The sequence below is a fragment of the Candidatus Delongbacteria bacterium genome (assembly GCA_041675285.1).
Lineage (GTDB): Bacteria > CAIWAD01 > CAIWAD01 > CAIWAD01 > CAIWAD01 > CAIWAD01.
On record JBAYTZ010000004.1, the window covers coordinates 1 to 57,671 of the forward strand.

Annotated in this window: 36 protein-coding genes (1 of these 36 running past the window's edge); 15 read left to right on the forward strand and 21 right to left on the reverse strand. The window is 66.5% G+C overall.

Features of this window, described 5'->3' with window-relative positions; all coding sequences use genetic code 11:
• Positions 1-461: 461 nt before the first annotated feature.
• Positions 462-1,952, forward strand: a complete 1,491-nt coding sequence (locus WC326_05070; protein ID MFA7330429.1) for a T9SS type A sorting domain-containing protein — start codon at positions 462-464, stop codon at positions 1,950-1,952.
• Between the two features lie 41 nt (positions 1,953-1,993).
• Here WC326_05070 and WC326_05075 read toward each other — a convergent pair whose 3' ends face one another.
• The 5 genes from WC326_05075 to WC326_05095 form a co-directional block, all read right to left on the reverse strand.
• Positions 1,994-2,587 (reverse strand): glutathione peroxidase, encoded by a 594-nt coding sequence (locus WC326_05075; protein MFA7330430.1) that lies wholly within the window; start codon positions 2,585-2,587, stop codon positions 1,994-1,996.
• A gap of 43 nt (positions 2,588-2,630) precedes the next feature.
• The gene (locus WC326_05080; GenBank protein ID MFA7330431.1) at positions 2,631-3,044 is read right to left on the reverse strand and encodes a transcriptional repressor; all 414 of its coding nucleotides are present in this window, start codon (positions 3,042-3,044) and stop codon (positions 2,631-2,633) included.
• A gap of 246 nt (positions 3,045-3,290) precedes the next feature.
• On the reverse strand, positions 3,291-5,633 hold the full coding sequence (locus WC326_05085; GenBank protein ID MFA7330432.1) for a M1 family aminopeptidase: 2,343 nt from the start codon (positions 5,631-5,633) through the stop codon (positions 3,291-3,293).
• An 8-nt stretch (positions 5,634-5,641) separates the two neighbouring features.
• Positions 5,642-6,268, reverse strand: coding sequence for a hypothetical protein (locus WC326_05090; GenBank protein ID MFA7330433.1), 627 nt, complete (start codon positions 6,266-6,268; stop codon positions 5,642-5,644).
• Between the two features lie 32 nt (positions 6,269-6,300).
• Positions 6,301-7,608: a hypothetical protein gene (locus WC326_05095; GenBank protein MFA7330434.1), complete on the reverse strand. Its 1,308-nt coding sequence runs from the start codon at positions 7,606-7,608 to the stop codon at positions 6,301-6,303.
• A gap of 322 nt (positions 7,609-7,930) precedes the next feature.
• On the opposite strand from WC326_05095, the gene WC326_05100 reads away from it, so the two are divergent.
• Together WC326_05100 and WC326_05105 are read left to right on the forward strand one after the other, a co-directional pair.
• Positions 7,931-12,601, forward strand: coding sequence for a S8 family serine peptidase (locus tag WC326_05100; protein ID MFA7330435.1), 4,671 nt, complete (start codon positions 7,931-7,933; stop codon positions 12,599-12,601).
• A 264-nt stretch (positions 12,602-12,865) separates the two neighbouring features.
• Entirely contained in the window at positions 12,866-15,403 is a 2,538-nt protein-coding gene (locus tag WC326_05105; protein MFA7330436.1) for a S8 family serine peptidase, read from the forward strand.
• 132 nt (positions 15,404-15,535) lie between these two features.
• On the opposite strand, the gene WC326_05110 is transcribed toward WC326_05105, so the two are convergent.
• Both WC326_05110 and WC326_05115 read right to left on the reverse strand, forming a co-directional pair.
• Positions 15,536-16,081 carry a spore maturation protein gene (locus tag WC326_05110; GenBank protein MFA7330437.1) on the reverse strand — a complete coding sequence of 182 codons (546 nt, stop codon included), beginning with the start codon at positions 16,079-16,081 and terminating at the stop codon, positions 15,536-15,538.
• Complete coding sequence (locus tag WC326_05115) at positions 16,074-16,682, reverse strand: nucleoside recognition domain-containing protein (protein MFA7330438.1); 609 nt, start codon at positions 16,680-16,682, stop codon at positions 16,074-16,076. The genes WC326_05110 and WC326_05115 overlap by 8 nt, the downstream gene beginning before the upstream one ends.
• Positions 16,683-17,170: 488 nt before the next feature.
• Here WC326_05115 and pepN point away from each other — a divergent pair, with 488 nt between their 5' ends.
• The 3 genes from pepN to WC326_05130 are packed head-to-tail and all read left to right on the forward strand — an operon-like array spanning position 17,171 to position 20,968.
• Positions 17,171-19,819, forward strand: coding sequence for an aminopeptidase N (pepN, locus tag WC326_05120; protein ID MFA7330439.1), 2,649 nt, complete (start codon positions 17,171-17,173; stop codon positions 19,817-19,819).
• Between the two features lie 2 nt (positions 19,820-19,821).
• The gene (locus WC326_05125; GenBank protein ID MFA7330440.1) at positions 19,822-20,295 is read left to right on the forward strand and encodes a cytidine/deoxycytidylate deaminase family protein; all 474 of its coding nucleotides are present in this window, start codon (positions 19,822-19,824) and stop codon (positions 20,293-20,295) included.
• A gap of 49 nt (positions 20,296-20,344) precedes the next feature.
• Positions 20,345-20,968: a tRNA-uridine aminocarboxypropyltransferase gene (locus WC326_05130; GenBank protein MFA7330441.1), complete on the forward strand. Its 624-nt coding sequence runs from the start codon at positions 20,345-20,347 to the stop codon at positions 20,966-20,968.
• A gap of 186 nt (positions 20,969-21,154) precedes the next feature.
• Here WC326_05130 and WC326_05135 read toward each other — a convergent pair whose 3' ends face one another.
• From WC326_05135 to recG, 4 genes are all read right to left on the reverse strand, one after another.
• A complete protein-coding gene (locus tag WC326_05135) occupies positions 21,155-22,192 on the reverse strand; it encodes a T9SS type A sorting domain-containing protein (GenBank protein ID MFA7330442.1) in 1,038 nt (345 codons plus the stop codon).
• Between the two features lie 418 nt (positions 22,193-22,610).
• Positions 22,611-23,594 carry a hypothetical protein gene (locus WC326_05140; GenBank protein MFA7330443.1) on the reverse strand — a complete coding sequence of 328 codons (984 nt, stop codon included), beginning with the start codon at positions 23,592-23,594 and terminating at the stop codon, positions 22,611-22,613.
• Positions 23,591-26,095, reverse strand: coding sequence for a primosomal protein N' (gene priA, locus WC326_05145; GenBank protein ID MFA7330444.1), 2,505 nt, complete (start codon positions 26,093-26,095; stop codon positions 23,591-23,593). Before priA ends, WC326_05140 begins: the two co-directional genes overlap by 4 nt.
• A complete protein-coding gene (gene recG / locus WC326_05150) occupies positions 26,095-28,296 on the reverse strand; it encodes an ATP-dependent DNA helicase RecG (GenBank protein ID MFA7330445.1) in 2,202 nt (733 codons plus the stop codon). The genes priA and recG overlap by 1 nt, the downstream gene beginning before the upstream one ends.
• 237 nt (positions 28,297-28,533) lie before the next feature.
• On the opposite strand from recG, the gene WC326_05155 reads away from it, so the two are divergent.
• Positions 28,534-28,692, forward strand: a complete 159-nt coding sequence (locus WC326_05155) for a hypothetical protein (GenBank protein MFA7330446.1) — start codon at positions 28,534-28,536, stop codon at positions 28,690-28,692.
• Positions 28,693-28,796: 104 nt separating this feature from the next.
• On the opposite strand, the gene WC326_05160 is transcribed toward WC326_05155, so the two are convergent.
• The 5 genes from WC326_05160 to WC326_05180 form a co-directional block, all read right to left on the reverse strand.
• Positions 28,797-30,131: a DUF4139 domain-containing protein gene (locus tag WC326_05160; protein MFA7330447.1), complete on the reverse strand. Its 1,335-nt coding sequence runs from the start codon at positions 30,129-30,131 to the stop codon at positions 28,797-28,799.
• 35 nt (positions 30,132-30,166) lie between these two features.
• Complete coding sequence (gene msrB / locus WC326_05165; GenBank protein MFA7330448.1) at positions 30,167-30,553, reverse strand: peptide-methionine (R)-S-oxide reductase MsrB; 387 nt, start codon at positions 30,551-30,553, stop codon at positions 30,167-30,169.
• A gap of 208 nt (positions 30,554-30,761) precedes the next feature.
• A complete protein-coding gene (locus WC326_05170) occupies positions 30,762-32,285 on the reverse strand; it encodes a DUF2235 domain-containing protein (protein MFA7330449.1) in 1,524 nt (507 codons plus the stop codon).
• A gap of 99 nt (positions 32,286-32,384) precedes the next feature.
• Positions 32,385-33,623 carry an MFS transporter gene (locus tag WC326_05175; GenBank protein MFA7330450.1) on the reverse strand — a complete coding sequence of 413 codons (1,239 nt, stop codon included), beginning with the start codon at positions 33,621-33,623 and terminating at the stop codon, positions 32,385-32,387.
• Positions 33,620-35,644, reverse strand: coding sequence for a cytochrome c3 family protein (locus WC326_05180; protein ID MFA7330451.1), 2,025 nt, complete (start codon positions 35,642-35,644; stop codon positions 33,620-33,622). Before WC326_05180 ends, WC326_05175 begins: the two co-directional genes overlap by 4 nt.
• Positions 35,645-35,821: 177 nt before the next feature.
• Here WC326_05180 and WC326_05185 point away from each other — a divergent pair, with 177 nt between their 5' ends.
• A complete protein-coding gene (locus tag WC326_05185) occupies positions 35,822-36,499 on the forward strand; it encodes a hypothetical protein (protein MFA7330452.1) in 678 nt (225 codons plus the stop codon).
• A gap of 45 nt (positions 36,500-36,544) precedes the next feature.
• A complete protein-coding gene (locus tag WC326_05190) occupies positions 36,545-38,131 on the forward strand; it encodes a NapC/NirT family cytochrome c (GenBank protein ID MFA7330453.1) in 1,587 nt (528 codons plus the stop codon).
• Positions 38,132-38,198: 67 nt separating this feature from the next.
• Here the strand turns inward: WC326_05190 and WC326_05195 are convergent, their stop codons facing one another.
• Both WC326_05195 and WC326_05200 read right to left on the reverse strand, forming a co-directional pair.
• Entirely contained in the window at positions 38,199-40,889 is a 2,691-nt protein-coding gene (locus WC326_05195; GenBank protein ID MFA7330454.1) for a valine--tRNA ligase, read from the reverse strand.
• A gap of 408 nt (positions 40,890-41,297) precedes the next feature.
• Positions 41,298-43,082 (reverse strand): HAMP domain-containing sensor histidine kinase, encoded by a 1,785-nt coding sequence (locus tag WC326_05200; GenBank protein MFA7330455.1) that lies wholly within the window; start codon positions 43,080-43,082, stop codon positions 41,298-41,300.
• A 162-nt stretch (positions 43,083-43,244) separates the two neighbouring features.
• Here WC326_05200 and WC326_05205 point away from each other — a divergent pair, with 162 nt between their 5' ends.
• Together WC326_05205 and WC326_05210 are read left to right on the forward strand one after the other, a co-directional pair.
• Complete coding sequence (locus WC326_05205; GenBank protein ID MFA7330456.1) at positions 43,245-43,913, forward strand: PDZ domain-containing protein; 669 nt, start codon at positions 43,245-43,247, stop codon at positions 43,911-43,913.
• A gap of 208 nt (positions 43,914-44,121) precedes the next feature.
• A complete protein-coding gene (locus WC326_05210) occupies positions 44,122-44,817 on the forward strand; it encodes a TetR/AcrR family transcriptional regulator (GenBank protein MFA7330457.1) in 696 nt (231 codons plus the stop codon).
• Here WC326_05210 and WC326_05215 read toward each other — a convergent pair.
• Entirely contained in the window at positions 44,801-46,246 is a 1,446-nt protein-coding gene (locus tag WC326_05215) for a hypothetical protein (GenBank protein MFA7330458.1), read from the reverse strand. The genes WC326_05210 and WC326_05215 overlap by 17 nt on opposite strands.
• 74 nt (positions 46,247-46,320) lie before the next feature.
• Positions 46,321-47,835, reverse strand: coding sequence for a hypothetical protein (locus WC326_05220; protein MFA7330459.1), 1,515 nt, complete (start codon positions 47,833-47,835; stop codon positions 46,321-46,323).
• A gap of 228 nt (positions 47,836-48,063) precedes the next feature.
• Between WC326_05220 and WC326_05225 the strand changes: the two genes are divergently transcribed.
• From WC326_05225 to WC326_05240, 4 genes are all read left to right on the forward strand, one after another.
• A complete protein-coding gene (locus WC326_05225; GenBank protein ID MFA7330460.1) occupies positions 48,064-48,966 on the forward strand; it encodes a T9SS type A sorting domain-containing protein in 903 nt (300 codons plus the stop codon).
• Between the two features lie 293 nt (positions 48,967-49,259).
• Positions 49,260-52,544, forward strand: coding sequence for a M14 family zinc carboxypeptidase (locus tag WC326_05230; GenBank protein MFA7330461.1), 3,285 nt, complete (start codon positions 49,260-49,262; stop codon positions 52,542-52,544).
• Between the two features lie 81 nt (positions 52,545-52,625).
• Entirely contained in the window at positions 52,626-56,981 is a 4,356-nt protein-coding gene (locus WC326_05235; protein MFA7330462.1) for a C25 family cysteine peptidase, read from the forward strand.
• 158 nt (positions 56,982-57,139) lie between these two features.
• Positions 57,140-57,634, forward strand: coding sequence for a hypothetical protein (locus tag WC326_05240; GenBank protein ID MFA7330463.1), 495 nt, complete (start codon positions 57,140-57,142; stop codon positions 57,632-57,634).
• Positions 57,635-57,640: 6 nt separating this feature from the next.
• Here the strand turns inward: WC326_05240 and WC326_05245 are convergent, their stop codons facing one another.
• Positions 57,641-57,671: the 3' end of a tetratricopeptide repeat protein gene (locus WC326_05245; GenBank protein MFA7330464.1), read on the reverse strand. 1,229 nt of this gene lie beyond the right edge of the window; 31 of the gene's 1,260 nt are visible here — the last part of the coding sequence; the start codon falls outside the window, past its right edge; the stop codon is at positions 57,641-57,643.

Here is a 57,671-nt window from a genome sequence, read left to right on the forward strand (position 1 = left end):
GTCCATCTCTGTCTTCGAGAAAACCCAGCTACGAAGCGCCTTGAGAGCCGAAGGTTCCCAAATCGAGCAAGCATCAGATGGTAACCAATTGTTTTTGTTCGACTTCTAACCGGACACTAGTGACGTTAATGTCAGAAAAGGACACGCTGGAGATTTCAAACATTTTCGTTTTTAATAGCGGTACATTAAGCAGTTTTCTTAATAGTACTAGGAGGGCTAATGGCTTATCGTATCGAAATTTCAGATTTATTAACAACCCGCAGACGATTGGAGGAGCATTACAAATTCAATGTTCAGAATCATATAACGGAACATCCTGGGCTAGAATAACGAATCTGGAAGTCGGTGGGGTAACGGCGACAACTACGCCAGCTTTATATCTGAATTGCGAAACGCCAATTCTAGAGATAGATAGTCTTCATGTTCATGATAATCGATCTTTGGTTGGCACATACGATACCTTGATCAAATTCGGAACCGTCGACAATCGAGCCACCATCCGTCACTTGGACATGCATGACAACGTCTCCGGCGACAGCACCAGCCATGTGGGCACGGGCTTGCTGTACACTCGACGGACCAGCCTGCTGGATTCCCGCATCTATAACAACAGCGTGATACTGCCGCCCCACCCGGATGCATCGGGAACGGGCGGCAATTACGTGCTGGGTGCGATGGTGAAAAACGGGTTGGGAGACGACGTCCATTTCGAGAACCTGGTCTTCGAGAACAACCGCGTGGAAGATCTGGACGACTATTCCACTCTCCCTGCATTCGGATACACGGGCAACTATGGTCGTGAATTGTGGGCCAACGGTAACAATGTCACCGTAGATAACGTGTTGGTCCGCAACAGCCAACAACCAAACAGCATCCCCGAGACCCTGGCGGGAGATGGCATCTCGTACTCCGGCATGAGCTATACCCTGGCTTTTGGAGGAGGCAAGGTGAGTGTGAGGAATGTGTTGTTGGAAGACTGTGACGACGGCGGCATCGACTTGGGCGGTGACTCACTACTTTTGGACAATGTCATTCTGCGGAATGTGGGGCGGGCGGCGTTCTACATCGGGGACAATTTCAGTCCCCAGGCCCCACCCTACTATCGATTCCGCAACGTGCTCATCGAGAATGTCGACGTTGCGCTGAATCACCTCTCGCCGTCCTATCAACGCAACAGCCAGCAGGCGGTGCTGCAAGTCGCCGTGGCGAACGACTACCAAGGCATCGTTCCGCGCGCTGACTTTGAGAACGTGACCGTGACAGGGTGTGACGGCATGCGGCACCTGTTCAATTTCTACCAACCGATAGACCTCCACGTGCGCAATTGCCTGTTTTACGACAATAGCTATCAGCAGTTGGTCGAATGGAATCTGCCCATTACACAGGACTGGCAATACAACTTGGCCGAGGAGGCCGTGCCTGGTGAGGGCAATCTGGTAGGCCTTGATCCGTTGTTCGATCTGGAGCGTGGCGTGCCCTACCTGTCGCCGGATTCGCCCTGCGTGGATGCCGGAGCCCCAGACTTCGCCTTCAACGATGTCGAGGATCTGACCAACCCAGGCATTCCGCTCTGGCCCAGTCTGGGCGGCCTGCGCTGTGACATCGGCTACACGGGCGGACCTCACGCCAGCCTGACTCCTGACACGAATTGGGTGGCTGTGTCGCCGTGGCGGCCCATCACTGAGCCCCAGAGCTTCAGCCTGGGCGCCCCCTGGCCCAACCCCTTCAACCCGGTGACGCGCATTCCCTTCACCCTCACTCGCCCGGCGATCGTCAAGCTCAGCGTGCACAATCTGCTGGGTCAAGAGGTGGCCGTGTTGCGGAACGGCGCGCTGCCGGCCGGTACGCACTTCGCTCCCTTCCAGGCGGAGCGGATGGCCAGCGGGACCTATCTGGTCACGCTGGAGGTGGGTGGGCGGCAAGCGACTCGGACCGTTACGCTGCTGCGTTGATCCTGACGGTCAATCACTTGTGATCACGGCCTGGGGCGGCGTCAGCGGACGGGCAGCACGCTCTCGATGGCGGCCAGCAGCTCGGCGTCCAGCGGCTCCACCTTGGGCTCGAAGCGGCCCACCACCTGGCCGGCCGGGTTCACCAGGAACTTGGTGAAGTTCCATTTGATGGGGCCGCGCAGGGATTCGGCGATCTCGCTGGTCAGGGTCTTGTAGAGCGGGTGGATGCTGTCGCCCTGGACGGTCAGCTTGGCGAACATGGGGAAGTCCACCTGGAAGGTGTTCTGGCAGAACTCGAGGACCTCCTCGTTGGTCCCCGGCTCCTGGCCCAAGAAGTCGTTGCAGGGAAAGCCCATCACCACCAGCCCCTTGGCCGAGTAGCGCCGGTGCAGTTCCTCCAGGCCGGCGTACTGCTTGGTGAAGCCGCACTTGGAGGCCGTGTTGACGATGAGCAGGGCTTTGCCCTGGTAGTCCGTCATGGACTCCGTGCTGCCGTCGATGCGGGTCAATTGGTGATTCAAGCTGATGCTCCCGTTCTCCGTGCCGGCGTTGGAATCGAGCTTGCGCTGGTTCAGGCCGCAGGAACAGAGCAGGAAGAGGCCCAGGGTGGTGAGGCGGCGCAGGATGCCAGGCATGACAGCTCCTTGTTTTGGGGCGGTCAAGCTAAGTTAGTTTGACCTAAATTCGATGGGTTCCGGCCTCGACGGGTTTGTCTGTTGATTCCAGGGCACAACCGGCGCAGCTTCCGTAAAAGGTCAACTCGTGGAACTCCTGGATGTAACCCGCCGGCACCAAGGTGTTCACCTCGGGGCGGCAGCCGGCGATCTCAAACACCTTGCCGCAGCGAAAGCAGAAGAAGTGGTGATGATGGCCCTTGCCGGCCTGCTCGTAGCGGGGGGAGTCGCCGGGGATCAGCACTTCCCGCAGAAAGCCCTCGTCCAGCAGCATGCGCAGGTTACGGTAGACGGTGGCCAGGCCCAGGCGGGCCACCAATTTCTGCGCCTCGGTGAGAATTTCCAGCGGGGTCAACGGCCGGGCCTGGACCATGACAACTTCTCGAATGGCTCGCCGTTGGCGCGTATCCCGTTGCATGTTAATCCTTTCGACCTTTTGGACAACATACTATTTGACTTGTCAAAATCATCTGTGCGGATTTGGACAAAATCCTCACGACTTATTGACAACGCAAATTCATTTCATAACCTTAATGATCGTCCAGCGCGGATCCTGGCGGAATCATCCAAGCTGGGCGCGACCCGTTTCACACCTCCCAGTACAGCGGCCTCCAGCAATGGGGGCCGTTGTCGTTTCCGGCGGCAACCCCTTGGCTTGGGTTGATCATTTCAGCAGCAACACCTTGCGCGTGGCGCGCTGTTCGCCCGCCTGGACGGTCACCAGATACAGTCCGGAAGCCAATTGGCCGCCGTCCACGCGCAGCTGGTGGATTCCGGCTCCACGCAGACCTTCCCGCGAGTGGGCCACTTGCCGACCCAGCAGATCATGCACCTGCAGGCTGACCTCCAGCGGACGATCCAGTTGATAGGAAAGCGTGGTCGTCGGGTTGAAGGGATTGGGCCGCGCCTCCCCCAGCACGAAGCCGCCCGGCCGGAGCGTGGCGGACGGACCGGGCGCGACGGAAAGCTCCACGTCCAGCAGCGGAGCCAGCCGGGCCAGCCAGTCGCGCCGGCTGCTGGTGCTGGCCAGGCCGGAGATTGCCTCCAAGCCGAAGCCGGCTGCGATCACCCGGTGGGAACTGTCCTGCCAATCCAGCTGCCACATGGCCGGCTCCTGACTGTTGCGATAGCGCGCCAGCACGTGGCACAGACCGTCGGGGCACGTCAGCGAGCTGGGCGAACTCTGGTTTTGGGCCCCGCCGGCGCCGATGAGCAGGGCCGTCAAACCCGCCAACTCGCCTTCGCCGTCCACCAGCACTTCGTTCACGTCCGGGTTCAGGATCTCGATTCGATCCAGGAAGGGCGGGTCCAACAGGTCGAAGGCATCCTGCCCACAAATCAGCACGCCTGTCTGCTCGGTTTCCCGTGCCGCCAGCCATTGGGCCTCGGCATTTGAAAGCGACTGCCCGCTGGCCCCCGTCAACCAGAGCAGGCCGCGGTGGTCGGGGCGCAAGGTCGCGGGAAGGGGCGTGGCCGCCGGATCCAGCACATCGCTGAAGACGCAGAGGGAATCCAGCTGTTCGCGATAAAAGGGCAGCAGGGCGGATTGGGAGCCCGGGGCCACCAGCAGCAGCCAGGGATCCCCCACCGGCAGCTGCAGCGGGGTCTGTTGTTCCGGGTAGTGCGCGCTGTGCGAGCCGAGGATGAGATTCAGGTAGCCGATTTCGGCGGATTCCAGCCCGGCGAGCTGGACCTGGCCCAGCGGCAGTTCATGCACCATGCCACCAGCGCTCTCCGGGATCGTCTCCCACGTGCCACCAATCTCCACACCGCTACCGGAAAGGCTGAACTGGAGCTCCGTGTCCCAGCCGCCCGTGTTCTCCACCTGTAACGATAACCAGGCGCTCTCCCCCTGGGCTAGATCTCCGTCGCCGTTTCCGCCTTGACTGTCATCCAGTTCCAGCGCCAGCACGCGCCATTGAGGCGGCCCCGGCTGGGGTGGCAGGGCCTGCTGGCGACAGAGCACGGGGTGCCGATGGTTGAAGATCAGCGTGTCGAAGACGCCGGGCAGAGTCCAGCTGAACTGCTGGGTCGGCTGCTCCAGCCAAACCAGGGTGTCCAGGGTGGCCTGGCTGCTCACCAGCCGCAGGGGCACGCGCGCGCGGAAGCTGTCCAGCCGGGGATGGGATTGGCTGACCGTCAGATGGACCAGGCAATTGTCCGCCTCTTGGCGCAGTTCGGTGCGGTGCTGGTAGGTGGGGTAGCCGCCGCTATAGATCCACTGCTGAAAGAACCAGTCCAGCTCCTGGTTGCCCGCGTTCTCCAGCGCCGCCTGGTACTCGGCCGTGCCCACCGTGCCGTAGCGATGGGCGGCCTGCCAGTCCCGCTGGGCCTGCCCAAACGCCTCGTCGCCCAGCAGGTCGCGCAGCATGTGCAGAACGGAAGCCGCCTTCTCGTACTGGCTGATGTTGAACAGATCGTCGGCGGGCGGCGCGAAAATCGGCAGGTACTCGCTGTCCCAGCTGAGGTAGGTCTGCTGGATCTGTTGCAGATAGTCCAGAAAGACGGTCTCGTCGCCACTGGCAAGATGTTGGAAATACAAGGCTTCCGCGTAGGTGGCCCAGCCCTCGTTCAGCCAGACTTGGCGGAAATCCACCGGGGTCAGGGCGTCGCCCCACCACATGTGGCTCAGTTCGTGGGCGATGATGGACTCGTATTGCAGACCCGCCGCGAGGATCCCGTTGCCGATGGTCGTGCAGGTCTGGTGCTCCATGCCACCCATGCCACCGTAGATGGGCGCCTCGCCCATGGCGTAGCCCTCAAAGGGATAATCCCCCCAGAGTCCCGAAAAACACTCCAGCATCTGATCCATTCTGGAGACAGCCTGGCCGGCGGCACCCACGTGCTGGGGGTAGACGAACCAGCGAAGGGGAAGACCCTGCCACTCGTCCTCCAGGATGCTAAGCCGGCCGCAGACGATGCTAACCAGATAGCTGCTCATGGGGTGGTCGTGGCGGTAGGCCCAGGTGCTGGTGCCGTCCCCGTGCGGCTGCACGCCCTCGAGCACGCCGTTGCTCAGGGTGAAAAGCTGCTGTCCGCCCGGACGGACACGCGCCAGAGGGCCTTGTCGTGGGGCTCGTCGAAGCAGGCGATCCAGTTGCGCGTGCCCCAGGGGTCGGAGAGCGTGTAGGCGATCTGCGGCGCAACGAAGAGGCCGGTTCCGGCGTGGACCATTGGCGGCCCAGCGTACTGGAGTTCGGCCCAGAGGCTGTCGCCCGTGGCGGCGGGCTGGGCGCTCAGATCCAGCAGGAGCCGGTCGTCTTCCCGGGACCATGCCACCGGCTGCCCGTTGACCAGGGCGGAGTGGATCTCGTAGCCGCGCAAATGCAAATCCAGCAGATTCAAGGGCTCGCGCGCCACCAGCGCCACGCGGACCGTCGCTTCCAGGTGGGCTGGACTGAACTCCAGCCCCAGCGCGACCTCGTAGGACAGGGCGTCCCAGGCGTGCAGGCTGTCCTGCCGGCTGGATTCGCGGACGAAGTTTCCCGCGGTGGCAGGTGTGGCACGGTGCAGGAAGCGCCAACCGTCCCGGAAGCCGCCCCACTCCGCCGCATCGGGCCGACTCCACGCCGGCAGGGAAAGGGCGACCACCAGCAGGCCGGTCAACCAACCACGGTGGATGCGAGCGGAAGGGCGGCGCATGGTGGGGCTCCAGAATTGGGGGGCGTTGGTTGTCAGACGCCGTCGTGAGTGGCCAGCCAGCGGCGGGCCTCGTCCGGAGTGGCAAGGGCGCCCTCCAGTTGCAGCGCCTCCAGTTCGTCCAGCACGCGGCCCAGCGCCGGACCGCTCAGGCCGTGGGCCTGCAGCTCCTCGCCGCGCAGCAGGGGCGCCGGCTGCCAGTGCGCCTGGTGCCGTTCGATCAGGCGGGTCATCAACTCCAGCGGCAGATCCGGCCAAAGCCGCGGCTGCCGCAGCACGGGCAGCAGCCAGCCCCGTTCCGGTCGGCGCAACCAGCGCAGCTGATCTGCCAGCCGCAGGCGGGAAAACTCAGGCAACCAGGCGCACAGCCAGGCGACGGAGCGCGCCGCGGCCAGCTCCACGCGGGAGAAACGCAGGGCCCGGCCCAGGGCGTCCAGCCCGGCCTGGAGCTGCGGTGCCTGGTCGGGCTGCCACCCGTCCCGCCCGAAGCCGGCCACATCCAAAAGCAGGCAGAGCAGACCCTGGAAGCCCAGGGAATCAGAGAGTGGATCCCGGACCCCGCTCCAGCTCTCCAGCCAGGCCCAGTCCGCACCGGATCCCAGCTGGACGGCCCGCTTGCCGGCCAGCCGCCGGGCGTCCGTCCGCAACAGGTCGCGCAGCACGGGGCCCAGGCCGCTGGGCTCCAGCAGAACCAGGCCGCGCCGGGCCGCGGGTGCCGCGAAGAGTTTTTCCAACTCCAGCCGGACTCGCTCCAGGCTCACCACGGGGAGGTGGACGGCCTGGCGCTGGATGGCGGCCAAGGTCGCGGCATCCAGGTCGAAATCCAGTTGCGCGCTGAAGCGCAGCGCCCGCAGCATGCGCAGCCGATCTTCGCCGAAGCGGGCCTCCGGATCGCCGATGGTGCGCACCAGCCGACGCTGAATGTCGAGGCGACCCTCCACCCAGTCCAGGATTTCCTCGCGCTCCGGGTCCCAAAGCATGCCATTGATGGTGAAATCCCGCCGGGCCACGTCGGCCCGGGCGGTGGAATAGCTGACCCGGCTGGGGCGCCGGCCGTCCAGGTAACCTTCCTCCTCGCGGAAGGTGGCGACTTCGAAGGCCTGGCCCTGGTGGTGCACGATCACCACGCCGAAGGCTTCCCCCACGGCGAAGGTGCGCCGGAATAGGGCTCGCACCTGGTCGGGACGGGCGGAGGTGGCGATGTCCAGATCGCACTGCGGGCGGCCCAGCAGGTAATCCCGCACGGCGCCGCCGGCGATGTAGGCCTCGTGACCCGCGGCCCGCAGGCGGGCGATGAGCTGGACGGCGGGCCGGTAAAGTGGGGCGGGAGCGAATCCGATCATGGTATGGATGGAAACAATGCCCGGCCGCATTGGCAAGGGGTTTCGGGCCGCTCACGGGACAGAGAGCCAGCGCCGCAGAGTCCCTGAAGGTCAGTAAGCCAGAACCTGTTGAAAAAACTGCAAGTAGCTGGGCACGAGCTTTGCTCGAGAAATGGAGGACTTGCAGTCAGGAACAGGTTCACACAACCATTTCAATCGAAACATCAACACTGTTTTAGCTCTTGTGGTGCAAAGAGTGGCCCAACGCCGCGGAAGCGCAATTTGGTTGCGTGGCCTCCGCCGGTTTTTGGACACTTGGGACACCCCGGAAAAAGGAGGAAGGATGCGCAGAGCGTTGACCGGATTCGCGGTCAGCATGGCCCTGGCGGGCTCCGTGCTGGCTGGAAGCTTCTCGGACGGGCTTGAACGCTACGTGGCGGGCAAATCCTCGACGGAAAGCATCAAGGTGCTGCTCTCGTTGAAGGAGCAGGCCAAGGTGGCCGACCTGGATCAGCAGTTGCGGGATCGCAAGGCCACCCTGGCCGAGCGTCACGAGCTGGTGATCAGTGAGCTGATGTCCACCGCCACCCGGACCCAGACCGACCTGCTGAACGAGCTGGCGGCCCTGAAAACCGCGGGCAAGGTGAACGGCTTCACGCCCTACTGGATCACCAACGCCGTCGTGGTCAACGCCCCCATTTCCGTTCTGCGGCAACTGGCGGCTCGTGGCGACATCGACCTGGCGGAAGTGGACTTGGTGGTGGATGCCATCATGCCCGTGATCCCGGCCAAGGGCTTGGTCATCGAGCAGGACAACGGCAGCCGGGTGATCACCGCCGGCCTGGCGGCCATCAACGCCGACGACGTGTGGAACACTCTCGGTGTCAACGGCGCCGGCGCCCTGGTGGGCAGCATCGACACGGGCGTGGACGGCACGCACCCGGCGCTGAGCACGCGTTGGCGCGGCAACAACGGCCATCCGGTCAGCGAGTGCTGGCTGGACGCCCTGGGCCTGGGTCACGCCACGCCCCAGGACGGCAACGGCCACGGCACGCACACCACCGGCACGATGGTGGGTGGCAGCGACGTGGGCGTGGCTCCGGGCGCCATGTGGATCGCCAGCAACGTGATCGCCGGCGGCACGGGCTCCGTGTTCGACAACGCCGTGATCGCCTCCTTCCAGTTCATGGCGGATCCGGACGGCAATCCGGCCACCCTGGACGACGTGCCCGACGTGGTGCAGAACAGCTGGGGCGTCAACGAGAACTTCAGCGGTTATGTCGATTGCGACAGCCGTTGGTGGGCCGCCATCGACAACTGCGAAGCCTCGGGCGTCTGCGTGACGTTCTCGGCGGGCAACGAGGGTCCGGGCGCCGGCACCCTGCGCAGCCCGGGCGACCGCTGCGTCACCCCCTACAGCTGCTTCTCCGTGGGCGCGACGGATCCCGTCAACGGGAACGTGATCGCCAGCTTCTCTTCCCGCGGGCCCTCCACGTGCTCGCCCGCGCCCTATCCCATCAAGCCGGAAGTGTCCGCGCCGGGCGTGGACACCTACAGCACCTATCCGGGCGGCGGCTTCACGACCATGAGCGGCACGTCCATGGCCGGCCCGCACGTGGCCGGCGTGGTGGCCCTGATGCGTTCGGCCAACCCAAACGTGGACGTGAACACCATCAAGCAGATCCTGATGGACACCGCCGGTGGGGTTGAAGACAACACCTACGGCCACGGCCACATCGACGCCTACGCGGCCGTGATCGCCGTGATGGAAGGCTACGGCACGCTGGCCGGCACGGTGACCAGCTCCAGCTCGGGTCTGCCCATCGAGGGCGCCAGCGTGAGCAACACCGCCGGTCCCCAGATCTCCAGCACCAACGCCTCCGGCGCCTACAGCATGATGATGGCCGAAGGCCCCTACACCATGCAGTACTCCGCCTTCGGGTACGTGGCGCAGAATCAGGCCGTGAACATCGTGGCCGACGTCACCACCACCCAGAACGTGGCGCTGACTCCGGCCCCCTCCGCCGTGCTGTCCGGCTTCGTCTACGACGCCGACAACAACCCGGTGCCGGGTGCCACCATCGACTTCACCAACGTGATCCTGCCCAACGCCACCACCAATGCGAGCGGCTTCTACAGCACCTCCATCCCGGTGGGCTTCACCTACAACGTCACGGCCTTCAAGCCGGGCGTGGGCAGCCAGAGCCAGACCGTCACCTTCAACGCCGCGCAGACGCTGGACTTCCACCTGCCGATCTATGAAGGCTTCGAGTCGGGCAACTTCGCCGCCTTCAATTGGACCCAGGGCGGCAACGCTCCCTGGACCATCGTCAGCGACGTGGTCTACGAAGGCACCTACGCCGCCAAGAGCGGGTTGATCACCCACAGCCAGACCTCCACCATGAACATGGGGATGGCCGTTCCCAGCCCGGGCACGATCACCTTCCGCTACAAGGTGTCCTCCGAGTCCAGCTTCGACTACCTGCGCTTCTACATCGACGGCGTGCAGCAGGACGCGTGGTCGGGCGAAATCGACTGGACCCAGGCCACCTACCCGGTCGCCGTGGGCAACCACACTTTCACCTGGACCTACTCCAAGGACAGCAGCGTCGACACGGGCAGCGACTGCGCCTGGGTGGACGAGATCATCCCGCCCGACGCCGTGTATCCCAACGTCGCGGTGAATCCCCTCAGCCTGAGCGAAACCGTCTCCCCCGGTGGAACGGCTTCGGACATCGTGAACGTGAGCAACACGGGCGAAGGCGACCTGCTCTGGACCGCCAGCGTCAGCACCTTCAGCGCCGCCTCCACGGTGCCCTACCTTGAGCTGGCCAAGGGCCAGGCCGACCCGCGTCAGGGCGAAGCCGCCCGCCTGTCGGGTGGCCCGGACGCCTTCGGCTACTCCTGGAAGGATTCCAACGAGCCCGGCGGACCGGCCTTCAGCTGGTTCGACATCAGCGGCATCGGCACCGTGGTCGGCAACACCGACGACACCAACTACGGTCCCTTCAACCTGGGCTTCACCTTCAACTACTACGGCGTGGATTACAGCGCGGTGCGCGTCTGCACCAACGGCTGGCTGAGCTTCACCAGCACCAGCAACTCGCTGTCTCCCCAGGGTATCCCCAACGCGGCGGATCCCAACGCCCTGCTGGCCGGCATGATGCGCGACCTGAATCCGGGTTCCGCCGGCTCCCTGCAGTACTACGCCGACGGCGCCAACTCGCGCTTCATCGTCCAGTGGACGGGCGTTCCGGTTTACGGCACCTCGGACTACCAGACCTTCCAGATGATCCTGCACTCCGACGGTCGGATCGTCTACCAGTACCTGACCGTGGTCAATGCCACCAATTGCTCGGTGGGCATCGAGAACGAGTCGGGCACGGACGGTCTGCAAGTGGCCTTCAACACGGCCTACCTGACGAACAACCTGGCCATCGAATTCGCCGCCACGACGCCCTGGCTGAGCGTGACCCCGTCCTCGGGCACGGTGGTTCCCAGCGGCAGCGGCAGCTTCTCGGTGGGCTACAACGCCACCGACATCGCCTTCGGCACCTTCACGGGCCAGGTGAACTTCAGCTGCAACGACGCGGACACCCCGAGCATCACCATTCCGGTGACCATGATCGTCTCCGGCGTGGACAACACGGCGCCGATCATCACGCACACGGCCCTGGGCAACACCGAAAACACCGTGGGTCCCTACGCGGTGAACGCCAACGTGACCGACCCGTCCGGTCTGCAGTCCGTCACCCTCAGCTACCGGCTGAACGGCGGCGCCTGGACCAACGTGGCCATGAGCGGCGGCCCGAACTACACGGCCAACATCCCCGGCCAGCCCTTCGTCACCACCGTGGACTACTACGTCACGGCCGTTGACAACAGCGCCAACCACAACGTCGGCACCTCCGCCACCTATTCCTTCCAGGTGGTGGACGCCAGCCTGCCGGTCATCGTCCACACCCCGCTGGTGAACACCCAGGACGTCACGGGCCCCTACGTGGTCAACGCGGACGTCACGGACAACGCCGGCCTGACTTCGGTCACCCTGGCCTACCGCATCAACGGCGGCGCCTGGACCAACGTGGCCATGACCGGTGGCCCGACCTACACGGCCAACCTGGCCGGCCGTCCCATCGGCACGGTGATCGACTACACCATCACGGCCGTGGACGCCAGCCCGGCGCACAACACCGCGGTCACGGCGATCAACACCTTCACCATCCTGCCCCCCGCGGGTCTGGAATATTGCCAGAACTTCGAAGTGGGCACGCTGGATGACTGGACCTCCGTCAACCTCGGCGCCGGCAACGAGTGGGGTCCCTCCTCCTACGGCGCGCAGGGCTACACGGCGTACATCCAGTACAGTTCCTCCACCCAGGAAGACCATGCCGCGCTGGTGAGTCCGGTCTTCGACTGCAGTGGCCAGGTCACGGTCCAGCTGGACTTCTGGCAGTATCTGCGGATGGGTTACGCCGGTTACTGGTCGGATGCCTACGTGCGCGGTTCCACCGACGGTGGCGCCACCTGGACCCAGCTGATCGCCGAGTGGCACTCCACCGATGGCGGCGGCACCGAGTTCATCCTGGAAGGGCTGTACAACTACGACCTGACCAGCTGGGCCGCGGGCCAGGCCAACGTCAAGATCATGTTCGAGTTCATCGACCTCTATGACTGGTACTGGCATGTGGACGACATCTGCATCACCGGCACCCTGCCGGCCAATCCGGATCCTGTTGTGCTGAGCATCGCCTACGCGGGCAGCCTGGCCAACCTGAGCTGGACGGCCGTCGCCGGCGCCACCAGTTACGATGTCTACTCCGCCCCGGCCATGGACGGCACCTACACCCTCCTGGCCAACACCACGGGCCTGGCCTACTCCGTTCCGGTCACCACGGGCACCAAGGTGTTCCAGGTTGTGACCCGCAACGACGCGGCGGCCGTGGCGACGGTGAACAGCAATCCGCTGGCCCGTCCGGTCACGGAGACGGAGCGCGCGCGCTTCACCAAGTAAGCGGGCCGCATTCGGTTCCCAACCAGCCCCCCGCGAGCCGTCGCGGGGGGCTTTTTTCATCGTCGGGCCGGGGCACGCTCTTTGCGGCCTCGGATCCTGAGCTTGTTCAGCACTCGTGCCAGCCGTGCTGCCGATTTGGGATGTGATCCTTCCGGCAGCGCTCTGTCTCGAACCTGAATTGTCCTCGCCCGGGGCGGGGGGCGATCGTGCTGGCCAAAGCGACCAATTCTGCACAAGCTGTTCTAGCGACAAGGATGACTCAGCATGAAGCGTTGCCTGACTTTGGGAAGCCTGGTTCTGGCCCTGGCCGGAGCCGCCGCGGCGGGACAGTTCTCCGCCGGGCTGGAGAGATTGGCCGCCGGCCGGTCCGCCGACGAAGCGCTGACGGTTCTGCTGTCCCTGCGCGAGCAGGCGGACATCGCGGGCCTGGACGCCGACCTGCACGCCCGGCGGGCCACGCGCGCCGCCCGGCATGAGGCCGTGGTGCGCAGCCTGAAGGAGCGGGCCGCCTCCAGCCAGCAGGATCTGCTGCGCAGCCTGGAGCAGTTGCGGCGTACGGGCAAAGTCCAGGGCTACACGTCTTACTGGATCACCAACGCGGTGCTGGTCAAGGCGCCGCTGGGCGTGCTGCGCGAACTGGCCGCCCGGGCCGACGTGGCGCTGGTCGAGCCCGAGCTGCTGGTGGAGCTGATCGATCCCATCCTGCCCGCCACGCCGGGGGAGCGCGCGCCTGGCGACGGCCAGCGCACGCCGGAGCCCGGGGTGTTGGCCGTTCGCGCCCAGGAAGTCTGGAATCAGCTGGGCGTCACGGGTTCGGGCGCGCTGGTGGGCGGCATCGACACGGGCGTGCTGGGCACGCACGCGGCGCTTTCCTCCCGCTGGCGGGGCAACAACGGGCATCCCACGGCGGAGTGCTGGCTGGACGCCGCCGGCCTGGGCCACACGACGCCCAACGACGGCCACGGCCACGGCACGCACACCATGGGCACCATGGTGGGCGGCGCTCCGGGCCTGGAAGTGGGCGTGGCTCCCGGAGCCCAGTGGATCGCCAGCAATTGCATCAACATGAGCACGGGCGGCGGCTTCGACAACGCCGTGATCGCCTCCTTCCAGTTCATGGCCGATCCGGACGACGATCCGGGCACCATCGACGATGTGCCGGACGTGGTGCAGAACAGCTGGGGCGTCAACGAGGGCTTCAGCGGTTACTTCGACTGCGACAGCCGCTGGTGGGCGGCCATCGACAACTGCGAAGCCGCGGGCGTCTGCGTCACCTGGTCCGCGGGCAACGAAGGTCCAAGCGCCACCACGCTGCGCAGCCCGGGCGACCGCGCGCTGACTCCCTACAACTGCTTCTCCGTGGGCGCCACCGACCCCACCGCGCCTTACACTATCGCCAGCTTCTCCTCCCGCGGTCCCTCCGGCTGCGGCGGCGCCTTCGCCATGAAGCCTGAAGTGAGCGCGCCGGGCGTGGACACCTACAGCTGCTACAACAACGGCAGCTACACGACCATGAGCGGCACGTCCATGGCCGGCCCGCACGTGGCTGGCGTGGTGGCCCTGATGCGCTCGGCCAACCCGGACATCGAAGTGGACGCCATCAAGCAGATCCTGATGGACACGGCGGTGGATCTGGGCCCGGCGGGCGAGGACAACGCCTACGGCCACGGGTTTGTGGACGCTTACGAGGCCGTCCTGGCCGCGCTGTCCGGCTTCAACGACACCTATCCCCCCAACATCACGCCGGCCAGTTTGGATCAGGTGCTGGCGGCCCAGCCCCAGACGGTGGGCGCGCAGATCACCGACGCCAGCGGCCTGGCCTCCGTGACCCTGGCCTGGCGCCTGCCGGAACAGGCCTGGAACAACGTGGCCATGACCCAGAGCGGCTCCAGCTGGTCGGGCCAAATTCCGGGTCAGACCGGCGGCAGCGTGGTGGAGTATTTCATCACGGCCGTGGACGGCTCGGAGAACGCCAACAGCGCCAGCACGTCCGTCGCCAGTTACGCGGTCTACACCCTCCTGTTCGCCGAAGGCTTCAACGGCACCAGCACCTTCACCCACGAGGGGGGCGGCGGACTCACGGACCAGTGGCATCTGGAGTCGGCCCGGGCCTATGAGGGCACCCAGAGCTGGAAGTTCGGCGGGACGGGTTCGGCTAACTACGCGGACAACGCGGGCGGCGTGCTCAGCAGCCCGGTGCTGACCCTGCCGGCGGGTGCCACGGAGATCGTGGCCAGCGTGCGCAGCTGGCTGGCGGCGGAAACCTCCGGGGCCTATCCGGATTCCTGCTACGACGGCGGCGTGCTGCAGCTGAGCCTGGACGGCGGTCCCTGGCAGGACGCCCTGCCCAGCCCCGACTACACGCACGACCTGCGCAACCGCACCTCTACCGCGGCCCTGGTGGCCTGGTTGGGCGTGCCCCGGCCGATGTTCAGCGGCAGCGCCGACTGGACGCGCCTGAACGTCAACGTGCCCTTCGGCACCACCACCGTCCAGCTGCGCTGGCTGTTCGGCACGGACACGGGCACCACGCGCGAGGGCTGGTACCTGGACGACTTCAAGCTGCTGGCCCTGCTGCCCGTGTCGGCCGGCTTGCCGGTCAACGATCTGGGCATCGTCTGGTCGGGGGGCGTGGTCACGTTGAACTGGAGCCCCCAGCCGGGCGCCCTGGCCTACCGCGTGTACGGCGGCACCCAGCCCTGGGACGTGGATCCGCCCCTGCTGGGCGAAGTGCCCGTTCCCGGCTTCCAGCTGAACGAAGCCGGATCCATGCGCTTCTATCAAGTGCGCGTGGTCTACTGATCTGATCGTCAAACCCGGCAGGCCAGGTGCTGACCCTGACCATGCTGGGCTGAACAGGCAAGCGCCGGATTCCCCACGGGGATCCGGCGCTTTTTTGTCACGCTGGCGGGCCTGAGGCGGGCCTGACGATTTCTAGAGGAACATGGCCCGGCAGATCCAGACCGCGGTCAGGATGCCCACGCAGTCTGCCAGCAAACCGGCCACCACCGCGTGCCGCGTGCGTCGGATGCCCACGGAGCCGAAGTAGACGGCCAGCACATAGAAGGTGGTCTCCGTGGAGCCGTAGATGGTGGAGGCGATCCGCCCGATGAGCGAGTCCGGCCCGTGGACCTGGATCAGCTCCGTCACCAGACCCAGGCTGCCGGAGCCCGAGAGCGGACGCATCAAGGCCACCGGCAGGACCTCCGCCGGCAGGCCGATCCGCTCGGTCAAGGGGGCCAACAGGCCGGCCAGCAGGTCCAGGGCGCCGGAGGCGCGAAACATGCCGATGGCCACCAGGATCGCCACCAGATAGGGAATGATTCGCAGGGCCGTCTCGAAGCCGCCCTTGGCGCCCTCCACGAATTCCTCGTATAGGCGGACCTTGCGGGCCACGGCCAGCACCGGAATGGCCACGAAGAGGAAGGGCACCATGGCGTAGGAGAAGGTGTCGATGGCGGGGCGCAGCGCGTCAAGCATCGTTCACCTCCCCGGCACGGCGGGCCGGAAAGAAGCGCTGGAGCAGGCGGCTGCCCAGGATGGCCGTCACCGTGGCGCAGCCCGAGGCGATCAACGTGGTGCCCACGATCTCGGCCGGGTTGGCGCTGCCCGCGCCGGCGCGCAGGGCGATGATGGTGGCCGGGATCAGCGTGATGCTGGCCGTGTTGATGGCCAGGAAGGTCACCTGACTGTTGCTGGCCGTGTCCTTCAGCGGGTTCAGCTCCTGCAACTGCTCCATGGCCTTGAGGCCCAGCGGCGTCGCGGCGTTGCCCAACCCCAGCCAGGAGGCGCTGACATTGAGCAGGATGCTGCCCAATGCCGGGTGGCCGTCGGGAATCTCCGGGAAGATGCGGCGGAAGATGGGCTTCAAGGCCCGGGCCAGCAGCTGGATCAAGCCGGCCTTTTCCGCCACACGCATCAGGCCCAGCCACAGGCTCATCACGCCGATGAGCGAGATGGCGATGGTCACCGCGGTTCCCGCCATATCGAAGGCTGCTTTGGTGACTTCATCCAGGCGGCCGGTGAAGGCCCCCACCACCACGCTGCCCACCACCAGCGCCAACCAGATCCAGGTCAGCATGGCTCCTCCCTCGCTAGCCCTCGAGACCCCGGACCGCGCGCCAGCGGGCGCGGATCCGCGTCGTGTCGGGGCTCAACGTACCACTTGCCCGGGAGCGGAAGAATCGTTCACTTTTAACCCCTGTGTGTGCGCCAGATCACACGCTGGAAAGCCAGTAAAACAGAATGGGGTGACGGATCCCGCACAGTGCTGCGCAGAATTGGGCGGGGGTTCAGCGCTGACCGTGTTGATGGGTAAGGAGTTTATTTTTGGCACGCGCTTGGCCTATGCAAAGCTGAATTAGCTTTGTCCAACCGCAGGGGCGGGTGGGCGCCGGACGCAAGTCCGGGTGCGGTGCGTCGGATAGGCAGCCGACTCTAGCAGAACAGCCCGGATTCCAGTCCGGGCTTTCTTTCTCCCCGCTCCCCCCCGCAATTGCTTACTTTTTCCCCGTTCGAGCCAATCAACTTCAACCGCCATGGGGTGGATGATTTATACAGGGGAATTCAATGTCAAGGCAAGCCCACACCACCTTTTTGAAGGACTACCAACCCAGCGCCTGGCTGGTGGACTCCGTCGACCTCGTTCTGGATCTGCAGGCCGACCATACCCTGGTGCGGGCCCGGCTGGCCGTGCGCAAGAACCCCGCGGGCCCCGGCGGCCCCCTCTGCCTGCAGGGCGAGGACGTGGAACTGGTGGGTCTGGCGGTGGACGACGCGGTGCCGCCCGCCGGCAGCTGGCGGCTTGAGGAGGGCGGCCTGGTGGTGGAGGGTCTGCAGGATCGGCACGTGCTGGAGATCCTGACCCGCATCAATCCGGACGGCAACACGGAGTTGTCCGGGCTCTACCGATCCGACGGCATCTACTGCACCCAGTGCGAGGCCGAGGGCTTCCGCCGCATCACCTACTTCCTCGACCGGCCGGACGTGATGGCCTTGTACTCCACGACCATCCAGGCGGACAAGTCGAGCTGCCCGGTCCTCTTGTCCAACGGCAACCTGGTGGCCCAGGGCGAGCTGGAGAACGGGCGGCACTGGGCCCGTTGGCAGGATCCCTTCCCCAAGCCCTGTTATCTCTTCGCCATGGTGGCCGGTCCGCTGGAGTTCATCGAGGACCACTTTGTCACCTGCACCGGGCGCAGCGTCACGCTGCGGATCTTCACGGAGCCGCACAACGTGCACAAGTGCGGCTTCGCCATGGAATCCCTCAAGCACGCGATGGCCTGGGACGAGCGGGCCTATGGTCGCGAGTACGATCTGGACATCTTCATGATCGTGGCCGTGGACGCCTTCAACATGGGCGCCATGGAGAACAAGGGTCTCAACATTTTCAACGCCGCCCTGGTGCTGGCCCAACCCGAAGCCACCACGGACGACGAGTTCGCCCGCATCGCGAGCGTCGTGGCCCACGAGTACTTCCACAATTGGACGGGCAACCGGATCACCTGCCGCGACTGGTTCCAGATCACGCTCAAGGAAGGCTTGACCGTGTTCCGGGATCAGGAGTTCTCGGCCGACTTGGGCTCACGCGCCGTCTGCCGGATCAAGGACGTGCAGACGCTGCGCTCGCGGCAGTTCCCCGAGGACGCCAGCCCGATGGCTCACGCGATCCAGCCGGTGAGCTACCAGAAGATCGACAACTTCTACACGGCCACGGTTTACGAAAAGGGCGCGGAGATCATCCGCATGCTGCACACCCTGCTGGGCGCGGAGGCCTACCGCAAGGGTACGGACACCTACTTCCAGCGCCACGACGGGCAGGCGGTGACCACGGAGGATTTCGTGGCCGCCCTGGAGGCCGGCAGCGGCGTGGACCTGACGCAGTTCCGGCGCTGGTATCGCCAGATGGGCACGCCCCGGGTCCAGGTGAGCGAGTACTGGGACGCCGCGGCGGGCGAACTGCGGCTGCAGCTGGAGCAGACGGTGCCCGGCTGGTCGGGTGAAGTGCTGGGCCCCCTGCACATTCCGATCGTGGTGGGCCTGCTGGACGAACAGGGCCGCGAGCTGCCCGTGCAGCTGCGGGGCGAAAGCGCCGGCCAGGCGGGCAATCGTCTGCTGGAGCTGCGCGAACAGCGACAGACTTTCACCTTCACGGGTCTGGATGCCCGCCCGCACCTCTCGCTGTTGCGCAATTTCAGCGCGCCGATTCGGCTGGAGCGCGAACAGGACGAACGCGAACTGGGCTTCTTGCTGGCCCATGACCGCAATCCCTTCGCCCGCTGGGAAGCCGGCCAGCGCCTCTATCTGTCGTCCCTGCTGCAGTGCGTGGAGAATCTGCGTCAGCGGCGGCCCGCCTCGGTGAGCCCAGACATGGTCCAGGCTTGGCGGAGCACGCTGGCCGACGCCGATCAGGATCCGGCCTTCATCGCGCTGGCACTGGCGCTGCCCGGGTACGCCGTGCTGGAGCAGGAGCTGGACGTGGTGCCCGTGGAGCTGCTGCTGCAGTCCTTGGAACTGCACCGCCAGACCCTGGCGCGCACTTGCCGGGACGACCTGCACGCCCTCTACAGCCGCTACAGTCGGGAACTGGAGTCCCGGCCTTATGCCCGCGCCCCGCGGGATGTGGGCATGCGGGCCTTGAAGAATCTCTGCCTGATCATGCTCTCCGAATTGGCGGACTCCGAGCCCGCCCAGCTGGCTCTGCGCCAGTACCAGCAGGCCGGTTGCATGACGGACGCCATGGCCGCGCTGGCGGCCCTGACCCACACCACCGCGCCGGAACGCCAGGAGGCCCTGCAGGATTTCGCCCGCCGCTGGGGGAGCAATCCGGTGGTGATGAATTCCTGGTTCAGCGTCCAGGCCGTCTCGCGGCGGGAGGACACCCTGGAGCAGATCCAGGAGCTGCTGGGGCATCCGGCCTTCGATCTGCGCAACCCCAACAAGGTGCGCGCCCTGCTGATGGCCTTCGCCGTCAACAATCCCACCCGCTTCCACGAACAGGACGGCCGGGCCTATGCCTTCTTCACGGATCGCCTGCTGGAGGTGGACGCCCTGAACTCGCACATGGGCGCCGCCATGGTGCGGCCGCTGATGTCCTGGCGGCGCTTCGAACCGCAGCGGGGCGCCCAGTTGAAGGCGCAGCTGGAGCGGGCCGCCGCGGCGGAGAAGCTCTCGCCCAACGCCTATGAGATCGTGTCCCGCAGCCTGGCGCAGGTGTAAGCGTGCGCCCCAGCTGGGACGAGTATTTCCTGGGCCTGGTGCGCGAAGTGGCCAAGCGGGCCACCTGCGACCGAGGGATGAGCGGCTGCCTGATCGTCCGCGACAAGCGCATCATCTGCACGGGCTACGTGGGCTCGCCGCCGGGCAGCCCTCATTGCGACGAGGCCGGCCATCTGCTGAAGACCGTGATGGACGAAGAGGGCCAGGTCAGCCAGCACTGCGTGCGCACCATCCACGCCGAGCAGAACGCCATCTGCCAGGCGGCCCGCCACGGCACGGCGCTGGACGGCGCCACCCTCTACTGCACCATGGAGCCCTGCCGCACGTGCGCCATGCTCATCGTCAGCGTGGGGATCACGCGCGTGGTGGCGGAGCGCATGTACCATGCCGCGCAGGATTCGCGGGAGATCTTCCGTGCTGCCGGCGTGGAGTTGACGGTGGTGACGCCGGAGGTGCAGCGTTACGATCGGCAATGAAGGGCCCGGGCGGCCCCGGCGGCTGCGTCGGCAGGCACTCAACGTCGGGCTGAGTTGCCCGCAGTGCCGCATGCTGGCGGATTTGTGCGTGTGTGGGTTGGTGCCGCGCCGAACCCTGCGCACCAAGCTGGTGCTGGTGATCCACCACCTCGAGGTCAAGCGGCAAAGCAACACCGGCCGCCTGGCGCTGGCGGCCCTGGACAACCTGGAGATCCGGCTGCGCGGCCGGCGGGATCAGCCGCTGGACCTGAGCGATTTGCTGGATCCCGCCCGTCGGCCCCTGCTGCTCTATCCCTCGGCCGACGCCCTGCCGCTGGACGCCGCCTGCGCGGCGGCGGATGAGCGGCCGGTGACCCTGTTCGTTCCTGACGGCACCTGGAACCTGGCCCGCAAGATCCCCCTGCGCCAGCCTGAGTTGCGCGACATTCCGCGCGTCTGCCTGCCCTTCGAGACTCCATCCGAGTACCGGCTGCGGAGCGCGCCCCATCCCCATCAGCTGTCCACCCTGGAAGCCATCGCCCGCGCCCTGGGGGTGCTGGACGGCGCCGAAGTCCGCGCCGATCTGGAGCGCCTGTTCCGCGTGGCCCGGGACCGCGTCCTCTGGAGTCAGGGCAAGCTGCCCGAATCCGAGGTGGAAGGCGGCCTGGAGTTCCGGGTTGCCCGGCTGATCTGAGCGCGCACGCCCCAATCGACGACAACGCCCGCCATGAAAAAGCCCGACGCCTGTAAACAGGGGCCGGGCGCGAGTACGTTGGGGATAGTCGGGGGAGGCTGGACCCGAAGGCCCTTCACGCTTGTGGGGACAAGGTGAAAAAAAACCGGGCCTCCCGCAGGAGGCCCGGTTCCGATCGATCGGGAATTACTTGATCAGGACCATCTTGCGGGTCTCGCTGACACCAGCCGTCTCGAAGGTGTAGAAGTACACGCCCGAGTTCAGGTTGGAGGCGTCGAAGACCACGTTCTGCTCGCCGCGGGCCATCAGGCCGTTGACCAGCGTGGCGACTTCACGACCGGCCAGGTCGAAGACCTTCAGGCTCGCCGCGCCCGTCTCGGGCATGGTGAAGGAAATCGTGGTGGTCGGGTTGAAGGGGTTCGGGAAATTCTGGGCCAGGGTGTAGGCCACCGGCGCATCGGGGCTGCTCACTTCGTAGCCGTTGTCGTCGGTCACGTAGAGGCAGATGTCGTCGATGTACTGGAAGCAACCCTGATCGGCGAAGCCGCCGAAGCCCACATAACCGGAGGACGGGCCGCTGACCGTGGTCCAGGGCAGCACGTTCACTTCGCTCAGCATCTCGAACAGGTCGATGCGGACCTTCTGGTTCAGCTCGTCGTAGCGGACGCGCAGCAGGTGGAAGTTGCTGTCATAGACGGGCAGCACGGCGCTGGTCACCAGGGCGCCGTCATCGTACACCTCGATGGAGGAGGTGGAACCCGTGCGGTCGATAATGAAGGACAGGCCGGAAGCCAGGACTTCGCCCGCGGGGGCGGCCGTGAGGGCCGTCGGGGTGATGTAGTAGCCCAGGGCGTCCGCGCACTCGCTGGCGGCGAAGTAGAAGGTCATGTCCAGCACCAAGCCGTCATAGCTGTAGCTGGCCGGGCTCTGCAGGTAGGTCGGGACATTGCCCATGCCCGTCAGCCGCAGGACGTGGTAGTTCTGCACCACGGCGGGGTCGCCGATGGCCGGGAACTCGGTGTAGTTCGGGTTCTGCGGATCGGCCGGCATGCAGAAGCACTCGTTCCAGACGAAGTCCGCGTTCAGGGAAGACGTGATGTAGGCACCGGGGTGGAACGGGAAACCAACCCCACCCTCGACCTCGGGTTCAACCACGGGATGACCCGCGAAGGCCAAGCCCGCCATCGTGATCGAGACCGTAAGCAACGTGACGAAACGCTTCATTGTGAAGCCCCCTTCTTGATTTGCGACACGGCTCCACCGGTCCTGCTAATTGGACCAAGCGGACACGCGTATCGCGTGACACCATTTGTTTTCGGCTTCGCAGAAGGAGGTGGGTTTGATTGCTAATTCGAGGGCAAATCTAGCGGGAGCAAAGCTAAGATGCAAGGGGGATCAAGGGAATTTTCCCGGTTCGGCAGAGAAATTTTTCCGCAGATTGCACGGTTGTGCAGAGGATGATCTTGTTGTTGAACAAAAGGATCACTGACCGAATAGTCGCTCAGGCGGGAAAAAGCGTCGTAGCGCAGGGCCGTAGCCGGTCGGTGGAGAGCCCAGAGCCCGCGTGGTCCGGCGCGGGCTCTGGAGCGGAGAGGCGAATCAAACTCGATGTCTAATCAGTATTTGTCGAACCTAATTCGGGTCAAGTCAGAAAATCATCGTCCTCTTCCTCCTCTTCACTTCGCCAGCGCTGGAGGACCCGACGGGCGCGCTGCCGACGGATCCACCAGGTCAGGCCGGCCAGCAGGATGATGCCCCCCCAGATCCAGCTGGAGATGTCCACCAGGAAGTAGAGGCCGCGTTTGGCCTTCAGCCAGGCGCGCCACTCGCTCTCAAAGCGGTAGAAGCCGCCGCCCGTAGCCTGGTCGAAGGCCTCCTCGAAGCCCACGCCGCGGCCCACCTTGGTCAGGAGCTGCACCAGGGCCACCCGCCCGTGGCGTTCCAGAAAGAAATCCACGGCGCTTTCCGCCTGCTGGTAGGCGAGTTCCGCACCCAGGCTGCCGTAGGAATTCAGGTCCTCCAGCTTGTCCAGCGCCGGCAGGGAGCCGGTGCTGAGCGCCTTGGAGAGGCTCATCTGCCCGCCGTCGGGATTGGTCCCCAGCGGCAGGCCCGAGAGCCGCACGGCCAGTCCCTCCTCGAGCCAGACCGGGATCCACTGGCCGCGGCGCAGCCGGCCCACGGCCAGATGGGTCATCTCGTGGCGGATGGTGGCGCCGGCGTCGTCCCGGGCGTCGCCCCAGCGCGGGCTCTTCAGCACGATGCGCCGCTGCTCGGCGTTCGCCACCGCGCCGGCCCAGTGGGGCGTCCCGCTGCCCGCCAGGCGATAGAAGTGCTGGGGATCCCAGGCCACCACGATCTGGCTGCCGTGGAAGGATCGCATGTCCAGTTCGTCGGCCAGCCGGAGCTGGCTGCTCTGCACCACGTTGGCCACATGCCGGGCATAGGTGCCGTCGCCTCGATGGAAGAAGAGATGGAAGTCGCCCAGGTCCAGGCTTTCGTAGCCGGCGGCCACCGCCGGCGTCAGCCCGTCCAGCATGCTGGGGGGCACGCTCGGCGCCGCCCACAGAGGCGCGCCCGCCAGGCTCCAGAGCAGCAGGAATAGGAAGGGGATGCTGGGCGCCCTCACATCACGCCCTGGGGATCGATATCGATGATCAAACTCACGTCACGCTCCTTCAGCCGTTTGTGGAAGTAGTCCCGGCAGGCTTCCGCCGCCTGACGCAGCAGCCGGCCGCCGGGATCCTCCGAGCGACGGGACTTCAGCAGCAGGTGATGACGGAATTCGCGCCGCACCATGCGGACAGGCGCCGGTCCGGGATTCAAGGCCACGACCCCGGCCGGACGCGGCACCTCGTCGTACAACCGACGGCAGGCGCGCTCGGCCAGCGTTTCATCCGTGGACTTGACCAGCAATCGGCAGAGCCGCGTGAAGGGAGGGTATCCCGCGTGATGGCGGACCTCCAGCTCAGCCTCAGCGAAGGCAAGGTAGTCATGTTGGGCTGCTTGGAGCAGCACCGGGTGGGAGGGATCCAGCGACTGCACGATGACCCGGCCCGGCTGGTCGCCGCGGCCCGCCCGGCCGGCCAGCTGGCTGACCAGCTGGTAGCCCCACTCCCGGGCGCGGAAGTCCTGCAGGTTCAGCTCCGTGTCCGCCTGGATGATCCCGGCCAGCGTGACGCGGGCGAAGTCCAGGCCCTTGGCCACGCCTTGAGTGCCCAGCAGGATGTCGTACTGGCCCGCGTTGAAGTCGCGCACCATGCGCACGTAGGCGCCGCGCTGCTGGGTGGTGTCGCGATCCATCCGCAAGAGGCGTGCGTCGGGCAGGATGCTGGCCAGTTCCTCCTCGATCTTCTGCGTGCCGGCGCCCCAGTAGCTGAGCTTGGCGCCCTTGCAGGCCGGGCAGAGCGGCGGCGGCTGGATCTCCACTCCGCAGAGGTGACAGTGGCAGAGGCCCGTGCTGCGGTGCCAGACCAGCGAGACGTCGCAGCGCGGGCACTGCAGCACGTCGCCGCAGGCCGGGCACTGCAACCAGGGCGAATGGCCGCGGCGGTTTTGCAGCAGGATGGCCTGCCGGCCGGCGCCGTGGGTCTCCAGCAGCGCCGCGATCAGCGCCTTGCTGAAATTGCGCGCCGTCTCGCCACGGCCGGCCAGTTCCTCGCGCTCGGCGCGCATGTCCACCAGCTGGACTTCGGGCAGCGGGCGGCCGCCCACCCGCTGCGGCAGTTCCAGCAGTTGGTAGCGGCCCTGGCGCGCATTCCGCCAGGACTCCAGCGAAGGCGTGGCGCTGCCCAGCAGAACGGGAATGCCCAGCTGCTGGGCCCGCAGCACGGCGGCGTCGCGGGCGTGGTAGCGCGGGGCGGGTTCGGCCTGCTTGAAGGAGCTCTCGTGCTCCTCGTCCACCACGATCAACCCCAGCCGCTGGACAGGCGCGAACAGCGCGCTGCGCGCGCCGATCACCACGCGCACGGCGCCGCTTTTCAGCGAGCGCCAGATGGCGAAACGCTGGGGCCCGGAGAGCTGGCTGTGGATGACGGCCACGGACTGGCCCAGGTAGCCCTGGAAGCGCGCGACGATCTGCGGCGTGAGGGCAATCTCGGGCACCAGCACCAGCACGCCGCAGCCCGCGGCCCGCGCCAGGCGCGCCAGTTCCAGGTAGACCTGGGTCTTGCCGCTGCCCGTGACGCCGCGCAGCAGAAAGGGCTGGAAGCGGCCGGGACGCTTGCCCGGGCCGGGCAGGGCGGTGGCCACGGCCGCCACCACCACGGCCTGGTCGGCGGTGAGGGTCAGGCCCAGCACGCTGGCGTCCAGGTCGTACTCCGTGGCCGGAATCTCGGGCTCCAGCTCCTCGCGCAGGGCGCCGGCCTGCAGCAGCGTGCGGATCAGCGCCGCGGACCAGCCCTGGGCCAGCACCTCCGCGCGTTCCAGCCGACCGCTGTCCGCCAGCAGCCGCAGCAGGGCCGCCTGGCGCGGGGCGCGCTTCTCGCGGGCCGCCAGCTCGGCGCGGAACTCGGGCGTACCCGCCGACTGGGCGGGCAGCAGCATGCGCCGCATGGCGCCGCGGCGGCGCTCGCCTTCCAGGGAATCCCGACGCAGCAGGAAGCCCGACTCCACCAATTGGTTGAGGTCGTGGGCCAGCGAACCCTGCAGTTCGTGGCCCAGCCAGGCCCGGCTGACCGTGCCGCGCTGGCGCACCAGCCGCAGGATGGCCACGCGGCGGTCCGAGAGCCGCAGCGGTTTGCGCAGGGCCACGTCGGGCTGCTCCTCGAACCAGCACTGCACGCTGCCGTTGATCCCCGGCGGCAGCGCGGCCTTGAGCACTTCCCCGGGCGAACAGACGTAGTGGACGGCCAGCCGCTCGCAGAAGCGGATCAGGCCCTCGTCCAGCAGCGGCTCCTCGTCGATCAGGTCCAGCACGCGCTTCAGTCCGCGCGGCGGTTCGCGCCGCTCCACGGCGGTGACGTAGCCGATGAGCTGCTGACCGCCCAGCGGCACCAGCACGCGGGAGCCGGGTCCCAGCGCGCCTTCGAACTCGGGCGGCACGGCGTAGCTGTAGAGTTTGGGCAGCGGCAGCGGCAGGGCCACGTCGGCCAGCAGGGGCAGCAGCGGATTCTCCCAGCGGCGGGGCATCAGTCCTCCACCCGGGACAGGCGGTCGGCGTAGGTGGTCAGCAGGTGCTCGCGCAGCGCGGGCTCGCCCTTCAGGCCCGGGTCGTCCTCCAGCAGCTGGAAGGCGGCGTCGCGGGCCACCACCAGCAGCTCCGTGTCACGCAGGATGTCCGCGATGCGAAACTCGGGCAGCCCGCTCTGGCGCGTGCCGAAGAAATCCCCCGTGCCGCGCATGCGCAGGTCGGCCTCGGCGATCTCGAAGCCGTCCTGGGTGGCGGCCATGGTCTCCAGCCGCGACCGGCCCTCGTCGCTGAGCTGCGGACCGGCCACCAGCACGCACCAGGACTTGCCCGTGCCGCGGCCCACGCGGCCGCGCAGCTGGTGGAGCTGGGCCAGGCCGAAACGCTCGGCCTGCTCCACGACCATCAGCGTGGCGCGCGGATTGTCCACGCCCACCTCGATCACGGTGGTGGCGATCAGCACCTGCAGCCGGCCGGCCAGGAAGTCGCGCATGACGGCCTCCTTCTCGGGGGCCTTCATCCGGCCGTGCAGCAGGCCCATCCGGCAGCCCGCCAGCCAGCCCGCGCCCAACTCGGCGAAATTCTTCTCCGCCGCCTTCACGTCCTCAAGCTTCTCGGATTCTTCCACCAGCGGATAGACCACGTAGGCCTGGGCGCCCGCCAGGACCTTGTCGCGCACGAAGCCGAAGATCTCCGCGCGCTTGTTGTCGCGCCGCCAGACGGTGGTGATGGGCTGCCGGCCCGGCGGCAGCTCGCGGATCACGGAGATGTCCATGTCGCCGTAACCCACGATGGCCAGGGTGCGCGGAATGGGCGTGGCGGTCATCACCAGCGTGTCCAGCACGGGGGCCTTGCGGCGCAGTTTGGCGCGCTGCTCCACGCCGAAGCGGTGCTGCTCGTCGATGATCGCCAGTCCCAGCCGGGCGAATTCCACGCCCTCCTGGATCAGCGCGTGGGTGCCCACCACGATCTGCGCCCAGCCGGAGACCGTTTCCTGCAGGGCCTGGCGCCGGCTGGCCGCGTTGCGCGAACCCGTCAGCAGCGTGACCCGCAGACCCAGCGGCTCGGCCAGGCGGATCAGCGTGCGGGCGTGCTGCTCGGCCAGGATCTCCGTGGGCGCCATCAGGGCCGCCTGACAGCCGTTGTCCACGCAGAGCAGCATGGCGCAGAGCGCCACCAGCGTCTTGCCGCAACCTACGTCGCCCTGGAGCAGACGGTTCATGGGATGGGGCGAGCGCATGTCGCGGAAGATCTCGTCCACGGCCCGGCGCTGTCCGCCCGTCAGCTGGAAGGGCAGCGAAGCCAGCAGGCGCTCCACCAGACCGTGATCCGCCGGGAACTGCAGGCCCTTGACCGCGCGGGCCGTGGTGGCCTTGCGCCAGGCCAGCATCAGCTCCAGCCAGAAGAACTCGTCGAACTTCAGCCGGTGGCGGGCCAGCTCCACCTCCTGCAGGGTCTGGCCCGTGTGCACGTCGCGCAGGGCCTGCGAGAGATCCACCAGCCCGAAGCGCTGTTTCAGCCCGGCGGGCAGGGGGTCCGCAACTTCGATCCGGTGGCGCTGGAAGAGGCCGCGCAGGATGCGCGAGAGGGCGCGGCTGTCCAGCCAGGCGCGGCGCAATTCCTCGCTGCCCGGGTAGATGGGCACCACCTGACCCTGGTACTGCAGATCCTCCGGCGCACTGGAGGGGGCATCGGGGTCGGTCTCGGTCTCCTCGAAGGCCAGTTTCTCCACGGCGGGGTGCTGGAACTGCCAGCCGCGATAGAAGCCGGGCTTGCCGCTGGCGGCGATCACGTCTCCGGCGCGCAGGAATTTCTGCACCCAGGCCACGCGGTTGAACCAGACCAGGGTCATGCGGCCGGAGCCGTCCAGCAGTTCGGCCTCGAAGCGCTGGCCGCGGGCGAAGCCCTTGACCTGGGTCTGCAGGATGCGGCCCACGACGGTGATCTCGCCCAGCTCGGCGTGGAAGTCGGCGATGCGCGTGACGGAGGTGCGGTCGAGGTAGCGGCGCGGGTAGAACTGCAGCAGGTCGTGGACGGTGTGCAGACCGTGGCGGGCCAGAACTTCCGCCTTGCGCGGCCCGACACCCTTGAGCCAGGTCAGTTCCTGGTTCAGAAGATCATTGATTGGTTGAGGTGAAATACGGGAGACCGCCGGCGACGGGCTCTCCGGGCGGGGCTGGGCTGAAGAGGGGCCGTCGGTCATGAGTTCAGAACTCGCGCTCTATGCAAATTCGCGAATAGGCTCTAACTCCACTGCTGGAGCGGACTTAGAAGGTGAACATTCAATTCTGCAAAGCTACGTCAGCTTTGAGAAAATCATGTCGGTTGAAGAAAGAGCTTGCGTGGCACGCGCCAGGATGATATCCTCGGGCCGCTTTCAGCAAAATCCGGTGGACAAACCAGCAGCAACGATCACGATTCGGACCTCGAAGGGGGACGCATGCCTGCGATGCAAGATGCCATTCAAGTTCTGGGTGAGGCCCGCGTGGCCGAAATCCGGGCCAACGCCGACGACCTGCTCCGGCAGGTGCTGGCCAACCGCGAGCGCTACATGCGCAAGGCCCAAACTGCGCCGGAAGCGCAGCGTCAGGCCGCCTGAACCGGCCCCGGCCGGGTTTCGTCCAGTTCGCCCTCTTTAGCGCAGCTCATAACATCCACAATCGTCCATGAAGCCAGCGTGCGCCGAGCCCGGCCGCCCGCGGCTCAGGAATTGTGCCGGACCCGGTAGCGCACCGTGCGCGTCTCGCCGGCCTTGAGCGGCACCAGCAGCTCCCAGGTGTTCGCGTCCGTCTTCTCACCCTTGAAGTCGCTCTGCAGGATGGTCCAGTCGCCCCACATGGGTTCGCGCACCGTGAGGGTCACGGACTCCTTGGCCTTGCGGTTCTTCAAGGTCAGCTCCACTTCCCGCTCCACGCTCCGCCCGCTGTGCTTCTCGTCCAGCACCTTGCGCTCGGCCACCAGGTCGAAGGCCTTGCCGGCATTCAGCTTCACCTTTTCATCCACCGGCGTGTGCCGGATGCGATCCTCGCCCACCATCTGCTTGCGGCCCCGGCTGTCCAGCTTGTAGAGGCGCACGGTGCCCTCGGGCAGGGGCAGCCCCGGACCCTTCTCCTTGCTGTTGACGAACTCCAGCTCCACCTGCACGTCCTGGCCGCGGGTGCCGTCCGCCAGGTAGCGCTTGGCCAGCGTGACACGCTTGGGGTCAAAGAGCGCCACCTGCTTGTCCTGGCGGTCCTTGATCGTGGCCGGGCGCTCCAGCGTGTAGAGGTGGTACTCGAAGAAGCTCTCCTCCTGGAAGCCGCCCGCCGCGTCCGCCTCCATGGCCATGGCCATGCGCGGCGCCTTGGCCAGGTAGTTCTGCGGCGCCTGGACCCGGTGCACGGAGCCGGCCACCAGTTGCAGGCCGGCGTCCTCCCAGGTCAGGCCGGTCTGGTTGCTGAGATTGACCCAGGAGGCCATCTCCATGGAATTGTCGTCCTCGGCCAGCAGGCAGACGTACTCGGCGTTCCAGTTGAGGCCGCCGCTCAGGTAGCTGATGGTGGCCTTGCGCGCGCCGGCGGCCTGGGCCTCCAGCTCCCAGCGCAGGGCGGGCTTCAGCCGCAGACCGTCGGGCAGCTTGGGATAGCGCACGGCCACCAGCGCGTCGGGCCGCAGGCTGGTCACGCCCTGCTCGGTCTGCAGGATCAACCCCAGTCCGCCGGAGAGCAGCGTGCCGCGCAGCCACTCGCCCTCCTTGAGCTGCACGTCGATCTCCATGCCCAAGTAGCGGCGCAGCAGGGTCTCCTCGTCCACCAGGTCGTACTCGAAGTTCTGCTCCAGCAGGCGGACCCCGTCGCAGTGGAAGAGCACGCTGGCGGGCTCGATCTGGCGGCTGACGCCGTCGAAGATCCAGTCCTGGCGTCCCTTCTTCAGCTGCAGTTCGCGCTCCTCGCTGATCAGGCCGAAGCCGTCGCTGTAGATGGTGATGGAACTGCCGGCCAGCACCGGCTGGAGGGCGGCGGCCAGCAGGAGGGCCAGCCCGCACAGGGATCGCTTCATGATGGGCTCCTTGCCGGCGGCGCCGGCGCTGTGGGTCACTTCTTCTCGAAGTCCAGCGAGGCGGAATTGACGCAGTAACGCAGACCCGTGGGCTGGGGTCCGTCGTCGAACACGTGTCCCAGGTGCGCGCCGCAGGAGGCGCAGACGATCTCCGTGCGCTGCATGCCGTGGCTGGTGTCCGGCTGGGTGCGGACCTGCTGGTTCTCCGCCGTGAAGAAGCTGGGCCAGCCGCAGCCGCTGTCGAACTTGCTCGCCGAGGTGAACAACAGGGCCCCGCACACGACGCACGTGTAGCGGCCGTCCTCGTGGTGGTTCCAGAACTCGCCCGTGTAGGGCGCTTCCGTGCCGCGCTCCTGGGTCACCCGGTACTGCTCGGGCGTCAGGCGAGCCTTGAGCTCCGCCTGGGTCGGATTCTGGCTCATGACCGGATCTCCCGGGTTGGAGCCCTTGCCGGTCTGCGGGTGGCAGGCCGCCAGCAGCAGGACCAGCAGGGCGCACAGCAAGGACGGACGGGGCCGTGGACTCATCTTCACCTCCGGCGCGACACAACAACGGCAGCGTGCCCGTGCCGCGGCGCAAAGTAGGAAAAGCGGGGCCGGAGCCGCGCTCCCAGCGGGGGCATTCCGCGGTTCAGGCGCCGCGCGTGACCGTCAGCCTGACACTGCCCCGGTTGTTCTGGTAGAAATTCCAGGCGTCGTTGGCGTAGCAGAACAGATAGCCCGACTCCCCGGGCACGTGGCGCACGCTCTCCCCGATCAGGAAGCTCTCGTGCGGGGCGGGCGTGCCGTCGCTGGAGGGGTTGCCGCCATTGGCCACCACGCCCACCAGGGCCATCCAGGGCAGGTCCTCCGCGCGGCGCGTGCCCCAGAAGTCCGCCTCCTCGTTCTTGGCCGCCTTCTTTACCAACTGCTCGAAACGGCCCCAGAGCCCGGCTGCCGCGTGCAGCAACTCACCCTTGTCGAACTTGCCGTCCTTGGTGCCGCCTGGACCGCAGGCCACCTTGCGGTCGGTCCACTCGCCCGTGGCGCGGAACTCGTAGGCCACGCCGGCCTCCAGCCAGAGGCCGGTCTCGTTCCAGCGCTCGCGGGCGTACACCTCCTGGCGGTGGTTCTCGCCGGGCGCCAGAGCCACGGTCCGCCGGTAGGGCGCCTGGAAGATGGGCGGCTCCGCCAGACGCCGCCGGGCCGATTCGTGCAGGTCCGCGCCGCCCGGGGCGTCCAGCCGGGGAATGCTCCGGGGCTGGGTGCGCAGCAGCTTGAACAGGCCGCCGCCGGAATCGTGCAGCACATCCTGGTGGTTGGGGTGGATCTGCCGCAGCATGTCCGGCCGGAAAGCCAGGCCCTGGGCCCGCGCCTCCTCGATCATCCAGCTCAGCGCGCCGTCGGACAGGCCGGTCTGCTCGTAGCCGCCGCCCACGTCGCAATGCACGCCGGGAAACCAGACCTGCTTGACCTCCGCTTCGCGCCCGGGGGCCACCCAGAGCGTGGGGGAGAACGAGGCCCGCTCCTCGTCCAGCGCCACCGCGTGGCGGGCCTGCAGGACCTTGTCGCTCAGGTTGGTGTCGTGGAAGGCGTGGCGCTTGTGGTTGTCCAGCAGGTTGAGGATGGCCAGGTTGTCCGGGATGCCCAGCGCTCCGACGGTGTCCCAGACGCCGAGGAAGTGGATGCGCACGTCCGCCGGGGCCAGTTGGAACACCGTCGCACCGGCCCAGGCCGCGACGGGTTTGCGCTCGCGGTAGCCGAGCTGGAAGGCCGACTCCAGCAGGTTCCACTGGGCCTCGTCGGGCAGCTCGCGCAGCTTGGGCAGCCCGCAGGTGGTCAGCACCGTGGCCAGGCTGCGCACGGTGAAGGCGCCCCGGCTGAAGCCGAAGAGGTGCAGGCGGTCCTCCGGTTGCCAGGTGCGGCAGAGCCAGCGCCAGGCGCTGATGATGTTCTGGTCCAGGCCCTGCCCGACGCTGCCGCCCTTGGTTTTCTCCCACCAGGAGCCCTCGGTGCCCACGCCGGGGTGGTAGTAGAGCAGTTGGGCGTTGCCTTCCTCGTCCTGGCGGGCCAGGGCGTTGGAGAGCCGCACCACGTTGGTGGGCACCGGCACTCCGCCCTCGTCCTGATCGGGCGTGTTCCAGGTGCCGTCGCAGCAGACCACGAGCTTGCGCATGGGGGTCCCCCTTCGATGCTGATGTGTGTTGTCGCCGTGTGTGCGGGCAATGTAGGCACGCCGGCGGGGAGGGGGATGTGTGTGAAAGCAAAAACCGCTTCAGGCGGCGGAAGGAAGGGAATCCTCCACCTGTCGCAGGGCGGGACTCAGCAGGCCGCCCACGCCGCACAGCGCGCAGACCAGTCCGCCGGTCACAAAGATCGGGCGCAGGCCGGCGAGATCCGCGGCCGGGCCGGCCAGGGCCAATCCCAGGGGTGCGGCGCCCTGGGACAGACTGCCCAGCAGGCTGAAGACGCGACCCTGGAGGGCGGGATCCACCCGGCTCTGCAGGATGGCCAGCAGCGCGCCGTTGCAGAGTCCGGCGGCGACGGTGACCAGCAGCAGGCAGGACAGCGCCCAGACCGTGAGCCCGGATGGCGTCAGTCCGAACAGCAGGACCCCCAGACCTGTCAGCAGCATGCCGCCCTGCACGGTCCAGATCCGCCGGCGGAATCCTCCCCAGACCGCCAAGAGCAGGCCCCCGGCCACGGACCCCGCGCCGGCGGCGGACTCCAGCGCGGCCAGCAGCGGCGCGCCGCCCCGCAGTTCCTCCCGCACGAAGAGCGGCAGCAGGCTGAAGGCCGGCACCAGCAGCAGGTTGATCAGGGCGGCCAGGCCCATCAATAGCAGCAGGCCGCGGCGCGGGAGCAGCCAGGCCAGGCCCTCGCGCAGTTCGCGCCAGCTGTCGGCGGGTCGGGCGTGCGGGTCGGCCGCGCGGGGAGGTTGGGGAATGGCGATGAGAAGCAGCGGGCCGATGGCGCAGGCGGCGGTGAACAGGTCGATGGCGATCACGCCGTACATGGGCAGCAGCTCCAGGGCCAGCGCGCCCAGCGGCGCGGCCACGATGGCCGAACCACCCTGCAGCATCTGGTTCAGTCCCTGGATCCGGGTGAGGAGGCGCTCGGGGACCATCAGGCTGGTGGACGCGCTCATGGCCGTGCCGTGGAATCCGCCCGCCACGGAACGCAGCACCAGCACGACGAACACCGCCGTGGGCGTGGCCAAGCCGGCGCGGAACAGGAGCAGCAGCGCCAGCGTCGCCAGCGCCACCGCCAGATCCGCCAGCAGCAGGGTGCGCCGGCGGTTCCAGCGATCCACCCAGACGCCGATCCACGGCCCCAGCAGGACCTGCGGCAGGAGGCCGGCCAGACTGGCTCCGGCCAGCACGCTGGCGGATCCGGTGGTCTTTGTCAGCCACCAGATCAGGGCGAAGGAGACGACCTGGCTGCCCAAGAGCGAGAGCGCCTGGCCGCTCCAGAGAACCAGGAAGGCGGAAAGGCTGACGGGTCGGCGGATCACGGGCGGCGCCGGTCGGGATCGTGGTAGTAGTTGTAGCGCCAGAGAGCCTCGTCGCCGTGACACGTGGAGCAGAGGGTCTCGCGGCTCTGGGCCGTGAGGAACTGCGCGCGGCCGTGGGCGTCGTCCGGCCGCCAGGGCTGGTGCGGGTCGTGGCAGCTGCGGCAGTCGATGTGCAGGTCGCGGTGGTTCTCGGGCACCAGGGCCGGCAGGGGACCCTTGTCCCAGGATGGATGGAACCAGGCGCCGGGCACGCGCTGCCCGGAATCCGAGTCGTGGTGACAGGCCAGGCAGCCGCTGGCGCCCGGGCTCCAATTGGTCAAGTTGTGTTCCCGGCTGTCCGCCGGCCAGTCGGATTCCGCCAGCAGGGCCGCCGGATTCCCCGCCACGGCCCGGCTCAGCAGGGCCGGGGTGGCCGCCTGGTGCGGGCTATGACACGCGGCGCAGGCGTTGGGCGAAGCCCCGGGCTGTCCGCGGCGATCGTGCAAGCTGCCCAGCAGCGGCGTCTTGTCCGTGTGACAATCCAGGCAGAGCGCACCCGCGTGGTTATCGCTGCGCAGGAAGCTGGACTGGTCGCCGCCGTCGATCCCGGCGGACCAGGCTTCCCCGACGGGGCTCCACTGGTGGGGATCGTGGCAGGTCTCGCAACCGATCAGGTCGGTCTCGTTGCGCGGCAGCCAGGCCGGGCGCAGTGCGCCGACGCCCAGCCCCAGCGGATGGCTGAAGGCGCCCACGCCGGTGGCGCCGGCCAGGCCGGCGTCGCTCTCGCCGTGGCAGCTCAGACAGAGCCGGGTGGCCGGGCTGAGGGCCAGCAGCTGGGCCGAGCCCGAGGTCACCCCATTGAGGACGCGCTCGCCGTGGGCGTCGTGGCAGCTGCTGCAGCGCCAGACGGAGTCTCCGGCCATGGCCGTGAAGGACGGCGATCCCTGCCCGTGGTCCGAGGCCAGGATGGCGCTCTCTTTGGGATGACAGCCCTGGCAGAGACCCTGCTCGGCCTGGTCCGGGCGACGCAGAAAACTGCTGGCCGGGCTGCCCGGCTGGCCCGTGTCGGCTTCGCCGGTGGCCGACCAGCGGTGGGGGTCGTGACAACTGGCGCATCCCACTTGTCCCTGGCGCAGGGGCAACCCGGCGCTGGCGGCGGGCGAGACGCCCAGCGGATGGCCCCAGCCGGAGGTCCCGTGGCCCGGACTGGTGGAATGGCAGCGCAGGCAGACGGTGTCCCCGCGGGGCAGGTTGGTGCCCGCTTCGGCGTGCACGTCGTGGCACCCGGCGCAGCTCTCACCCTGGCCGTCGCCTGTAGCGTGGCGCGTGGCCGCGATCCCGAGCTGGGGCTGGTGGCAGGCGGCGCAGAGCGGCGTCTGGTTCTCCGCGCTGCCCAGCCGGGTGGAGTGCGCGCTGTGCATGTTGTGGCAACTCAGGCATTCCACTCGGTCTCGGGGCGCGAAGCCCGAAGCCAGCTCGGCGCCGCGGCCGCCCGCCAGCGGCTGGTGCAGCGGATGGTTGGCTCCGCCGCCCGAGTGGCCGGTATGGCAATTCAGGCACAGTTCGCTGCCCAGATAGTTGCCGCGCAGGAAGGGGGACATTTCGTACTTGCGGCCCATGGTGTGGGAATGGGGTGTGTGACACGTGCCGCAGTAGACCTGGCCGTCCAGGTCCAGCGGCAGATCACCCGCCTTGAATCCCAGCGCCTTGCCACTCAGGTGGGGATCGTTCTTCATGAAGGAGTCGCGATCGTCGCAGACATAGGCGTCGTGGCAGCTCCAGCACATCTCCTCGGAGCTGTTGCGGGCCGGCTGGCCATCGATGAGCACGCGATGGCTGGGCGGAGGGAGCAGGGCGGAGAGGCGGTCGTAGTCGTCGCCCCACTCGATGTGACACATCACGCAGTCGCGGGAGTGTTCGGCGCGGGAGACCACGGCCCGGGCCGCGGGCGGCAGCAGCGCGGTCAGACAGAGCCAGGACAGCAGCAGGATCCCGGCTCCGGGACGGGAGCGCGCAGAGGAGTGCCGGACGAGCTGGGTCATGATTCCTCCAGCAGAGGCCAACGGGAAGGGGACCGCTTCCCTGTCAATGTATCAACAAAGTGAACTAGCTTCATTGTGAAGAGAAACCCAGCCATGTTCAGTCGGCCCACCGCCCGGACAGGGGCCGCGCCACCAGTCGGGGAAGGAATCATGCGCTGCAGGCGATCACTGCTTTTCATGCTGTTCCTGCTGACCTTTCTGCCGGGATCCGCACGCGAGCCGTCCCCCAAGGGCGCGTGTCTGGTCTGCCACAAACTGCGCACCCCGGAACTCTACACAGACTGGCTGGGCTCCGCCCACGCCCGCCACAACGTGACCTGCCTGGACTGCCACGAGGCTGCCGCCGGCGAGCCGGACGCCTTTTCCCACGGCGGCGCGCTCATCGCCACGCTGGTGACGCCCACGGATTGCGCCGGCTGCCACCAGGTGGAGAGCGGCCAGTACGCCCGCTCCGCCCACGCCCGCAGCGCGGTGGATCCCGGCCGGCCGGGGGATTGGGGCAAGCCGGGCTCCTGCGCGGCGTGTCACGGCGGAACCCGCCTGCTGGATGCCGCCGCACCCAACAAGCTGCTATCGACGGCCTGGCCCGATCGCGGCACGGGGCGCGTGAACCCGGACGGCTCGCGCGGTTCGTGCGCCGCCTGCCACGCGGACCACGCGTTCAAGCCGGAACTGGCCCGGCTGGACGAAACCTGCCGGGTGTGTCACAGCCGCGGGCACGAAGCCGTGCACGTAGCTGGTGGGGACAGCCGAGCGCCCAGCCTGGAGAAGGAGACGCGCAGCTGCGCGGACTGTCATCTGACGGCGGGCGGAAGATCCCTGACCCACGATCCGGCGACGCGGCGCGGACGCTGACGCCGCCACCGGAATGCAAGACAGAGGAGGATCGCGGCCGTGGGCATGAAGCAACTCTGGCTGGCCTTTCTGCGCGGGTTGGCGATCAACCGGCTCTCGCGCGTCGGCGTGGTCATCACCACCTCGGCTTTCGTCTCCTTCCTGATGTTCGAGATCGCCATGCTGGTCGGCGTGGTGCGCAATGCTTACGTCGGCCTGTTCACCTACCTGGGCATTCCCGCGCTCTTCATGGCCGGCCTGCTGCTGATTCCGCTGAGCTGGTGGCTGGAGTCCCGCCGGCGCGGGCAGTCCATCCGCGCCATCCTGGGCGAGAATTTCGACCAGAGCCTGACCGAGCGCCGCACGCTGGGCGCGCTGGCGGTGCGGACCCTGGTGCTGCTCTCGGTGGGCAACGTGGCCTTCATCAGTCTGGTGGGCGTGCGGGCCATGCACTACATGGACCAGTCCGCCTTCTGCGGCACGGCCTGCCACTCGGTGATGGGGCCGGAGTGGGCCGTCTACCAGGGCTCGCCCCACGCCCGCGTGCAGTGCGTGCATTGCCACATCGGCGAGGGGGTGGGCGCGCTGGTGGACGCCAAGCTCAACGGAGCCTGGCAGTTGATCTCCGTCGCCTTCAACCTCTACGAGCGGCCCATTCCCACGCCGGTCCACAATCTGCGCCCGGCCCGCTACACGTGCGAGAAGTGCCACTGGCCGCAGCTCTTCCACGGCGACCGGATCAACGACATCGTGCGCTACCAGGAGGACGCGGCCTCCACCCCGCGCTACACCACCCTGATGATGAAGATCGGTTCCGGCCAGGCCGGCAGCGCCCAGGGCAGCCATTGGCACGTGTCGGCGAGCAACGAAGTGCGCTACGCGTCCGTGGAGGGCCGGGGCGAGGTGATCGAGTGGGTGGACATGAAGCAGCCCGACGGCAGCTTCCGCCGCTACCGCAACCGGACGCTGGCGACGGAGGCGGAGACGATGCAGGACCCGGAGGAACACGCCCGGGTGATGGACTGCGTGGACTGCCACAACCGGGCCACGCACGTCTTCGAGGAGCCGGCCAAGGCCGTGGACCTGCGCATCCACCAGGGGCTGATCAGCCGGGCGCTGCCCTTCGTCAAGCGTCAGGCCCTGGCAGCCCTGACCGGCACCTACGCCGATGAGGCCGCCGCCATGGCCGGCATCGAGGCCCAGCTGAAGGGCTTCTACCAGCAGCAGCACGCGGAGCTGGCCGCGGCCCGCGGCGCGGAGATCGAGCAGGCGGTGCAGACCGTGAGGGAAATCTACCGCCGCAATATCCACCACCAGATGAAGGTAACCTGGGGCAGCTATCCCAACCACCTGGGCCACGACGCCCAGAGCGGCGGCTGCTTCCGCTGTCACAACCGCGATCTGGTGGACGAGCAGGGCCGGAGCATTCCGGACGAGTGCACGCTCTGCCACTCCATCCTGGCCAACGACGAGGCCGAGCCCTACCTCTACCTCTTCCGGCCGGATGAGTACGCCCCGCGGGAAACCCGCGAGATGCAGCGCTACCTGCGCGACGAGTTCTGGGACTACACGCGCGATCCCCTCACCCGGGACAGCCTGGGCTCTCCCAAGCCCGCGGCCTGGGAGGGCGCGGAAGCCACGGCAGGCAACTAGAGCCCCACAAAAAAAGCGGCGGAAACTCCGGGAGCCTCCGCCGCTGTCGGGGTTGTCGGGTATTGGCTCAGCCCAGTTCCGCCAGGTTCTGCTGCAGCTTGGCCAAGTCCTGACGCGCGCCATCAAGCTTGGCGCGTTCCTTCTCCACCACGTCCGCCGGGGCCCGGGCGATGAACTCGGCGTTGCCCAGTTTGCCGTCCAGGCTCTTGACCACGCCCTCCAGCCGCTGCATCTCCTTCTGCAGCCGCGCGCGCTCCACGTCCAGGTCGATCAGACCGGCCAGCGGCACCCAGACATCGATGCCGTCCACCACGTTGGCCGCCGCCGGGCGCGGCCGCTCGCCGCCCAGCAGGATCTCGCCGGCCTGGGCCAGGTCCTGGATGTAGTGCAGCACGGGCTTGAGGCTCTCCAGGCGCGCGGGCTCCCCGCCCAGAACCGCGCTGATGGCCGTGCGAGGTTTGATGTTCTGCTCGGCGCGGATGTTGCGCAGCGCCGTGGTCAGGCCCTGCACCAGGGCGAACTCGCTCTCCACCTCCGGCAGGATCCACTCCGGCCGCGGCGCGGGTAAGCGGTGCCGCATCAGGTGCTCGCCGAAGGGCGGCGTCAGGCCGAAGCCCGCCAGTTCGACGCGGATGATCCGCCAGATCTCCTCGGCGATGAAGGGCATGAAGGGCGAGAGCAGCTGCATGGCCGAGAGGAACACGTGCAGGCCATGCTCCAGCGCGGCCTTCCGGCCGGCGGGATCCTGCTCGTTGTAGAGGCGGGGCTTGGCCAGCTCCACGTACCAGTCGCAGAAGTCGCCCCAGATGAATTCGTAGAGCGCGGTCTGGGCCTCGTTGATCCGGTAGCGCTCGAAGGCCTCCTCGACCTTGAGCCGCGTGCTGTGCAGGCGGCTGAGGATCCACTCGTCGGCCAGTTCGCGGCAGCAGGGCTCGGCCAGTTGGGTGGCGCCGTCCAGCAGGCTCCAGTCCTGCATGTGCAGGAAGCGGAAGGCCTGCCAGATCTTGTTGGCGAAGTTGCGCCCCATCTCGAATTTCTGCACCGAGAGCTTGATGTCCTGCCCCTCGGTGTTCAGCGCGATCATGCTGTAGCGCACGGCGTCGGCGCCGAAGGTCTGGACCATCTCCAGCGGATCGATGCCGTTGCCCAGGCTCTTGGACATCTTGCGGCCCTGGGCGTCCTTGACGATGCCCGTGAAGTAGATGTCGCGGAAGGGCGCCTGGCCGGTGAACTCGATGCCGGCCATGATCATCCGGCTCACCCAGAAGAAGATGATGTCGTAGCCCGTCACCATCAGATGGGTCGGGTAGTACTTGCGGAAGCGCGGGTTGTCCAGGTCCGGCCAGCCCAACGTGGTGAAGGGCCAGAGCCAGCTGGAGAACCAGGTGTCCAGCACGTCCTCGTCCTGGGAGAGCTGCGGCGAAGCGCAGGCCGCGCAGGTCGCGGGGTCCTCGCGGTTGACCATCACGTGGCCGCAGGCCGCGCAGGTGAAGACCGGGATCCGGTGCCCCCACCAGAGCTGGCGGCTGATGCACCAGTCGCGGATGCCGTCCATCCAGTGGAAGAAGACGTTCTCCCAGCGCTTGGGATGGAAGCGCACGTCGCCGGCCTGGACGGCGGCCACGGCCGCATCGGCCAGGGGTTTCATCCGGACGAACCACTGGCGCGAGAGGTAAGGCTCCACCACCGTGCTGCAGCGCTGGCACTGCCCCACGGCGTTGGCGTGCTCCTCGATTTTCAGCAGGAGACCCTGGGCCTCCAGGTCTTCGACGATGCGCTGCCGGGCCTCGTAGCGGTCCAGGCCGGCGTAGCTCCCGCCGTTCTGGTTGATCCGGCCCTCGATGTCCAGGATCTTCACCGGCGTGAGCCCGTGGCGCTTGCCCATCTCGAAGTCGTTGGGATCGTGGGCGGGCGTGACCTTGACGCAGCCCGTGCCGAAGGCCGGGTCCACGAACTCGTCGGCGATGACCAGCAGTTCGCGGCCCACCAGCGGCAGGCGCAGCTTGCGACCCACCAGATGCCGGTAGCGCGCGTCCTCCGGGTGGACGGCCACGGCCACGTCGCCCAGCATGGTCTCCGGCCGGGTGGTGGCCACCACCATTTGCTCCGCCGTGGGCTGACCGGCCTCGTCCAGCACCGGGTAGGCCATGTGCCAGAGGTGGCTGGCTTTCTCCTCGTGATCCACTTCCTCGTCGGAAATGGCCGTGTGGCAGCGCGGACACCAGTTGACGATGTAGTCGCCCTGGTAGATCAGCCCCTTCTCGAACAGGCGCACAAAGACTTCGCGCACAGCCAGCGACGGCCCGGGATCCATGGTGAAGACCTCGTGCTGCCAGTCAGCGCTGTCACCCAGCTTGCGTTTCTGCTCGGTGATGATGTCGCCGTACTTCTCCTTCCACTCCCAGGCCCGGGACAGAAAGGCCGCGCGTCCCAGTTTGTGCCGGTTGGTGCCTTCCTGGGCCAGCAGCTTCTCCACCACGTTCTGGGTGGCGATGCCGGCGTGGTCCTTGCCCGGTTGCCAGAGCGCGTCGAAGCCCTGCATGCGCTTGTAGCGGATAAAGGCGTCCTGCACGGAATCCTGCAGGCCGTGGCCCATGTGCAACTGGCCGGTCACGTTGGGGGGCGGCATGTTGATGACGAAGGCCGGTTGGTCGCCGGACGGGTCGGTCTGGAAGCAGCCGGAGTCCTCCCAGCTTCGATAGAGGCGGGCTTCCACCTCGCCGGGTTCCCAGGTGCGCGACAGTTCCAGTCGGGCCATGTTCCACTCCTTGCCGGTCCGGGCAGACAGATGTCGATTATGCGGCAAGAAGATAGGGCCTGACCGGCGCAGCACAAAGTTGACCGCGAGCGGGGCCGGCAGAATTGTCTGGTCGGGAAGGCGAAGATCGCGGCCGCCGGATGGGCCAAGGCGGAGCGTCAGGCCCCGTCTTCGGTCCCCGGCGGATGAACGTGGCTCGGCCGCCACTTCCAGACGAAGAGGGCCTCGTGGGGGCATGCCACCAGGCAATCTCCGTGCAGGCGACAGAGTTCCGCATCGACGTGGGCGCGCTTGCGGCCGCTTTCTAGCTGTTCCAGGTGGATGGCGTCGGGTTGGCAGGCGGCGACACAGGCCCCGCAACCCGTGCACTTCCGGTCCAGGACGGTGGGTGGCACGGCGGGGTGGCGCTTAGGCGTGGGCGTGGTCATGCTCGCCGCCTTCCTCGGTCCGGGTGGGCTGGGGCAGGCGGATGGTGAAGCAGGACCCCCGGCCCGGCTCACTCTCCAGTTCGATCACGCCCTTCAGGCGGCGCACCGCCCGCTGGCAGATGGCCAGCCCCAACCCGGTTCCCGGGATGGCGGCGTCGTCATGCAGGCGGTAGAAGGATTCGAAAATCTGCGGCTGATGATCCGGCGAGATTCCCAAGCCGTTGTCCTGCACGCGGATCACCACTTCTTCATTGGAGCAGTCCGCCGAAATGACGATCACCGGATCCCGTTCGGGTTGGCGGTAGCAAATGGCGTTGTCCACCAGATTCTGCAGGATCATGCGCAGCAGGCGCCGGTCTCCCTGGATGACCGGCAGATGCTGGGCCTCCACCGTGGCCTGGCTCTCCCGAATGCGTCCGTCCAGGCTGGCCAGAATGTCCTGGCAGAGACGGTCCAGCGGCAGGCGGACCAGCTGCGGTTCGATCTCGGCGGCCCGGGAGTAATCCAACATGTCGTTGACGTGCTGGAACATCCGCTTGGAGCCGGCCAGGATGAACTCCAGACTCTGGCGCCGCTCCGGGGACAGCTCCGGCCCCAGCCGATCCAGCAGCATCTGGGCGTGTCCGCCGATGGAGATCAGCGGGCTCTTCAGGTCGTGGGCCGAGGCGTAGGCCAGGTGCCGCAGATCCTCGTTGCGCTCCAGCAACAGGCTGGACTGGGCTTCCAGCCGCTGCCGGGTCTGCTCCATCTCGTCCACTTGGCGGCGCAGATCGCTTTGGGCCACCAGGATTTTGTCTCGCAACGGACGCATCAGTACCAGGCTCCCCAGCAGTCCGACCAGACCCAGCCCGAGCACTGTGACCAGGATGCTGACGAGCCAGGTGCGGGACTCTCCCAGCAGTCCCTGCCGTGGCACGGCCACCGTCAACCACCACGGGCAACCTTGAACGGGCGTGGCGCAGACCAATAGGTCGCCGATGGAGAAGATCTGGCTTTCCTGGACCAACCGGCTCGTCGGGGTGGATCCACTCAGGTTGCGGGCGGTGCGCGGCGCCCGGGGCGTGGCCTGGAGGACCGGCTCCACACCCTCTTCATTGGCGGTCAGGGTCACCAATTGGGAGGAGACTTCGTGCTGGCGCTGGAGGGGCAGGGAGAGGGACTCGCGCAGGACTCCCAGATCAAACACCAGCTTGTCCGTCGCCACGATCCGCTGATCCGGGGAGAAAACCGGGGTGTGCAGGATCACGTGGGGTGATCCGTCCAGCAGGAAGACCCGGGTCAGGCCCTGGCGGCCCCGGCGGGCCGGACCGGCCGACCAAGTGTCCAACAGGTCGAAGCGGATCGGCAATTGCTGGATGGAGTCCGGGATCTGACTGCCCACCTGGACAATCAGCGTCCCCTGGGGACTCACCCGGATCAGGCTGCGCAACTCGCTGGAGAACTCCACGGCATCCCGCAGCTTGGGGGCCAGCAGGGTGGCCGCCTCTGCCGGGCTGAGCATGCCGCGGTCCAGCTCGGCGGTGGTGATCCGCGCCGCCGTGCGGCTGGAGACCTGCCAGCCCAGCTCGGAGAGGCGCCGCAACGTCTCGTCCACCACCCGGGCCCGCAACTCGGTGTCGTGCCGCAGGGTGTTTTCCGCGGAGGCCGTCACCCGGCGGGTCAAGGGAAACCACGCGACCATGGTGATCAAGCCCAGAGTGAGCAGGAGCGTCAGGGCGGAGTAGGCCAGCAAGTGGTGGCGGAGGATGCGGCCGGTAATCTGCATGATTGTCCAACAATGACTTCAACAGTATCGGAATTCAGGGGATCAGATTTAGGATCCGGGATTGGGAGCGGAGAAAAGTCACGCCAATTGCAGCGGAGCTCAAAAAGCATGAAACCAGGCTGACTTCCGGGCGTTGAACGGCAACCAAATTTGGAGGCTCCCATGAAGACCAGCCTTGAACGACTTCTGAAACCGCCTGCCGCCCTGCTCCTGGCGCTGGCGGTTTTCCTGTTGAGTGGGGTGGCCGGCGCCCAGGGCCCGGAGGAAGAGGGCAAGAAGGAGATTCGGGAACAGCGGATCGTGGTGGAAAAGGACCTGCAGGGCGGACCACGGGGTGCCTTCCTGGGTGTGGTGCCCCGAGCACTGGACCACGTGTTGCGCGCTGCGCTGGACTATGAGGAGGCGGGCGTCCTCTTGGCCGAGGTCGTTCCCGATGGTCCGGCCCACAAAGCCGGCCTTCAAGTGGGGGACATCCTGGTCAAGCTGAACAATCGTCCGGTTCACGACGTGGATCGCCTGTTTGCCCTGATGAAGGGGCTGAAAGCGGGCGAAACGGTGGAACTGGTGCTGTGGCGCAAGGACAAGCAGCGGACGGTGAAGGTGGTGCTGGAGGACCGCCCCCGGCCTCAGTTGGGCTGGCTGGATTCGGAACATGGGGCGCTGCAGTTGGACCTTTCAGCCGAAGGTGTCCGCGACCTGCAGGGGCTTGAACTGGAGCTTCAGGGTCTGAGCCGGGAATTGGAAGACCTGACGAAGGAGCTGGACGTGGACGCCCAGACCGGCCAGATCCGCTTGTTCACCAACGATGTCGTGGAGTCTGAGATCAACTGAACGAGATCATGCCTGGATCGACTCAGGGGCGACACGTCGCCCCTTTTCTGTGTCTGCTGGAAGAGATTGGTGGACAATGGATTCTGAGAATATTTACGGCAGGTCTAAAACACTACTTGTCAGTAACTACCGACTTTCTCAAGTTGTGCCTGAACCAGGAGGACCTATGACGCCCATCGAACCCAGTCCGGAAACCAGCGGGCCCGCCTTGCCCATCCAGACCTTTCGCCAGGTTGCCCAAGGGTTGCAGCCCCGGCCCGCGGTGCCGGCCGAGGCCCAGGCGGAGGAGGGTGGCCTGGGCCGCAAAGCCCGGGAGCGGATCCAGCGCCGTCGGGAAATCCTGGACGTGGCGCGCCAGCAGTTCGCCCGGCGGGGGTTCAACGGCGCCACCCTGGACGACATCGCCAAGCAGGCGGAGTTTGCCAAGCCGACCTTGTACCAGTTCTTCGACAACAAGGAACACCTGTTCCACAGCATTCTGACGGACGGCTACCAGGATTTGCTGGGGATTTTGCGCAAGACCGGGACGCCGGAGGCCGGCTTTTCCCACCAGTTCCGCACGCTGTGCGTCATGTTCCTGATCTACTACCGCAAGCATTTGGATTTCTTCGTCATCCATCGGCAAGTGCAGCATCGGCTGCTGCAACCGGCGGAAAATCCCTGGCATGACCAGTCCCAACAGCTGTTCCTGGAGATCCGCGAGCGGTTGAAAAGCCTGCTGGTCAAAGGGATGGAGACCGGAGAGTTCCGCCGCATGGATGCCGAGCGGGTGTGTTCAACTTTTCTGGAAACTCTGGGCGTCTACACCCAGGCCTTCCAGGACGGGGGGGAGATCCGCACCGCCACCGAAATGGCCGAGGAGATCATGGGCCTGTTTCTGAACGGGCTCAGTACCCACCGTTGATGACGATTCGCGTGGGGAAGTCGAAGTCTGTCCAGGTGCCGGCGATGCTGCCGTCGGGACGGATGCGCAACACGCGGTTGCGTTCCGTGTCCAGCACCCAGATGTGTGAATCGATTCGATTGAAGGCCAAGTCTTTCGGGAACAGCAGGCCGTCCAGCGCGACCTGCTCCTGATCAAAGAAATAGCGGTGCACGCTGGAATTGAGCCCGCGGTCCAGCACCCAGCACAGTCCTTCCGACCACGTGGCCGCCACCGCCACCGGATTTTGGAAGCCGCTGATGATCAGGCTGTCCACGCCATTGGGCTCGTAGCGGACCAGCATGCCGGCTTCTTTATCCACCAGCCAGCAGGCGCCCGTCGAATCCTCCACGGAGACATCCACCGGGAATTGGTAGCCGTCGCGACGGATCACGTGGGGGCTGGTGCGCACGTCGTCGATGCTGCCCTCAAAGCCGTCCGCCACGTGGTAGAGGTAGTTGCTGCCCTCGTCGCAAATCCACACAGCGCCGGTGCGCTGGTCCAGATCCAGGGCGTTAGGCCGGGTCAGCCCGCCGATGCGCCGGACTTCCCGATCGCCGAAGATGTTGATCTCCACCACCTGGGCGCTGTCGGCGTCCAGCACCAGCACGCTGCCGGTGCGGAACCAGCTGCGCAGGCGGGTGGGCCGGGCCAGCCCCGCCGACACACGGAACAGCTCCCGCCCCTTGAGGTCCAGACTGATCAGCGCGGGCGGATCGCCTTCGCACAGCCACAGCCGGCGATTTTCCGGGTCCACGTCCAGGTCCTGCAGATCGTGGTAGCCTTCCAGGCGCAACAACTCGTCGCCGATGGACGAGAGTTTGACCACCTCCTGCTGTCCCTGGCTGATGATCCACGCGCAGCCCACCTCCGTGTAAACCGTGACGGTCAGCGTGTCGCGGGTCACGGCGCCGTACTCGTCCACGGCGGCCAGCGCCAGCCAGGCGTGCATGGTGGAATCAGGCACGGTCCAGCGCAGGGAGTCCCCGCTTGGGGCGGAGAGGCTGCCCCACGGGGTGCTCCATTGCAGGGAAACGGCGTGGGAGTCCGGATCGCTGGCCCGGCCATAGACGCTGATCGTGTTGCCATTCAAGACGGTCGTGGCGGAGGCGCGCAGTTCCTGGATCACCGGCAGCTGGTTGTGAACCCAGAAACGCAGCGTATCGGAGCTGAAATTGCCCAGGGGATCCGTGGCGCTGACTACCACGCGGACGAAGGCGCTGCTGTCCGGGCTTGTCCAGCGGGCTGAATCCTGATAGGTGCTGGTGATCATGCCCACGCTGGCCTGCCATTCCACATCCAGGGAATCGCCGTCGGGATCCGAGATGTCTGCGCGCAGCAGCAGGGATTGACTGGGATTGCTGGTCTCGGACTCCAGCCGCAGATTGCGAATCAGGGGCTCCAGGTTCACATCCTCGCGAGGGGCCTTTGCACAACCGGAAAACCAGGCAGTTAAGATCACCACTGCCAGGTAGAACAGGCGTATCATTCTTGGACCACGGTTTGTTCCGTCACTTCATACAACAAGGACTCAAGGGCCGAGGCACACCAGGTGTCCAGGACTTGGCGCATCAACTGACTGCGCTCCACCGCGCTGCCCGGCTTTTCCCGATGTCCGTGAGTTACCGGGAAGGTGCTCCAGCGGCGCTTTCCCTGCTGCTCGCGGCTGAGCAGGGCTTGGACGGGAGGGCCCGGCTGGTCCACCTGGTGCAGCCACAGGCGGGCTTCCAGACGACTGCCCGAACGTGTTCCGGCCAGAAGCGGCGGCCAGTACACGCCGGAACGCAGGGCCGGTTCAAAACTGAGTACCCGTCCCTGCAGGACGATGTCCGCCTGCAAGGCGCGCCCAATCTCATTCAACCGCTGCTCGCTGACCATGCGCTCCGGGTCCAGATGCTGGGTAAGCAGCATCCGGCGCACTTCCTCCGCGGGGATGATCTGGAAGCTGGAATCCGCCTCGATGGCCTGTCGGAGGCCTTCGCTGAGCGCCGAGGCGACGGGCGCGCCACCGGTGTCCTCCACCGGGAGCAGGGCGACCCGCAGTGACAGGAAGGGCAGGCGGCCGGCTTCGGTCAGCAGGGCGGGCGCGCCGGGTTCCAACGTGAAGGAGGGGACCCGGTTCTTTTCCTCCAACTGGCGCTGCAGGAAGTCGCGCAAGTGCCGGTGTTGCAAGCGAATCAGCTGGGGCGGTTGATGCTGCCAGCGCAGCCCGGCGTACAAACCGAAACGATCCAAATCGTACATCACCCGTTCTTCGGCGCCCACGCGAAGTTGGAACCCGAAGGGCAACCGAACCCCGGCCCCGGCACTGAACTGATAACGGGCTTCCTTGCTGGCGGTGGACATCTCCTGGGCCAGCTCGCTCTCCACAAAGACCCAGCGCTTGAACAGGTGGTAACGCATGGACGCGCCCCAGAGCAGCTGCGAATTCTCCAGGTGGTTGTCGGTCCTGAGGCCGCCGTTCAGGGACAGCCACAGCGGGGATTGTTCCGTTGGACTGTCGCCAAACTCAAGCTGGACAAGGGATTCCGATTGAGTCCGTCCGGCTGTGAAACTGTCAAAACCGGCCAGTTCTCTTCTGAACCCACTGGGAAAAATCAGGGCCTGGCGCACTCCCAGCTGTAGGAAGGGCCACGCGGGCAGAGGGTGGCGGTAGCTCAAGGCCGCCAGCAAGTCCCCTTGGCCGCTCTTGCTCAGCCCGCGCTGTTCCTCCATCAGGAAGGGATAGCTGAACTCAAAGCTCAGCCGATCACTGATGCCCACCTCAAGTTTCAGGGCGCTTTCCATCCGGGTGGTGTCCGCCTGAATGGAGAACTGCTTGCCTTGGGCTTCCAGGACCAAGCGCCCCTTGCGGGTTTCCTCCAGGAACAATGGCGCATCGCCCAAGCGATAGCGGGCGGCCAGAGGTGGGGCGACACAGAGCGCCAACAACAGGAATGCGGAACGACGCATGGCTCTCCAGCTGGACTCAGGGATTTCGTGCCGGAAGGCTTGGAGCAAAGCCCATGCCGGACACGCCGATCCACTGAAATTCGGTGACCGGAAGGAAAATTATTGACAGGCAATGAGATGCGCTCGATGTTCCGGCCACCGCAGGGGCTCCTCTGTTGATGGGGCTGGGGCAAAAGTTCCTCATGGGCAAGAGTTTCCGCTTGTTGCACCCCTGCGAGGGCAGTATTTTCAGACCCGTTTCCAAGCGCGCGCACATCGTTGGCCCTGGGAGTTCAGATGATTCGTTGCCTCACGTTCTTGCTGCTGTTGGCGACCACCACGTGGGCCCAGTTGGGTCAGGTGTTCTATGCCGGCGAGCTGGATTTCCATTACAGCCAGTTGTTCGGGGAATTCAACGGCGACTTCAGCGTGGAAGGCGCCATCGACACCGCGCAGTGGATTCCGGCGCTGGACCAGGGCCTGGGCGGCGCGATATTCGCCACGGATTCCACGGCGGCCCAGCAGCTGCTGACCTTGGCCGTGCAGCAGGATGTGGCCGAGGACACGACCTGGAACGTCTTCGGACTTTTGTACCGCAGCCCAGGAACGGTGGGCGAAGGCAATGTGTCCAACCCAACGTCCACGGTGAACCTCTTCTTCCTGTGGCATCTGGACAGCTTGTCCCTGCCGGATTTCAGCGACAGCCTGGATTTTGAAGAAGTGCTGGGCGCGTTGTCCGCGGAATACAAACTGGTGGGCACGGCCACAGCCTTGAACATCGCCACCCTGGATGCCACCAGTTTGGAATACAGCTTTAGCGGGATCCTGATCGACATCGAGAACGGGGGCATGCCCATCCTGGTGACCGGCGGCACGGCCCAATTGCAGAGCTTCGACGTGGATGTGGCGGATCCACCCTTCACCCGACCTGCCACCTTCCTGCGCGTGAGCCCCAATCCCTTCAATCCCAGCACTCGGCTGACCTTCCAACTGGCCGCGCCGGGCACCGTCACCCTGCGAGTTCACGATCTGACCGGGCGGCTGGTGGACCAGCGGCCGCTGGGTTGGCTGACCAGCGGGACCCACGAAGTGTCGTGGCACGCGTCCACCACCGGTGGCACAGCTTCGGGCGTATACCTGCTGCGCTTGTGGCAGAATGGGGTTCTGCAGGCACAGGAACGGGCCCTCCTGCTCAAGTAGCCCGGGCCGCAGCCGGACGGTTCCATGCAGGCGCCCCCCCCCCCGCGGTGTCGTCCTTCGCGGTTATCGATTGCGCCGCAACCCCAGATCAACACTCGCCCAATTCCCTTGCCACAGCTTTGCCTTCGCGGTGCTGGCACCATTCTTGCCGGTTGTCAGCGATGTAGTCCGGAACGACCAACCTCATTTGCAGCAATAGCAGGAGTTCCATTTCGATGAGAGCATGGCTCTTCACTATCGTTCTATTCTTGGCTGGGTCACTGAGCGCACAAACCGCGGTCGGCCAGAAGAACTTGTTTAGAATCGAACACGCGACGCCGGAAATCCTGCAACTGGTTCAGCAGACCGGGGTGGACATCTCCATGGTCCGGGGTCTGGGCTCGGCGCGCGCCTGGCAGCCCAACGGCATGCCCGAGATCGAGCTCTGGTTGTCCAGCTCAGAGCTGAACCGCCTACGTGACATGGGCTTGAATCCCATCTCCATTCCGGATCCGACCCGTGAAATGTGGCTGCACCAGCAGGGGTTGCCGGAACGGGAGCGGGATTACCACAACTACCCGGCGTTGACGTCCCTGCTGCAGGCCTACGCGGCGGACTTTCCGGAGATCTGCCGCCTGTATTCCATCGGGCAAACCGTTCAGGGTCGCGAGCTGTGGGTGCTGAAAATCACCGACAATCCCGACCTGAACGAGGACGAACCGGAATTCAAGTACATCTCCACCATGCACGGCAACGAGCCGCTGGGCACGGAGATGCTGCTCAATCTCATCGACGACTTGTTGGTGGAGTACGGCACGGACACGCGCCTGACTGACCTGGTGAACGGCATGGAGATCCACATCCTGCCCATGATGAACCCGGACGGAAACACGGCCAACACGCGGACCAACGCCAACGGTGTGGATCTGAACCGCAGTTTCCCCGACCCCTACGACAGCCCGAGCAACACGCCCATCGGGCGGCAGCCGGAAACGGCGGCCGTGATGATCTGGACGCAGGCCAAGGACTTCGACCTCTCGGCCAACTTCCACACCGGCGCGCTCCTGATCAACTATCCCTTCGACAACAACGCGTCGGGCAGTTCGGTCTATACTGCCTCGCCGGATGACGATCTGTTCATCCAGGTGTCGGAAGCCTACTCGTCCCACAACCTGCCCATGTGGAACGGCGACTTTTTCCATGGCATCACCAACGGCGCAGACTGGTATGCCATGTCCGGTGGCATGCAGGACTGGAACTACGTCTACGAAGGTGGCATGGAAGTCACCATCGAGCTGAGCGACACGTATATGCCGGATGCCTCCCAGCTACCGACCTACTGGAACAACAACCGCGAGTCCTTGCTCAGTTACATGGAATGGGCCCTGCGTGGCATTCGTGGCATCACCACCAGTTCTGCCACCGGCTTGCCCTTGAGCGGCGTGGAAGTGCGGGTGACCAACCGGGATTTTGCCACTTGGTCCGCGGCGGAAATCGGTGACTACCACAGAATTCTGCCGGCCGGAGCCTACAACTTGAGCTTCAGCAAGCCGGGCTACCAGACGCAGACCTTCAATCTGGTTTCCGTGGGAACCGGAGCCGCCACCGTGCTGAACGTGGCCTTGCAGCCGTTGGTGGCAGCGCCGGACTTCGCGCTGGGCACCATCGCCGTGCAGGATGGCGGCAACGGCCGGCTGGATCCCGGTGAAACGGCCACGCTGGTGCTTGAGCTGCAGAACGGGGGCACCACTTCCGCCACTGCGTTGCAGGCCAGTCTGGAATCGGGCAGCCCCTGGGTGAACGTGGAGACGGGGACTCAGACCCTGGGCAACCTGCTGCCCGAGCACAGCGTCAGCGCCAGCTTCCAGGTGAGCGTCGACGCTGACGCGCCCATCGGCAGCACGTTGGACTTCAACCTGATCGCCAGCTCAACAGAGCGGACGGAAACCCTGCCCTTTGGCCTGAGTGTCGGGCTGATCGTGGAGGATTTCGAAAGCGGGAATCTGGCTTACTGGCCCTGGGTGCTGTCCGGCACCGCGGACTGGGCCGTCAGCAACGGAGCCTTCGAAGGCGACTGGTGCGCCCGTTCGGGCGTGGTGGGCAACAACCAGACCAGCCGGATGGCCCTGACCCAGACCTTCCTTAGTTCGGGGACCGTGCAGTTCATGGCCCGGGTCTCGACCGAAGCCAATTACGATTTCCTGAAAGTCTATGTGGACGGAGTGACGCAGCTCAGTCTTTCCGGGAGCGTCGGGTGGACGAGTTACAGCCTGTCCGTCAGCGCCGGAGCCCACACCCTGTTGTTCTCCTATGAAAAGGATGGCAGCGAAGTGGGCGGTGAAGACGCCGTGTTCGTGGACTTCCTCCAACTGCCGCCGGTGGCGCCCACTCCGCGCCCGGACTGGACGCTGAGCCCGCCGGAACTCGTCGCGACCCTCAGCCCCGGGGCGGAGACGGTGGAGCACGTGCTGATTCAGAACAACGGCGGCGCGGAGCTGAACTGGGCTGCCAGCCTCAGCCTGGACGACCCGGCCCGGGCGCGGAGCCAGCCCGAATTGAAACTGAGCAAGGATGAGTTCGACCCACGCTCAGAAGAGAGCGGACGCAACGCCGGCGGGCCGGACGCTTTCGGCTACACCTGGGTGGACAGCCGGCAGGCGGGCGGTCCGGCCTTTGCCTGGGTGGAGATCAACACCCTGGGCACGGCCCTGACCGGCGCCGACGACGCGAACTACGGTCCCCTGGCGCTGGGCTTTGAAATGCCTTTCTATGGGACACGCTACTCATCGGTACGAGTCTGCACCAATGGGTTCCTGAGCTTCACCAGCACCGAAACCGCCTACAGCAATGTGGCGATGCCCGGCAGCGCCGTCCCCAACAACCTGATCGCACCCTTCTGGGACGACCTCAATCCGGCGGCGGGCGGCACCATCTATTATTGGGATGACCCGGCTGCGGACCGCTTCATCGTGGAGTACCGCAACGTGCGGCACTATTCCGGCACCACCACGGAGACCTTCCAGGTCATCTTGTTGGGGGACGGGACGATCACCCTGCAATACCAGACCGTGGCCACGGCCAACAACTGCAGCGTGGGCATCGAGAACCTGACGGGGACGGACGGCCTGGGCCTGAACTACAACACCGCCGGCTTCTTGGTGAGCGGCCTGGCCATCCGCTTCACGGCTCCTGTGTTGACCGAACCCTGGGCCGTGTTGTCTCCCCTCACCGGCAGCGTGGCCGCCGGTTCTTCCACCCAGCTGAATGTCGCGCTGTCGGCGGCAGATCTTGCCGATGGTACGTACACGGGGACGATCTCGTTGACCTCCAACGATCCCGATACCCCGGCGGTCAACGTGCCGCTGACACTGATCGTCTCCTCCCAGGTGGATCCGGTGGAGAACCTGCAGATCAGTGTCGCGGAAGGTCAGGCGGTGTTGGACTGGAGTGCGGTGCCCAATGCCCTGGGCTATCGGATCTACCGTTCCGCCACCGGCTACTCGGGCTGGAGCCTGGTGGGCGAAGTGGGCACGCCCGGCTGGACGACCAGTCAGCTGGGGGATGAGCGGGCGTTTTTCCGGGTCAGCGCCGTCCGGTAGGAGACGCGACCGGCCGATGGATCAAAAGGTAATCCTGCGGAACGCCGCAGGTGGAAGTTGAACCCAAAGCAGAGGTTCCACATGCGCTTCAAGCAATACGTGAGCCTGGCCGCGCTGGCCGTGCTGGGCCTGAGTGCCCGCTCGGCCTGGGCGGCGACTCATCCCCTGCAATCCGAGGATCGGTTGCAGGTCGTCCAGCAGAACAGCCAGGGTCTGGACCTGGCCCTGAGCTTCGGTCAACTGGAGAGTTTCGAGGTGGCCACCCCCCGGGGCAGCTACACGGAGCTGCAACTGGGCGGTTGCACGCACACGCAGGCGGTGGGCGCGCCCAAGCTGCCGCTGCTCCGGCGGATCATCCAGGTGCCGCTGGGGGCCCAGCCCCAGGTGTGGCTGACGGAGGGCGAGGCGGAGACCTTCCAGCTGAGCGAGCTGGGAATCAACAGCCCCCTGCTGCCGGCCCAGGCTTCCGTGTCCAAGTCCCAGGATCCCGCCGCGCTGCCCTTCGTGGTGGATGAGGCCAGCTACTTGCGCAGCACGCTGTCCGCCAGCCCGGAACTGCGGGTGGAGGAGCTGGGCATCCTGCGCGGCGCCCGGCTGTTTGCCGTGGAAGTGATGCCGGTGCAATGGGATCCGGCCAATGGCCTGTTGCGCGTCCACAACGACTTGCAGCTCCACGTGAGCTTCCCCGGCGCCGACTGGGCGGCCACGCGCGAGCTGCAGGCCCGCACGCGCTCGCCCTACTTCGAGTCCATCTATAGCGGCCAGATTCTCAACTACGAGGCGGCGGCCGACCGGGACATGATCACCGAGTATCCGATCAAGTACGTCATCGTGGCCCATCCCATGTTCACGGCCCAGCTGCAGCCCTTCATCGAATGGAAACGGCAGAAGGGCTTCGAGGTGATCGTCGGCTACATCGGCGACGCCAACGTGGGCAGCACGACCGCCAGCATCAAGACCTGGCTGCAGGGCTTGTACAACGCGGGCACGCCGGCCAGCCCCGCGCCCTCCTTCATTCTCTATGTGGGCGACGACAACCTGGTCCCGGCCTGGACCGGCGGCGCCGGCAGCCACGTCACCGACCTGAACTACGCGCTCTACACCGCCGGGGACTACATCCCGGAAGTGTTGTACGGCCGGTTCAGCGCGCGGGACACCAGCCAGCTGCAGCCGCAGATCGACAAGACGCTGGAGTATGAGAAGTACCTGATGCCCGATCCCAGCTACCTGGGACGTTGCGTGATGATCGCCGGGGCGGACGCCACCTACGGCCCGACCCACGGCAACGGGCAGATCAACTACGGCACCATCCAATACTTCAATGCCGCCCACGGCATCACTTCGGACACCTACCTCTATCCGGCCTCGGCCAACAGCGACGCGCAGGTCATCGCCAACGCCTCCGCCGGGCGCGGCTACATCAACTACACGGCCCACGGTAGCCAGACCAGCTGGGCGGATCCCAGCTTCGGCATCACCGACGTCAACGGATTGGCCAACAACCACAAGTACGGCACGGTGGTGGGCAACTGCTGCCTGACCAACAGCTTCCAGGTGGAGACCTGCTTCGGCGAAGCCTGGCTGCGGGCGGCCAACAAGGGCGCCATCGGTTACATCGGCGGCAGCAACAACACCTACTGGAACGAGGACTACTGGTGGGGCGTGGGCGCCGGACCCATCGTGGCCGCCGGACCGACCTACGAGCAGACCGGTTTGGGCGCCTATGACGGCGTCTTCCACGACCACGGCGAAGCCTTCGCCGAGTGGCACACCACCCAGGGCGCCATGAATCTGTGCGGCAACCTGGCGGTGGTGGAGGGTGGCTCCAGCATGACCCAGTACTATTGGGAGATCTACCATCTGATGGGCGATCCCTCCTTAAGCACCTGGATGAGCGTGCCGACGGCCAACGCGGTCACTCTGCCCAACGCGATTTTCCTGGGCCAGACCAGCGTCACGCTGAGCGCCCAGCCCTATTCCTACGTCGGACTGAGCATGGACGGCGTGCTGGCTGCTTCCGGACTGGTGCCGGCCTCGGGCACGCTGGTGCTGACCCTGGCTCCCTTCACCACGGCGGGCGACGCGGACCTGGTGATCACGCACCAGCAGCGGCAGCCCCTGATCACCACCATCCCGGTGGTTCCCAACAGCGGTCCTTACGTGACCCTCGCCGCCTACTCGCCCACCACGGGCGTCCAGGGCAGCACGGTGGCGGTGAATGCCACCCTTGAAAACATCGGCACCCTGGCGGCGGCCGGCGTGACGGGCACCTTGAGCCTGACCCATCCCCAGGTGACCCTGACCGACGCGAGCCAGAACTTCGGCACCATCGCGGCAGGCGCCACGGCCACCCAGAACGGCGCCTTCGCCTTCAACCTGGCGGCCGGGATCGCCGACCAGACGCCCCTGCACTTCACCCTGACGGTGAGCGGCACGGCGGCCGACACCTGGATCTCCTACCTGGACGTGACGGCCCAGGCGCCGGCCCTGGCCTCGGGCAACCTGGTGCTGGACGACGCCGCGGGCAACAACAACGGGCGGCTGGATCCGGGCGAGACCGTCTGGCTGCGCTATCCCATCCTCAACAACGGCCATGCCGCCTGCGCGGCGGGCACGGCCAGCCTCAGCACGGGCAGCCCCTACATCACGGTGCTGACCGGCAGCGAGGCGCTGGCGGCCATTCCCGCCGGCGGCAGCGCCACGGCGGACTTCCAGCTGCTGGTGGCGGCCGACGCGCCCATCGGCACGGTGGCCAGCTTCAACCTGGCCCACACGGCGGGCGCCTATTCCGTCGCGCTGAACGCGGGCTTCTCCATCGGCCTGGTGGTCGAAGACTTCGAAACCGGCAACCTGGCGCGCTTCAATTGGGAAGCGGGCGGAACCGCCGGCTGGAGCGTGGTGACCGCCCCCCACACCGGCAGCTACGCGGCCAAGTCGGGCACCATCACCCACAACCAGGAATCCCAGCTCAACCTGACGGCCAACGTGCTGTCCGGCGGCACCCTGAGCTTCTGGTACAAGGTGAGTTCCGAAGCCAGCTACGACTACCTGCGCTTCAAGGTGGACGGCACGGAACTGGCCTCCTGGGCCGGCACCGTGGACTGGACCCAGGCGAGCTACACCATCACGCCGGGCAACCACACCTTCAGCTGGGTCTACTCCAAGGACGGCAGCGTCGACACGGGCAGCGACTGCGCCTGGCTGGACGACATCATCCTGCCCTCCATCGCCGCGCCGGCCATGCCCAGTCTGGTGCTGGCCCCGGCCGCCGTCTCCACCGTTGTGGAGCCGGGCGGCATCGGCACGGAGTACCTGAGCCTGCTGAATCAGGGCCAGGCCAACCTGACCTGGAGCGCGACCCTGACCACCGTCGGCCGGCAGTCCAGCCTGCCCTTCCTGAAGCTGGGCAAGGACGAAGCGGATCCCCGCACGGGCAGCATGGACCGCGCCGCGGGCGGGCCGGACACCTTCGGCTACAGCTGGAAGGACTCCAACGAGGCCGGCGGGCCGGTCTACTCCTGGGTGGACATCAGCGGCACGGGCACCAACACGGGCACGGGCGACGACTCCAACACCGGCCCCTACAATCTGGGCTTCACGTTCAATTACTACGGCACGGACTACACGGCGGTGCGGGTTTGCACCAACGGCTGGCTGAGCTTCACCACCACCACCACGGCCTACACCAACCAGGGCCTGCCCAACACGGCCGAGCCCAACAACCTGCTGGCCGTGTTCTGGGACGACCTGAACGTGACCACCGCGGGCATGCTGAAGTATTACGCCGACACGGCCAACGGCCGCTTCATCGTGCAGTGGACGGCCGTGCCGCGCTACAGCAACGCCGCGGCGCTGGAGACCTTCCAGGTGATCCTGTACGCCGACGGGCGGATCGTCTACCAGTATCAGACGGTGAGCGACGTGGCGTCGGTGAGCGTGGGCATGGAGAATGCCACGGGTACGGACGGCCTGCAGGTGGTGGCCGACGCCGCCTACCTGACCAACAACCTGGCCATCGAGTTCTCCGCGCAGACGCCCTGGGTGGTCATGTACCCGCTGAGCGGAACGGTGACTCCGGGCGGCCAGACGCAGCTGACGGCGGACTTCAACGCGCTGGAACTCAGCGAAGGGCTCTACGAAGCCACGTTGACCCTGACCAGCAACGATCCGGACCACGCCACGGTGGTGGTGCCGGTCTCCATGCTGGTGGGCAGCCTGGCGCTGGCCACGCCGGTGATCCAGATGAGCAGCCCCACGGCCTGCACCACGCAGATCACGTGGCCGGCCGTTCCCAATGCCACGGCTTACAAGATCTGGGAGAGCAACGGGCTGGATCAGCCCTGGACCCTGCTGGCGACCACGCCCTACACCTTCTATGACCTGTCCTGCATCGTGACCGGCACCGCCAAACTCTATCGCGTGAGTGCGGTGAACTGACCCGGTCTCCCAGCGACAACTAACAGCGGCCGGCTACCCTGGGGGAGTCGGCCGCTTGCTTGAGCGGCCCGGAGCCCGGTCTGCTTGCCGGCTTGTGGCGGGGCTGCGGATGTGGCTCCTTGTGGCGGTCACTCAGGATGGAACGAGGAGGTTGCCACATGTCGCACAGCGGGTTTTCATTGGCCTGCCGGGGATTGCTGCTGCTGGCCTGGGCGCTGGTCGCCCTGGCCGGAAGTCCCACTCCCCCGGCGGAACTGGTGGGCGAGTGGCACCGGGTGGTGGAGTTCCAGGGCGGGCTGCGCGATCTGCAGCAGCAGGCCGGGCCAGGTCATGAGCGCGTGGAGTGCTGGTTGCGCATCCTGCCGGACGGCCGAGTGGATGGCTCGCTGGGCGGGGCGCAGCTGACGGAGGGCCGGCTGGCGGCCAATCGCGGCTGGCTGGGGCGACTGTTGCACGCCAAGACGGATTGGGTGGTCAAGGACGGCCGATTGAGCGGCGCCATCCTGCCCGGCGATTCGGCAGGCACGCGCCAGGTCCGCATTCCCTTCAACGTGCAGGATGGGAGTTTCGAGCCGGGCGCCGTGCTGCTGGTCCTGGCAGCGCCGGATCCGCTGCCGCTCTGCGCATTGGACGGCATGCGCCGGGTGGACTGAGTTGGTTCAACCCACCGACTGGGTGGACTCCAGCAGA

Excerpts from the sequence above, each read along its gene's own strand:
- WC326_05075 (MFA7330430.1), bottom strand. The coding sequence starts at position 2,587 with ATGCCTGGCATCCTGCGCCGCCTCACCACCCTGGGCCTCTTCCTGCTC.
- WC326_05080 (MFA7330431.1), bottom strand. The coding sequence starts at position 3,044 with ATGCAACGGGATACGCGCCAACGGCGAGCCATTCGAGAAGTTGTCATG.
- WC326_05090 (MFA7330433.1), bottom strand. The coding sequence starts at position 6,268 with ATGCGCCGCCCTTCCGCTCGCATCCACCGTGGTTGGTTGACCGGCCTG.
- WC326_05095 (MFA7330434.1), bottom strand. The coding sequence starts at position 7,608 with ATGATCGGATTCGCTCCCGCCCCACTTTACCGGCCCGCCGTCCAGCTC.
- WC326_05100 (MFA7330435.1), top strand. The coding sequence starts at position 7,931 with ATGCGCAGAGCGTTGACCGGATTCGCGGTCAGCATGGCCCTGGCGGGC.
- WC326_05105 (MFA7330436.1), top strand. The coding sequence starts at position 12,866 with ATGAAGCGTTGCCTGACTTTGGGAAGCCTGGTTCTGGCCCTGGCCGGA.
- WC326_05110 (MFA7330437.1), bottom strand. The coding sequence starts at position 16,081 with ATGCTTGACGCGCTGCGCCCCGCCATCGACACCTTCTCCTACGCCATG.
- WC326_05115 (MFA7330438.1), bottom strand. The coding sequence starts at position 16,682 with ATGCTGACCTGGATCTGGTTGGCGCTGGTGGTGGGCAGCGTGGTGGTG.
- pepN (MFA7330439.1), top strand. The coding sequence starts at position 17,171 with ATGTCAAGGCAAGCCCACACCACCTTTTTGAAGGACTACCAACCCAGC.
- WC326_05135 (MFA7330442.1), bottom strand. The coding sequence starts at position 22,192 with ATGAAGCGTTTCGTCACGTTGCTTACGGTCTCGATCACGATGGCGGGC.
- priA (MFA7330444.1), bottom strand. The coding sequence starts at position 26,095 with ATGCCCCGCCGCTGGGAGAATCCGCTGCTGCCCCTGCTGGCCGACGTG.
- recG (MFA7330445.1), bottom strand. The coding sequence starts at position 28,296 with ATGACCGACGGCCCCTCTTCAGCCCAGCCCCGCCCGGAGAGCCCGTCG.
- WC326_05155 (MFA7330446.1), top strand. The coding sequence starts at position 28,534 with ATGCCTGCGATGCAAGATGCCATTCAAGTTCTGGGTGAGGCCCGCGTG.
- WC326_05160 (MFA7330447.1), bottom strand. The coding sequence starts at position 30,131 with ATGAAGCGATCCCTGTGCGGGCTGGCCCTCCTGCTGGCCGCCGCCCTC.
- msrB (MFA7330448.1), bottom strand. The coding sequence starts at position 30,553 with ATGAGCCAGAATCCGACCCAGGCGGAGCTCAAGGCTCGCCTGACGCCC.
- WC326_05170 (MFA7330449.1), bottom strand. The coding sequence starts at position 32,285 with ATGCGCAAGCTCGTGGTCTGCTGCGACGGCACCTGGAACACGCCCGAT.
- WC326_05180 (MFA7330451.1), bottom strand. The coding sequence starts at position 35,644 with ATGACCCAGCTCGTCCGGCACTCCTCTGCGCGCTCCCGTCCCGGAGCC.
- WC326_05185 (MFA7330452.1), top strand. The coding sequence starts at position 35,822 with ATGCTGTTCCTGCTGACCTTTCTGCCGGGATCCGCACGCGAGCCGTCC.
- WC326_05190 (MFA7330453.1), top strand. The coding sequence starts at position 36,545 with ATGAAGCAACTCTGGCTGGCCTTTCTGCGCGGGTTGGCGATCAACCGG.
- WC326_05195 (MFA7330454.1), bottom strand. The coding sequence starts at position 40,889 with ATGGCCCGACTGGAACTGTCGCGCACCTGGGAACCCGGCGAGGTGGAA.
- WC326_05200 (MFA7330455.1), bottom strand. The coding sequence starts at position 43,082 with ATGCAGATTACCGGCCGCATCCTCCGCCACCACTTGCTGGCCTACTCC.
- WC326_05205 (MFA7330456.1), top strand. The coding sequence starts at position 43,245 with ATGAAGACCAGCCTTGAACGACTTCTGAAACCGCCTGCCGCCCTGCTC.
- WC326_05225 (MFA7330460.1), top strand. The coding sequence starts at position 48,064 with ATGATTCGTTGCCTCACGTTCTTGCTGCTGTTGGCGACCACCACGTGG.
- WC326_05235 (MFA7330462.1), top strand. The coding sequence starts at position 52,626 with ATGCGCTTCAAGCAATACGTGAGCCTGGCCGCGCTGGCCGTGCTGGGC.
- WC326_05240 (MFA7330463.1), top strand. The coding sequence starts at position 57,140 with ATGTCGCACAGCGGGTTTTCATTGGCCTGCCGGGGATTGCTGCTGCTG.